General features: G+C 44.2%; 51 protein-coding genes, 2 pseudogenes and 1 riboswitch. Of the genes and pseudogenes, 22 read left to right on the forward strand and 31 right to left on the reverse strand.

Going from position 1 to position 57,671, the window contains the following annotated elements; genetic code table 11:
• Positions 1–367: 367 nt before the first annotated feature.
• The 4 genes from G441_RS0107345 to G441_RS0107360 form a co-directional block, all read right to left on the reverse strand.
• The gene (locus G441_RS0107345) at positions 368–1,015 is read right to left on the reverse strand and encodes a hypothetical protein (protein ID WP_026375746.1); all 648 of its coding nucleotides are present in this window, start codon (positions 1,013–1,015) and stop codon (positions 368–370) included.
• Positions 1,002–1,709, reverse strand: coding sequence for a hypothetical protein (locus G441_RS0107350; RefSeq protein WP_026375747.1), 708 nt, complete (start codon positions 1,707–1,709; stop codon positions 1,002–1,004). Before G441_RS0107350 ends, G441_RS0107345 begins: the two co-directional genes overlap by 14 nt.
• Positions 1,710–2,064: 355 nt before the next feature.
• Entirely contained in the window at positions 2,065–3,024 is a 960-nt protein-coding gene (locus G441_RS0107355) for a hypothetical protein (protein ID WP_026375748.1), read from the reverse strand.
• Between the two features lie 204 nt (positions 3,025–3,228).
• Positions 3,229–4,140 carry a hypothetical protein gene (locus G441_RS0107360; RefSeq protein ID WP_026375749.1) on the reverse strand — a complete coding sequence of 304 codons (912 nt, stop codon included), beginning with the start codon at positions 4,138–4,140 and terminating at the stop codon, positions 3,229–3,231.
• 560 nt (positions 4,141–4,700) lie between these two features.
• On the opposite strand from G441_RS0107360, the gene G441_RS0107370 reads away from it, so the two are divergent.
• From G441_RS0107370 to G441_RS19655, 4 genes are read left to right on the forward strand one after another with little or no spacing between them, the layout of a single operon-like run.
• Complete coding sequence (locus G441_RS0107370; protein ID WP_169726058.1) at positions 4,701–7,082, forward strand: DDE-type integrase/transposase/recombinase; 2,382 nt, start codon at positions 4,701–4,703, stop codon at positions 7,080–7,082.
• Positions 7,079–8,113, forward strand: a complete 1,035-nt coding sequence (locus G441_RS0107375; RefSeq protein ID WP_169726059.1) for an AAA family ATPase — start codon at positions 7,079–7,081, stop codon at positions 8,111–8,113. Before G441_RS0107370 ends, G441_RS0107375 begins: the two co-directional genes overlap by 4 nt.
• Complete coding sequence (locus tag G441_RS0107380) at positions 8,113–9,405, forward strand: TniQ family protein (RefSeq protein WP_026375753.1); 1,293 nt, start codon at positions 8,113–8,115, stop codon at positions 9,403–9,405. The genes G441_RS0107375 and G441_RS0107380 overlap by 1 nt, the downstream gene beginning before the upstream one ends.
• Positions 9,405–9,560, forward strand: a complete 156-nt coding sequence (locus G441_RS19655) for a hypothetical protein (protein ID WP_156896307.1) — start codon at positions 9,405–9,407, stop codon at positions 9,558–9,560. Before G441_RS0107380 ends, G441_RS19655 begins: the two co-directional genes overlap by 1 nt.
• A gap of 78 nt (positions 9,561–9,638) precedes the next feature.
• Here the strand turns inward: G441_RS19655 and G441_RS0107390 are convergent.
• Positions 9,639–10,750: pseudogene (locus tag G441_RS0107390) on the reverse strand (IS3 family transposase).
• Between the two features lie 295 nt (positions 10,751–11,045).
• Here G441_RS0107390 and G441_RS18200 point away from each other — a divergent pair.
• A pseudogene (locus G441_RS18200) lies at positions 11,046–12,087 on the forward strand (IS481 family transposase).
• 150 nt (positions 12,088–12,237) lie between these two features.
• Here the strand turns inward: G441_RS18200 and G441_RS0107405 are convergent.
• The 6 genes from G441_RS0107405 to G441_RS0107430 form a co-directional block, all read right to left on the reverse strand.
• Positions 12,238–12,573 carry a hypothetical protein gene (locus tag G441_RS0107405; protein WP_026375755.1) on the reverse strand — a complete coding sequence of 112 codons (336 nt, stop codon included), beginning with the start codon at positions 12,571–12,573 and terminating at the stop codon, positions 12,238–12,240.
• A 35-nt stretch (positions 12,574–12,608) separates the two neighbouring features.
• A complete protein-coding gene (locus G441_RS0107410; protein ID WP_240485100.1) occupies positions 12,609–13,346 on the reverse strand; it encodes a peptidylprolyl isomerase in 738 nt (245 codons plus the stop codon).
• A gap of 111 nt (positions 13,347–13,457) precedes the next feature.
• A complete protein-coding gene (narI, locus tag G441_RS0107415; protein WP_026375757.1) occupies positions 13,458–14,141 on the reverse strand; it encodes a respiratory nitrate reductase subunit gamma in 684 nt (227 codons plus the stop codon).
• Between the two features lie 2 nt (positions 14,142–14,143).
• Entirely contained in the window at positions 14,144–14,884 is a 741-nt protein-coding gene (gene narJ / locus G441_RS0107420) for a nitrate reductase molybdenum cofactor assembly chaperone (RefSeq protein ID WP_026375758.1), read from the reverse strand.
• Positions 14,884–16,416: a nitrate reductase subunit beta gene (gene narH, locus G441_RS0107425; RefSeq protein WP_026375759.1), complete on the reverse strand. Its 1,533-nt coding sequence runs from the start codon at positions 16,414–16,416 to the stop codon at positions 14,884–14,886. The genes narJ and narH overlap by 1 nt, the downstream gene beginning before the upstream one ends.
• A 2-nt stretch (positions 16,417–16,418) precedes the next feature.
• Positions 16,419–20,195, reverse strand: a complete 3,777-nt coding sequence (locus G441_RS0107430; RefSeq protein WP_026375760.1) for a nitrate reductase subunit alpha — start codon at positions 20,193–20,195, stop codon at positions 16,419–16,421.
• 356 nt (positions 20,196–20,551) lie between these two features.
• On the opposite strand from G441_RS0107430, the gene G441_RS0107435 reads away from it, so the two are divergent.
• The gene (locus tag G441_RS0107435; protein ID WP_240485101.1) at positions 20,552–22,318 is read left to right on the forward strand and encodes an ATP-binding protein; all 1,767 of its coding nucleotides are present in this window, start codon (positions 20,552–20,554) and stop codon (positions 22,316–22,318) included.
• A gap of 25 nt (positions 22,319–22,343) precedes the next feature.
• Here G441_RS0107435 and modC read toward each other — a convergent pair whose 3' ends face one another.
• The 4 genes from modC to G441_RS0107455 form a co-directional block, all read right to left on the reverse strand.
• Positions 22,344–23,402: a molybdenum ABC transporter ATP-binding protein gene (modC, locus tag G441_RS0107440; RefSeq protein ID WP_026375762.1), complete on the reverse strand. Its 1,059-nt coding sequence runs from the start codon at positions 23,400–23,402 to the stop codon at positions 22,344–22,346.
• 2 nt (positions 23,403–23,404) lie between these two features.
• Positions 23,405–24,130 carry a molybdate ABC transporter permease subunit gene (gene modB / locus G441_RS0107445; RefSeq protein ID WP_051275418.1) on the reverse strand — a complete coding sequence of 242 codons (726 nt, stop codon included), beginning with the start codon at positions 24,128–24,130 and terminating at the stop codon, positions 23,405–23,407.
• Positions 24,081–24,860 (reverse strand): molybdate ABC transporter substrate-binding protein, encoded by a 780-nt coding sequence (gene modA / locus G441_RS0107450; protein WP_026375764.1) that lies wholly within the window; start codon positions 24,858–24,860, stop codon positions 24,081–24,083. The genes modB and modA overlap by 50 nt, the downstream gene beginning before the upstream one ends.
• A gap of 70 nt (positions 24,861–24,930) precedes the next feature.
• A complete protein-coding gene (locus tag G441_RS0107455) occupies positions 24,931–26,544 on the reverse strand; it encodes an MFS transporter (protein WP_026375765.1) in 1,614 nt (537 codons plus the stop codon).
• Between the two features lie 307 nt (positions 26,545–26,851).
• Here G441_RS0107455 and narL point away from each other — a divergent pair, with 307 nt between their 5' ends.
• Genes narL through G441_RS0107470 form a run of 4 tightly spaced genes read left to right on the forward strand, consistent with a single transcriptional unit; the run spans position 26,852 to position 29,578 of the window.
• Positions 26,852–27,505, forward strand: a complete 654-nt coding sequence (gene narL / locus G441_RS0107460) for a two-component system response regulator NarL (protein WP_026375766.1) — start codon at positions 26,852–26,854, stop codon at positions 27,503–27,505.
• A gap of 2 nt (positions 27,506–27,507) precedes the next feature.
• Positions 27,508–28,743: a molybdopterin molybdotransferase MoeA gene (gene moeA, locus G441_RS0107465; RefSeq protein ID WP_026375767.1), complete on the forward strand. Its 1,236-nt coding sequence runs from the start codon at positions 27,508–27,510 to the stop codon at positions 28,741–28,743.
• A 37-nt stretch (positions 28,744–28,780) separates the two neighbouring features.
• Complete coding sequence (locus G441_RS20055; RefSeq protein WP_169726060.1) at positions 28,781–29,125, forward strand: YbaN family protein; 345 nt, start codon at positions 28,781–28,783, stop codon at positions 29,123–29,125.
• Positions 29,126–29,134: 9 nt separating this feature from the next.
• Positions 29,135–29,578 (forward strand): CopD family protein, encoded by a 444-nt coding sequence (locus tag G441_RS0107470; protein ID WP_026375768.1) that lies wholly within the window; start codon positions 29,135–29,137, stop codon positions 29,576–29,578.
• Here the strand turns inward: G441_RS0107470 and moaE are convergent.
• From moaE to G441_RS0107505, 7 genes are all read right to left on the reverse strand, one after another.
• A complete protein-coding gene (moaE, locus tag G441_RS0107475) occupies positions 29,556–30,020 on the reverse strand; it encodes a molybdopterin synthase catalytic subunit MoaE (protein ID WP_026375769.1) in 465 nt (154 codons plus the stop codon). The two genes, G441_RS0107470 and moaE, sit on opposite strands and share 23 nt — an antisense overlap.
• 2 nt (positions 30,021–30,022) lie before the next feature.
• Positions 30,023–30,268 carry a molybdopterin converting factor subunit 1 gene (gene moaD, locus G441_RS0107480; protein ID WP_026375770.1) on the reverse strand — a complete coding sequence of 82 codons (246 nt, stop codon included), beginning with the start codon at positions 30,266–30,268 and terminating at the stop codon, positions 30,023–30,025.
• Complete coding sequence (gene moaC, locus G441_RS0107485; RefSeq protein WP_026375771.1) at positions 30,265–30,759, reverse strand: cyclic pyranopterin monophosphate synthase MoaC; 495 nt, start codon at positions 30,757–30,759, stop codon at positions 30,265–30,267. The genes moaD and moaC overlap by 4 nt, the downstream gene beginning before the upstream one ends.
• Positions 30,756–31,301 carry a molybdenum cofactor biosynthesis protein B gene (gene moaB / locus G441_RS0107490; RefSeq protein WP_026375772.1) on the reverse strand — a complete coding sequence of 182 codons (546 nt, stop codon included), beginning with the start codon at positions 31,299–31,301 and terminating at the stop codon, positions 30,756–30,758. The genes moaC and moaB overlap by 4 nt, the downstream gene beginning before the upstream one ends.
• Positions 31,288–31,881 (reverse strand): molybdenum cofactor guanylyltransferase, encoded by a 594-nt coding sequence (mobA, locus tag G441_RS19255; RefSeq protein ID WP_051275419.1) that lies wholly within the window; start codon positions 31,879–31,881, stop codon positions 31,288–31,290. The genes moaB and mobA overlap by 14 nt, the downstream gene beginning before the upstream one ends.
• A 1-nt stretch (position 31,882) precedes the next feature.
• Positions 31,883–32,857 carry a GTP 3',8-cyclase MoaA gene (gene moaA, locus G441_RS0107500; RefSeq protein WP_026375773.1) on the reverse strand — a complete coding sequence of 325 codons (975 nt, stop codon included), beginning with the start codon at positions 32,855–32,857 and terminating at the stop codon, positions 31,883–31,885.
• Positions 32,846–32,998: riboswitch (molybdenum cofactor riboswitch) on the reverse strand. It overlaps the preceding gene by 12 nt.
• Positions 32,999–33,129: 131 nt before the next feature.
• Entirely contained in the window at positions 33,130–34,326 is a 1,197-nt protein-coding gene (locus G441_RS0107505) for an alginate export family protein (protein WP_026375774.1), read from the reverse strand.
• A 189-nt stretch (positions 34,327–34,515) separates the two neighbouring features.
• On the opposite strand from G441_RS0107505, the gene moeB reads away from it, so the two are divergent.
• Positions 34,516–35,280 (forward strand): molybdopterin-synthase adenylyltransferase MoeB, encoded by a 765-nt coding sequence (gene moeB / locus G441_RS0107510; protein WP_026375775.1) that lies wholly within the window; start codon positions 34,516–34,518, stop codon positions 35,278–35,280.
• Positions 35,281–35,317: 37 nt separating this feature from the next.
• Here the strand turns inward: moeB and ubiT are convergent, their stop codons facing one another.
• Positions 35,318–35,902, reverse strand: a complete 585-nt coding sequence (ubiT, locus tag G441_RS18210; RefSeq protein ID WP_051275420.1) for a ubiquinone anaerobic biosynthesis accessory factor UbiT — start codon at positions 35,900–35,902, stop codon at positions 35,318–35,320.
• A 50-nt stretch (positions 35,903–35,952) separates the two neighbouring features.
• On the reverse strand, positions 35,953–37,755 hold the full coding sequence (locus tag G441_RS0107520; RefSeq protein WP_026375776.1) for a thiamine pyrophosphate-dependent enzyme: 1,803 nt from the start codon (positions 37,753–37,755) through the stop codon (positions 35,953–35,955).
• Positions 37,756–37,938: 183 nt separating this feature from the next.
• On the opposite strand from G441_RS0107520, the gene ubiU reads away from it, so the two are divergent.
• The 3 genes from ubiU to G441_RS0107535 all read left to right on the forward strand — a co-directional run bounded on the left by ubiU (position 37,939) and on the right by G441_RS0107535 (position 40,396).
• Positions 37,939–38,937 (forward strand): ubiquinone anaerobic biosynthesis protein UbiU, encoded by a 999-nt coding sequence (gene ubiU / locus G441_RS0107525; protein WP_026375777.1) that lies wholly within the window; start codon positions 37,939–37,941, stop codon positions 38,935–38,937.
• 45 nt (positions 38,938–38,982) lie between these two features.
• Positions 38,983–39,876, forward strand: coding sequence for a U32 family peptidase (locus G441_RS18215; RefSeq protein WP_034474701.1), 894 nt, complete (start codon positions 38,983–38,985; stop codon positions 39,874–39,876).
• Positions 39,877–40,024: 148 nt separating this feature from the next.
• Positions 40,025–40,396 (forward strand): SirB2 family protein, encoded by a 372-nt coding sequence (locus tag G441_RS0107535; RefSeq protein WP_026375778.1) that lies wholly within the window; start codon positions 40,025–40,027, stop codon positions 40,394–40,396.
• Between the two features lie 6 nt (positions 40,397–40,402).
• Here G441_RS0107535 and G441_RS0107540 read toward each other — a convergent pair whose 3' ends face one another.
• Both G441_RS0107540 and G441_RS0107545 read right to left on the reverse strand, forming a co-directional pair.
• Positions 40,403–41,593: an NnrS family protein gene (locus tag G441_RS0107540; RefSeq protein WP_240485102.1), complete on the reverse strand. Its 1,191-nt coding sequence runs from the start codon at positions 41,591–41,593 to the stop codon at positions 40,403–40,405.
• Between the two features lie 17 nt (positions 41,594–41,610).
• Complete coding sequence (locus G441_RS0107545) at positions 41,611–42,843, reverse strand: MFS transporter (RefSeq protein WP_084407299.1); 1,233 nt, start codon at positions 42,841–42,843, stop codon at positions 41,611–41,613.
• A gap of 515 nt (positions 42,844–43,358) precedes the next feature.
• Here G441_RS0107545 and G441_RS0107550 point away from each other — a divergent pair.
• The 3 genes from G441_RS0107550 (at position 43,359) to G441_RS18220 (ending at position 47,098) form a co-directional block, all read left to right on the forward strand.
• Positions 43,359–44,825, forward strand: a complete 1,467-nt coding sequence (locus tag G441_RS0107550; protein WP_026375781.1) for a NarK family nitrate/nitrite MFS transporter — start codon at positions 43,359–43,361, stop codon at positions 44,823–44,825.
• 66 nt (positions 44,826–44,891) lie between these two features.
• The gene (locus G441_RS0107555; protein ID WP_084407300.1) at positions 44,892–46,652 is read left to right on the forward strand and encodes a bifunctional protein-serine/threonine kinase/phosphatase; all 1,761 of its coding nucleotides are present in this window, start codon (positions 44,892–44,894) and stop codon (positions 46,650–46,652) included.
• A gap of 20 nt (positions 46,653–46,672) precedes the next feature.
• Positions 46,673–47,098 carry a hemerythrin domain-containing protein gene (locus G441_RS18220; RefSeq protein ID WP_051275421.1) on the forward strand — a complete coding sequence of 142 codons (426 nt, stop codon included), beginning with the start codon at positions 46,673–46,675 and terminating at the stop codon, positions 47,096–47,098.
• A 13-nt stretch (positions 47,099–47,111) separates the two neighbouring features.
• On the opposite strand, the gene G441_RS0107565 is transcribed toward G441_RS18220, so the two are convergent.
• The 4 genes from G441_RS0107565 to nrdG all read right to left on the reverse strand — a co-directional run bounded on the left by G441_RS0107565 (position 47,112) and on the right by nrdG (position 50,955).
• Entirely contained in the window at positions 47,112–48,128 is a 1,017-nt protein-coding gene (locus G441_RS0107565) for an Acg family FMN-binding oxidoreductase (protein ID WP_026375783.1), read from the reverse strand.
• 60 nt (positions 48,129–48,188) lie between these two features.
• Positions 48,189–48,581, reverse strand: a complete 393-nt coding sequence (locus tag G441_RS0107570; protein WP_026375784.1) for a hypothetical protein — start codon at positions 48,579–48,581, stop codon at positions 48,189–48,191.
• 120 nt (positions 48,582–48,701) lie between these two features.
• Positions 48,702–50,492, reverse strand: coding sequence for an anaerobic ribonucleoside-triphosphate reductase (nrdD, locus tag G441_RS0107575; protein WP_026375785.1), 1,791 nt, complete (start codon positions 50,490–50,492; stop codon positions 48,702–48,704).
• Entirely contained in the window at positions 50,479–50,955 is a 477-nt protein-coding gene (nrdG, locus tag G441_RS0107580) for an anaerobic ribonucleoside-triphosphate reductase activating protein (protein ID WP_026375786.1), read from the reverse strand. Before nrdG ends, nrdD begins: the two co-directional genes overlap by 14 nt.
• Positions 50,956–51,935: 980 nt before the next feature.
• Here nrdG and G441_RS0107585 point away from each other — a divergent pair.
• From G441_RS0107585 to G441_RS19665, 5 genes are all read left to right on the forward strand, one after another.
• Positions 51,936–52,499 carry a PEP-CTERM sorting domain-containing protein gene (locus G441_RS0107585; RefSeq protein WP_026375787.1) on the forward strand — a complete coding sequence of 188 codons (564 nt, stop codon included), beginning with the start codon at positions 51,936–51,938 and terminating at the stop codon, positions 52,497–52,499.
• Positions 52,500–52,862: 363 nt separating this feature from the next.
• On the forward strand, positions 52,863–53,618 hold the full coding sequence (locus tag G441_RS0107590; RefSeq protein ID WP_084407302.1) for a PAS domain-containing protein: 756 nt from the start codon (positions 52,863–52,865) through the stop codon (positions 53,616–53,618).
• On the forward strand, positions 53,615–53,836 hold the full coding sequence (locus tag G441_RS0107595; RefSeq protein WP_026375789.1) for a PAS domain-containing protein: 222 nt from the start codon (positions 53,615–53,617) through the stop codon (positions 53,834–53,836). Before G441_RS0107590 ends, G441_RS0107595 begins: the two co-directional genes overlap by 4 nt.
• A gap of 24 nt (positions 53,837–53,860) precedes the next feature.
• Positions 53,861–54,697, forward strand: coding sequence for a two-component system sensor histidine kinase NtrB (locus G441_RS0107600; protein WP_084407304.1), 837 nt, complete (start codon positions 53,861–53,863; stop codon positions 54,695–54,697).
• 210 nt (positions 54,698–54,907) lie between these two features.
• The gene (locus G441_RS19665) at positions 54,908–55,255 is read left to right on the forward strand and encodes a response regulator (RefSeq protein WP_026375791.1); all 348 of its coding nucleotides are present in this window, start codon (positions 54,908–54,910) and stop codon (positions 55,253–55,255) included.
• Between the two features lie 63 nt (positions 55,256–55,318).
• Here the strand turns inward: G441_RS19665 and G441_RS0107610 are convergent, their stop codons facing one another.
• Positions 55,319–57,307 carry a PAS domain S-box protein gene (locus G441_RS0107610; protein WP_034474702.1) on the reverse strand — a complete coding sequence of 663 codons (1,989 nt, stop codon included), beginning with the start codon at positions 57,305–57,307 and terminating at the stop codon, positions 55,319–55,321.
• Positions 57,308–57,671 lie beyond the last annotated feature (364 nt).

The raw sequence follows: 57,671 nt of genomic DNA on the forward strand, positions 1-57,671 counted from the left end.
ATAGTACCTGCGTGGGACATCGGCTCGCTCCATTAAATGATCTTCGCAAAATCAGTTTAATGAAAGCTGATGTCCCCCGTTTATGATGAAGAGCCGCGTTCAGTATGTTGCAGTCAGAGGTAACTAAAGAATTGGCTATTTGCATTCTAGGGTTTGAACATCGCTTATCCGTCACAACACCGAAAAGCTTCGGCTGGTTGCAAATTGAAAAATGAGGATCAGCTTTGTACGTATTTCAGACGGTCGGTTTCTAGCGGCAGTGAAAGTGAAAAAAGGGCAAGCGGACATTCACAAATGTAATTTCTAACTACCGCTAAGTTGCATTTGCTAGCATTGAATAACATTGTGTAATACCAACTTTTATTGCTCAACGTACTGTGATACCCAATTTGGCACAACGCTCTGATATCAAATTAGTTTTCAAGCTTTCGACCGAATTTGAATTAACAGCATTAAGGGCATTGAGCAAATATTCTTGATATTCCTCGTTCAATCCATACTCGTTTTCTCTCCAGCCTGGATATCCACTATCATAAATTAGTGGTGCTTTACGTGATAAGGCATCTTCAAGAAGTATTTTTGCTTTGCTTAAGTCGCCTTTTTCAAGAGCGATAAAAGCCACTTCAGGTCCGGAATTAAAACAAGCTCCCTCAAGCTTTTCTAAGCTGTCTATGGTTCTAAACCACTCAAAAGCGCAAGATTCAACTTCTGCAAGTATGTCTCTTGCATACTTCATTGCAACGTCATGATTCTTCGAACTCCATTTTGAACTTAGCCTGAAACCTACGTCGTATGAATCTACATCATCTATCGGACTTGATAGCAAATGCACTGAACAGTATATGTAGATGACGTCTGAGCCCCAACGACCAAATCCAAAATAAATGTGGTCAAGTAGTGCACCTCTTATTCTATAGAAGTCTTTCTCTTTTGACCTTTGAAATCCAAGTTTGGAAAGGTGTGGTTCAATTAGATTTCTTAGTGCATTTTTGGTCGGATCTTTATACTGCCTCATTCAAAAACTCCAGTCTGAATTTTTTAATATTCTCAATCTTGAGTTTATCAATGATTAAATTTCGCTCTTCTTGATTGGCTGCAATGAACAGCGTTTCAAGCGATGATGGCTGGTCCAAAAAGTACTCTAGGTTTTCATTATTTTCATAACTTTTAGTACAGCTTAAGCCTCGGTGTTTGTTACTAAGAAGCTCGACCCAAACATCAACTTCAGCTTGTCGACCAGCTGTGGTTAAGTAAAGCAGCTTAAGTATCGAAGGGGAGCCTCTGAGTCGAAAATTCTCGTATTCCTCTTCTGAGCTAATTTTACTGAAGCGCAGAGAATCAATGTCGGATATTGCTTTCATTACTTTTGCTGCTGCTGTTTTAAAGTGTTTCTTTTCCTTGAACACAATCGCATCCGTTTCAGTAAGATGGTCGTTGCTTCCCCAAGGTAAGAACCTAGGAGAGAGGTCTAGATTAGGGTCATATGTAAGAAATTCACCAAATCTGAATAAAAGGTGATTACCGCCTGTTCTCACACCAGCACTACCGACTTCTTGGTGCTGTACAGAGAAAATCATGAAATGCACTAGATTGTTATTTACTCGGAAAAATCTATATCCATCATTTGATGAAAACCCTAAAGATTGAAAGTGCTTTTCAATTAACGGGGCTAAGTGCTTGCTAATGATAGGTTGTGGTTCATTGCTCATAATGTAAAGTCCATTTCTATTACACTCATTCCATTATTCCTCTTGAGTCTAGGCTAAGTCGCAATGAAAAAATAGATTTATCCAAAAGTATGTAATTACTACCCACTGAATATATTTAGCTTCGCAAATTGTCCTCTTCTCGTTCATTACTTCAATGTCTGTAAACAAGCATTTTTGATCATTCGATCAATGAAAAGGCGTCCAGATGTGAACGACCGTAGATTGTCTTTATCTGTCTGTCAGATTCAGTCTCATCCTGAACATAAAAGTGTCAAATCAGATATGAGCTACCACACATAAATAACCGCTTATAAGAAACACCATTCATTTGTCTCAATTGCTCCAGAAGCCATCGTCATTGTCGTTCTAAGCTGGGGTTGTTGTTGATGCACTGCGCGGTAACTAAATCGAGGTCATCAGCCATCTCTGAGAGGGTGATACCTTTATCTTTTAATTGTTCTATCGCTGTATTCAGCTGACCTATCGGCACTTTCTTAATATCGTACGTGTCGCGAAAATCTGGATCAGCAAATTCATCCTGAATTTCTTCATAATGCTCCCAGTCTGTTAACGCTTTATGTTTTAGCTCCCATTGGGCTAATGGTATCGCCTGTTCTTTATCCTCAAGGTTCTCCACATAGTCATCGTAGCTGTCATAATACTTGTGGTAACAATCATACTGTAATTGTTCAGCAGACAAATGAGTCAGCCCTCTTGGTACTTTTTCTCCCATCGCCTTTAGGAACTGCTTCTGCCTTGCCGTGGCAGGCCGATTTTTCCATGCCGTTCTGTTTTCTTCATTGGCAAACAACATCCGTACTTGAGCACCTGCTTCAGAATCAGACAATCCTTTTATCGAGCCACCAAAGAATTTTATGATGGCTAACGTTTCTTCTTCTGGCTGAGCCAGTATACCAATAAGGTCTGAGTACTGGCCCTTTGTTAAATCGCCGCGTTTAACGATAACGCCATCCTCTTTAAGACGGTTTATTTGATGCTCAGTAGGCGAGTCGAAATACCAGTCGTCGACAAGCTCACTCTCCATACCACTGTCACGCTGCTCAAATACGGTCTTCCAACGTGCCTGCAACCAGGCGAACTTACTTTCAACTTTTTTGGTATTTCTTGAGCTATCGCACTCCAAATCTATCTCGAGGTGCTTGCAGCCAATGTTGGCTGGCGCAGCGACAGGTTGATGGTTTTTTTGGGAATGTTGTTTTGCTTGCGGAACGCTATCTTTTGTATTGTCACTGCGTGGTTTTAGCGCGATTATCACGATGGCAATAACAATAACTGTGGTGATGATTTCTATCATTCCTTGACTCCGTGGACATGCCAGATTTCATCGTAGCGATTAGAGATTAACAATGAAAGCCTTGATGAGTGTTGCTTGTCTTTAGGCGACTTTAACTATCCAGCAGTTCCCAACCAAGTTATGTACAAAACGGATATCTCTCCAGTCTATCGGACTTACAATTTGCAACCCTCAAATGCAAATAGCTGAACTTAGTAAAAGTTATTACGTACTGTAGAGCCTACGCATCGACATCATAAAACCGTTCTCTCTCCTTACAGTAGGTACCTGCAAAGGGTCGTGATCATAATCGAAGCAGGATAACTGAAAAGCTTTTTTATATTTGAGTGAGAGTGGATAGACTTCACTACGACTCATCATGTCACGATAAAGATTTGTGGGGCATATGTCACAGAAAACCTGTTGCCTTATGACTGTAATGTTTGGCTTTATTAGACCAATAGTAAGAGGCATCAGGTTTTGTAGATACCACACCGATAAAAGAAGCCTATACCAGTAACCATTGAATAATTGGCATTTGGCGAAGCAGGGAAACGCGGCGTACAAATGAGCTAAACATTTTAAAAAGTTCTCTTCGTCATTCTTTACTTTGGACATTCTGAGTAAGAAAAGTAAGTTTTCGAAGCCAAGTACATTTCCTTTGAGAAACATTTCAATGGGATGAATATGTTTTATATGCTTGTCATAATAACTAACAGTCTTTATTTGCTTTGTGCTATCAGAGTCAGGTTCATAAAGGCCAACCAATGCTTCATGGGAACCGACACACTCCAGGTTCAGCAAATCAGTCTCAGAAATTCTTTTATACTTTAATAGGTTAAAAACAGGAAGGTCATAAACAAACTTAGCGCCAGGGAATGAAAAGTCGATTTTCTTGGCTATAGAAGAAGACATAGCATTGTGTCCTCGTCTCCATTTATTCAAATTTCCACTAGACTCCCTTTCCCCCCATACATTCGCTTCAAGCTCCTTATCCGTTAGTTCATATCTTCTGCAAACAAAATCCAATACTACATTTGTTTGAATGAGACTGACCTCATCCTGAGCTTGATAATGCTGTCCAAAATTGGCTGCGAAGAAACTATCTGTCTTTTTTGAAAATGCTTTCCGGGTCATTTCACTTGGGTAAAAAATACAAGGTTTTTACTCAATATAGTTTACCGAGAAGAGTAATTCATAGTCTGATAACGTGACGGTGTTGGACATAATTGGACATGAACCATGAATAATCATTGTGGCCATAATGGTTTGAAGCGCTCTCCGTCGAAGCTCTCAGATAAATATGGTGAACTTTTGAATCTAGAAGAAGTTGCTGATCTGTTGAAGTACCCAAGCGTTGCAGCAGTTCGGAAAGCTCATAGCAGAAAAACACTCCCTGTCCCTCTCTATAAATTTCGAACAAAAACTGGCTTGTATGCAAAGACTAAAGAGGTCGAGCAAAGCATCAACAACATGTTACGTGCATAAAAAAGAAGGAGCTAAAAACCGTGCAATAGAAAACAAAAAACCGAAACCAGTTTGACTGATTTCGGCTCTCATTGAAGGTGATACCTTCGCTTCACACATTAAGTATCCCTCCGAGTAGCTGAATCGTCAAGTTTTTAAATCGAATAATGCGTTTCGAGGCTGGCGCTCGCTTGTTTGACACTGACGACACCTCGGACAGAGGAATACTTATGCTTAACGAATATGAATTCTACGAATACTGCAACGTAACACACAAGCTGAGTAAGGAAGCAATCCAATACATTAATTACATAAGAAACAACCCGCCAAGCAGAATGGTTGGCGTAAACGCAACATCGAACGTGATATCACATGTCCCGTCGAAGAAAATGCGCCATACCATTTCGACCGAGAGCCGCGGGCCCGAGTGGTGTTTTAAATTATTTAATGAAAATGATGACCGCTGCTTAGAGATTTGGGACCAGATCGAACCTATCGATGTTTACAGAACTGGAAAAAATGGACAGAAACGAAGAGGTAGTTACACCGCCGACTTTCTGGTCCTGACAACGCGAGGACCACGTGTAATTGAAGTAAAGCCACATGAAACACTACTTAAGCTAGTCGGGGAAAAGCCAAAAGACTGGATTCAAAGATCTGAAGACACATTTATATACAAGCCCGCACAAGATGCATTTAATTTAATCGGAATAGAACACGAGGTTTTTGCATTCAAAACCTCTATGCAAGTAAAAGCGTTCAATCTAGACCTCCTATCTCATCACGATGACTTAAATATCGATTTATTAGATATTCAAAACGCTGTAGACAGAGCTTTCGAACGCCAGTTCGCTTACACGATGAATGAACTACGCATTGCTTTAAAGCTAGAAAACTACAATTCAATATTAAAACTGATCCGTGATGGGTATCTCGTAGCAGACCTCGATTCAGAATTATTGTCTGAACCCGATTCAACAAAACTGTTTAGAGACATCCTCCACATAGAAGCTCTGAAAGAGCTTCAGACACACAAGGTTTCTCAGAGTAATGGCTTTGTTCCGGTAGAATGTACTACGCTACCGAATAGTACAGAAGTTAATAAAGTACTGAATCGACTAGAGCGAATTCAGTCTGGAGAAAAAAACAGAAGTACCCGTCGATGGAAACAACAAATAAGAGAAGGGAAGACTAAAGGACTCACGCCGTTTCAGTCTCTGATTTCGAGGCATTATCTTTCTGGAAATAGAAAAAGAAAACTGCACACGACAGTTGTGGAGTTTTTAACTCAATATATCCAAAACGAATTTGCGCCAAAACAGGGACTTAGCTTTTACTGGGGACATAAACAATACTGGCAGGCTGCGCTAGAAGCACATCCTTCATTTAGCCCGGTGTCGCGACAAACCTTTACGAAGGCCATTAAATCGCTACCTAAGAACTTTATTTCAGGAATCCGCAGAGGGAGACGCGGAAAGAACGCTGATTCCCAATCTACAAACCCTCACAGCAGAAATCTTAGAGCGCAATTACCCTGGGAGCGGGCCTCAATTGACCACTATTTAGCTGACGTCTTTTTGATTGTGGGATCACATGATGGCGTTGTATATGCGGAACGCCCTTGGCTCACTGCAATGATTGATATAAGTACTGGACGTGTTTTAGCAATAACACTCAGTTTCAAACCACCCTCAAAATCATCATGCTGCAAAGTTATTAGGGAATGCGTTCGAAATCACAGCAAACTTCCTCGAGAAATTATAGTTGATAGAGGCTCTGACTTTCGTTCAACCTACTTTGCAGCCTTATGTGCTCATTACGAGATCACCCTATCATTTCGTCCGGCAAGTTTTCCGAGGTACGGCGGTGAAATAGAAGGTCTTTTCGGCGATTTCAAAACAAGCTGGCTGTCGCAACGACCAGGAAATCTAGCTAACTTCAAGGATGCCAGAGAATCAGACGGCACTCACATCCCAAAAAGATACGCAATACTGCGCGCATACGACTTGTACAGTGAACTACATCAGTTTTGTTCTTTCCGCGATGCTAAACCTTCAAACATAGATAATTGCTCTAGGCATGACGCTTTTAATAGGCGTCACTCTGAGTTTCCTCGGGTAGCGGTTCATGTAATTCCCGACGATGAGTTCTATTTGTTCACTGCTGTAGACGAAAGGAAGTACGTCCTTGACACCAAAAGAGGCGTCAAGATCAACGAACTTTGGTATTTCAGCTCTGATATCTCGGACTCAAACCTGAAAAAGTCGCAAATTGAGATCCGAATAGATCCAGAAAATCCACATGTTGTGTATGGCTTCATCAATAACAGATGGTGTGCACTATACAGTGCAAATATTTCAACATATTCAACCCTTCCAAAAGAGCATCAGTTTGAAAAAGGGCTGATTGGTATTGAAGGAGCACAATTCAGAAGAAAACTTAGAGAAGCAGCAGACCTTGACATAGCAAAACTGATTCGTGAATTGAATAGTTGTTATGACGCAGACTGTCTCGCAGAACCGCTCGCTGACGAAGGCTCCAGTATCCTGCCACCTGAACAAGAGGTATTAGACCTTGAACTTGTTGAACTGAGCACGGAGTCATGGTCATGAATAATCTAAACAGACTAGACTTAAAACTAAACCATAGAAACTGGAATGAAGCGCTTGCCTATGCATTTAACTCACTAATTACTGCGCTTCCAGGAGAGGTCATTCTTTTGCTCGGACCATCTCGCTCTGGGAAAACGCGCCTCATACTGGAACTGATAAAGATGCTATGTGGGAATCCCAGAAATGACACTACAAGCTCGTACCTGTGCAGCTACATACTCGCTAAAAATACCGGACCTCACGGTATATTTTCTACAAAAGCATTTACTTTTCGAATGCTACAAATGCTAGACCACCCATCCTTCAAGCTGTCTGTGAGCGACTTAGAAATGGCTGCCAGATTCGACAGAATCACAGAAAATGCCATGAGCAACATGTTGGAACGAGCATTTGCTAATAGAGGTGTAAGATACCTCGTCATAGATGAAGCTCAACATGCAAGATATGTAACCAAGGGGGCACAAGCGGCTCACGCTGTACTTGACGGTTGGAAGTCCCTGGCAGAGTCTAGTGGCTTTACTTTAGTGCTTGTCGGCACGTACCCAATTCTCAACGTGATGCAAAACTCTCCCCATTTACTGGGCAGGACAAGAACAATCCACCTCCCCAGATATAAAGCGGAGGCAAGTGACCTATCGCATTTTTACTCTATAGCTTCAAAATTCTTGGAATGCTTGGACACTCCAATCGATTTTGAACTGAAACAGGAAATTCAAAGGCTACACAGGCAAACCTTTGGGTGCATTGGGCTTTTGCGATCATTGCTAATTGCTGCAAACAATTTGGCTTGCTCTACTGAAACGATGATCACTTCAAATATCTTAGATCTAGTTTTTCAACCTGCAGCTAATCTCGAGTCAATTTGGAGTGAAATTGAAGAAGGTGAGCGTTCATTAGAAACATTGAAGATTGAAACGGCAGGCTATGAGGTCTCAGAAGGGAAAAATCCAAAACCTAAGGGCAAAACGCCATTCCAGAGGAAACCAGCGAGAATACCTGCGGGGAATCGTTCAGAGAAGAGGAATTACTAATGCTGTTTCCGCTATCTCTTCAAGGAAAAGGTACCATGGATATTGAGGCTCTACCCTCTTATCTGTACAGGCTTTCGTATGAACATGGCTACTCTGTGGGCGAGTTCATGAAAGCGCTTCATAATCTGGCTTGCAGGGAGAACAGGTTTTCAAATACGCAGCGCGTGCCACACTATATATTGCCGGGAGATTTGGCAACTCCCGGGATAACGTCTAAATACATTAAAAGTTTACTGGAAATATACACAAATCAGTCCTTAGATGAATCTTATTTATGGATCCTCGACAAAGCTCTAGGAGCCTCGAGAGGGGAAGTATCCAAGAACTTCCGATGGTGTCCGGAATGCTTTCATGAAATGTCACAGTTGTGCATACCTGCATATTTCAAACTCATTTGGTTCATGAAGTCAGTTACTGCCTGCCCAATCCATAGAACTCCTATATTAGAAGTATGTCCGAGCTGCAATAAGACTCAAAATACATATACCCGAGTGAAAGAAATGGGTTTATGTCAGTTTTGTGGGCATGAGCTTAGGAAGCGTAAAACGCGCCTTAGACGTTCTAGTATTCGCCATTCCTGGGATGACATTGGCGTTGATGTAGTGAAACTCTTTCAACATATGAACGATATTCCTGCCAAACACTTTCCAGAAAATGGCGCAGTTACCTCATTGAATTCTCTGTTGGATTACTATTGGGATTCAAATCGAGAGAGCGAATTTTATTCTGTAATGAGTAGGGACGAAATGCTGTCCCTTACTCATCAGCAGAAAGAGATCAGTTTCAAGACAGCACGTAAAATTGCCTTTAGATTGGGGCTGCCTCTTTATGAGTTTCTTGCTGGGAAAGCAAAAGAAGTGACTATGTCATTAGATCCGAAGCTATTTTGTGCGTTGCCTCCTGGATTTCTCGAAGTCAGAAAGAAAGTAAAAAATGACCACAGATTGATAATTAGGAAGATCAAACACTATCTTAAACAACAGAATTCACCTCCAACTATCAGGGAAGTTGCTGAAGCAACAGGAATTAGTATCGGCTATCTTGAATATCGCTATCCGGCACTTGTCTCGCAACTTGTGCATCGGCGAAGGGAGCATGTAAACCTCGAAAAACACAGACTACAAAATGTAGCAACGAACGAGGCACTGAGCTTTTTTGTTGGTGCTAAATATAAGGCGAGTAACCTCTCGAAAAGAGAAGCGTATAGAGCACTGAGAACATCAACTCAGTTACCTAAAAGAATGATTAAAGTCGGAATACAGAAAGCAACTCGAGCATTAGGTTTTCCCTAATGCATGCTTCTAAAACAGCAACCCTGCAAGCTAAAAAACTTGCAGGGAAAACTCTAAATCGACCGATTCCTTGGGCAGCTACCGCTTTGCTCAAACTTACTAGAATGTTTTTGAGAACAGAACAAAGTGAGAAAAATATATTTCGCGATTATTAAATGGATAGTCGGGTTCGATGAAAATGATGATGACCTGCCCCCAGATCTTGATCCACTTCTTGGTTAGCAAAGTCGATTTCAATTAATACTTCTCTTAGTTCGTTTTGTCCATCTGAATTGGGATGCAAACTCTGATGGGGTTTTGTAATCCAGTGAAGAGTGTGGTCGGTTTTCGTTATAGTCTTTCCGCCATTCAGCAATGATTTCTCGTGCTTGATGAAGCGAGGTAAACCAATGTTCATTTAGGCACTCATCGCGGAATTTACCGTTGAAGCTTTCGATGTAAGCATTCTGCACTGGCTTTCCAGGTTGTATCAGTTTGAGCTGCACGCTGTGCTGATAAGCCCATTGGTCTAATGCATTCCCCGTGAACTCCGGTCCCTGGTCTGTTCTGATAGCACTGGGGTAGCCTCTGAACTGGGCAATACTGTCCAGTATTCGTGTTACATGCTCACCAGTTATGCTGCGAGCTACCGCAATGTCCAAGGACTCTTTGGTAAAGTCGTCCACAATGGTCAGTGTTTTTAGTCGTCGTCCGTCTGACAAAGAGTCCATTACAAAGTCCATCGACCAGGTTTCATTCGGCGAATCAGGTAATTCAAGAGGCTGGCGGTCAACTGCGACACCTTTGCGCTTCTTACGCCGTTTTACAGCCAAGCCTGATTCACTATAGAGCCGATCAACGCGCTTGTGATTAACCTCAAAGCCTTCGCGCCTTAGCATGGCGTGAAGACGACGATAACCGAACCGACGACGCTCCTGAGCCAGCTCAGTCAGTCGTTGTTTAATGTCACTGTCCATTTCAGGGCGTTTAGGCGAATACGACAATGTTGAGCGTGATAATCCCACAAGCAGGCACGCTCGACGCTGGGAAACGTCGGTCTCTTCCAGCATGGTCATCACGGCCTCACGCTTATCCTGTGGGTTTAATACTTTCGATTCAGGGCCGCTTTGAGTGCATCGTTATCCAGCATGGACTCTGCCAGCATGCGTTTGAGCTTGGCATTTTCTTCTTCCAACTGTTTAAGACGTTTCAAATCTTGTGCTTCCATACCCGCATACTTCTTTCACCAGGTATAAAAAGTGGCATCGGAAATTCCGTGCTTGCGACAGATTTCTTTAACAGGAATACCTGCTTCGCCTTCTTTCAGGATGTTGATGATTTGTTCTTCAGTAAAACGTTTTTTCATGTCCGCATTTTCCTCTGGTTGCGGACTTTACTAAGTTCAAAGTGGATCGGCTAGTAGGGAGCAGGTCAGTCGGCATAAATTGACAGGTAAGTATATATTATAATATGCCGAATGTGACTCTAGTGATTTTTATGTTTAGTAAAAAACTCTGAGAGTCTTTTAATAAACAAGCCTTCATAAGCAGCCAATTAATCTATAGAAGTCTCGACTAGATCTTACATTTCCCTTTAAAAAGAGAGAGTTACCAGTTTAAGGTATGGGTGTCGAATCCAACTTAAACAAAAAGGTAACTCTCATGTTGCATACTAACAACCCTGTTATTAAACACAAAGTCGGTTTACTCAAATCTTGCTGAAGAACTGGGTAATATCTCTCAAGCCTGCAAAGTCATGGGCACATCACGAGACACGTTTTATCGCTATCAACAAGCTGTCGAAGATGGCGGCGTTGAGAATCTATTGAATCAGAATAGGCGTGTACCAAACGTGAAGAATCGCGTTGACGAAGCGATTGAATTGGCTGTTGTAGATTACGCAGTTGAATATCCTGCGCATGGTCAAACACGAACCAGTAACGAGTTGCGTAAGCGTGGTGTATTTGTTTCGCCCAGCGGTGTTCGTTCAATCTGGCTGAGACATGGTTTAGCGAACTTTAAAGGACGCTTGGCTGCTCTTGAAGATAAGGTAGCCACAGAACAAATTATCCTGACTGAGAGCCAAGTTCAGGCACTAGAGCGTAAAAAGCAGGATGACGAAGCCAGCGGCGAGATCGAGACGGTTCATCCAGGCTATCTTGGCTCCCAGGACACGTTTTATGTCGGCACACTTAAAGGCGTTGGTCGTGTCTATCAGCAAACGTTTGTGGACACCTACAGCAAAGTCGCTTTCGCCAAGCTGTACACCATGAAAACGCCTATTACGGCAGCTGATACACTCAATGACAAGGTGCTGCCGTTCTTCCAGTCTCACGACCTACCAATGCTGCGTATCCTCACTGACCGAGGTACGGAATACTGCGGCAAAGTTGAGAATCATGACTACCAAATGTATCTGGCCGTTAACGATATCGAACATACTAAGACCAAGGTCAAGTCTCCACAGACAAATGGTATCTGCGAGCGCTTCCACAAAACCATCTTGCAGGAGTTCTATCAGATTACATTCCGTAAAAACCTGTATATGAGCCTGGAAGAGCTTCAGAAAGATCTGGACGAGTGGCTGGATTACTACAACAATGAGCGAACCCATCAGGGCAAAATATGCTGCGGCAGGACGCCAATGGAAACGCTCATTGATGGTAAAGCGGTTTGGGCTGAAAAGAATTTAGGTTCAAACTAACCTGACGAGACACCCGACCAAACTGGTACTCTGTTAGATCTGGTCTGAACTTCTACAATTAATCTGTATTAGCAATCTCTGCCTGGGGATATTGTCTCGCAAATTTAGCACTGTTTCACTATCGCATAACATTTCTCCATTCCTACTCTCTCAAAGGCATCCACCACAACTACCGCATCGCCAGTCATTTTGATTGACCGCCTGATAAAACCACTCAACATGCTGTTCGTCGAATGGAATGTCGTAACGCTCAAACAGCGGCACAAGCCAGTCCGCTTGCTCCTCAATCCATTCGTGAATCTCTAATCCCTCAGTATATTCTTCATCATCTGGGAATAGCCAACTGAAAATACCGCGTGTACCCATGTGGTTCTCGGCTTTTACTGGAGGCAACTCCAAAAGCTGTTGGTTAAAGCTGACTTCCCAATGCCCCAAACAGAGCGTGTGTCCTTGCGCTGTCCAGCGCGCCGTGAAGGGATTTGTCATCTTTTACCCCACCACTTATTCAAGTCTAAACAACGCTACTGCATTAACATCGAATCATCGAATTCAAACTTGAAACCTTGTATATCTGCTTCGCTGACAAGTCGATGTAAATATTGCGAGAGTGCTTTTCGATGCACTTTATCATTAAGATACTGTTTGATTTTTTCGCTTACCATATCGTAGGAAAGCGGCTTGCCATCTACTTTTCTAGCAACAAGAACAACATGGTAACCATAGCGAGTCTCTACCGGCTGTGGCATCAGCCCCTCATTAGCGGCAAATACCTGGCGTTCAAACTCCTTTACTGTCTGGCCATGTGAAAGCTGGCCTAAGCTGCCGTCAACATCTTTGGAAGGACATGAAGAAAACTGTTTTGCTAACTCGCCAAAAGTCGATTCCCCGCCTTGCAACTTATGAATAAGGTTAACCGCCAAAGCATGGGATTCAGCCCTGTGTTCAAGATCTTTTGGGTCTGATGCAATCAATATATGACTTGCTTCAATTAGCGGAGCTGTTTTAAACGTACCTTTGTTTGCGCTGTAATAGCGCTCGCATTCCTCGGTTGTAGCTTCCGGTACGCTGACTTCAGAGGCTAATAAGCTATCAATCAATGGACTGTTTTGTTCAATTGCATCTGAATCAGGATTAATCGGGATCCCTTTCTCCATCGCTTTTTGCGTAACCAGCTCACCAATAATCAATGTTTCTGCCGCTTTTACCATCGCTTGTCGGCGTGATTCTGCGGGATGATACTGAACCTCAGCGTCGATCATAGCCGCGCTAATGGTTTTTCCGTTTACTGTAATATCTGGTGTATTTGTAAGTGACATTGTCAATCCTACTTAAAAAGGAGGCTTCCCTGCCCCAATGTGTGGTTGTGGAAATTATGCTCTTGAACGAACAACCTGATAGCTTCTGCGCACGTACTGCACAGGAACGCTCCAAATATGAACCAAACGGCTAAATGGGAATAGTACGAACAGAGTAATACCTAATGTAACGTGGAACTTGTAAACCGGATGAACCGTTGAAATAAACTCAACTGCTTCGACAGGTCTGAATGTCAGTAAGTAACGAGACCAGCTCATGAGGTTATACATCACAGCACCATCCATATGGCCTGAAGAGATCACGATCGTAAACATACCCACGATTAACTGCAGATAGATAAGTAACAGGATGCCAGTGTCCATCATACTACTGTTAGCGCGGATCCTGGGGTCAAACAGACGGCGTTTCACCAGCATGGTTAAGCCAATGAAGCAAAGTACACCAAAGAAGCCACCCACACCCATGGCGATCACTTGCTTAGTTGCGAGAGAAATTCCAAGTGCGTGCCAAATCTCCCACGGCAAAACGAGGCCGGCAAAATGTCCTAATAGGATCGCAATGATACCGACATGGAACAAAATGTTGGCTATCCGGAAGTTTTTGCTACTTAGCATCTGGCTTGAACCCGTCTTCCAACTGTACTGCTCTCGGTCATAGCGCAGAAGACTGCCGAGAAAGAAAATCCCGGTTGCGATATAAGGATAGATGCCAAAAAAGAACATATCTAAAAACGCCATAACTAGCTCCTTATTGCTTGCTCAGCCGCTTGGGCTGACGAATTATCTACAAAACTGATGGGAACATCCTGGTCACGACGTTGCGTCTCAGAGGGTCGATTGACCTGAGACGGGCAACCGCCGTTTACTGCGTCGCCTCCAAAAGTAACAGCCTCTTCTTCCCAGACTTTGTCCAACGCTTTTTTGGTATCATCGCGCTTCTCATCTTTGACTTGCTCACGTAATGCCTGCACATCAATAGCCGCCCCAGAAAGCGCAACTAATGCAGAAAAGACTGCACCATAGTTACTGCCTCTTTTTTCTAGGCGCACTTGGAGAAGGGCAAGGATTGGCGAGATGTCCTGCAACCAGCCTTTGCCATTCTCGCTGCCTTGTGTGCTAACAAATTCAAGAAACAGAGGGATATAATCAGGTAACTCCCTTACACCGATGTCCAGACCCGCTGCTCGGTACTGTTCAAGCAAATTGACCATAGCCTGGCCCCTGTCGCGCGATTCACCATGAATGTGTTCATAAATGAGTAGCGACAATGAACGACCCCGTTCAAACAGACCATCATAGTCAGACTGCCAGTCAAGTAAGCTGTCTGAGAATCGCTGATCAACAAATGCAAGCAGACTCGCTTTGTTGGTTTCATCAAGCTCAGCATCGTTTGCGATGAACTCTGCGATATCGATACTGTGCTCGTACAGCGCCTCAGTCGGATAATCAAGAAGTCTTGAAAGGACTTTTAAAATTTCCATTATTCTTGTACCTCCACAGGGATGACTTGACGAACGGTTTGTTTTTTACCGCCAAATAGGTCTATGCTGCTGTCACCGCCACTACAGCCGTTACCGAAGCTGAAACCACAACCCGATTTCATGTCATAAGCATCAGCTGCATACGCTTTGTGGCTGGTCGGAATGACAAATCGGTCTTCGTAATTGGCAAGCGCCATATAACGATACATTTCTTCAACTTGCGCAACACTGAGACCAGCTTGCTCTAGCGCTTCCAGATTTTCTTCACCGTCAACCTGTTGTGAACGCTTAAACTTACGCATCGCCATCATGCGTTTTAAGGCATGTTCAACTGGGGCTTCGTCACCGGCGGTTAACATATTGGCCAAGTACTTCATTGGAATACGTAGTGCTTTTAAGTCTGGGAAGACACCATCCATGGGTACACTACCAGCCTCAACAGCGCTTTGAATTGGGCTCAAAGGCGGTACGTACCACACCATTGGCAGTGTGCGGTATTCAGGATGAAGCGGCAGTGCGACTTTCCAGTCCATTGCCATCTTGTAAACAGGAGACTCTTGCGCCGATTTTAACCATGCGTCGGGAATACCCTCTTTGCGTGCTGCTTCCTGTACCGCCTCATCGAATGGGTCGAGGAAGATATCGCACTGCGCCTGGTAAAGATCCTTATCATTGGCAACACTGGCGGCTTCTTCCACACGGTCAGCATCATAGAGCATAACGCCTAAGTAGCGAATGCGACCTACACAGGTCTCAGAACAGACTGTGGGTTGTCCAGCTTCAATACGTGGATAGCAGAAAATACATTTCTCAGATTTACCGGTTTTCCAGTTGTAATAAATCTTCTTGTACGGGCATCCGCTGACGCACATCCGCCAGCCGCGACACTTGTCCTGATCGATCAACACAATGCCGTCTTCTTCACGCTTGTAGATTGCCCCAGATGGGCAGGACGCTACACAAGCTGGGTTGATGCAATGCTCGCACAGGCGCGGCAGATACATCATGAAAGTCTTTTCAAACTCACCGTACATATCGGCCTGGATCTGATTGAAGTTACTGTCAGCACGACGCTTGGAAAACTCTGTACCGAGGATTTCTTCCCAGTTAGGGCCCCAGTCAATTTTTTCCATGCGCTGACCCGTAATCAATGAACGAGGACGTGCAACAGGTTGGTGTTTACCCTCACCGGCTTTATGCAGATGCTGATAGTCGAAATCGAACGGCTCGTAGTAATCATCAATACCCGGAAGATCAGGGTTGGCGAAAATGTTGGCCAGAATGCGCAGTTTACCACCCTGTTTGGGAGTTAGTTTGCCATTGCTATGCCGAGTCCAGCCACCATTCCATTTTTCCTGATTCTCCCACTCTTTGGGATAGCCAATACCCGGCTTGGTTTCGACATTGTTAAACCATGCGTACTCGACACCTTCGCGTGATGTCCATACATTCTTGCAAGTTACAGAGCAGGTGTGGCAACCGATACATTTGTCAAGGTTGAGCACCATGCCTATTTGAGCTCTAACTCTCATGATTAACCCTCCGCTCCAAAGTTGTTAAATTCATCTGTGCTCTGTTCGACGCTGTCATCGTCCAACCAGTCGACCTTCGCCATTTTTCTCACGATAACGAATTCGTCCCGGTTACACCCCACAGTGCCGTAGTAGTTAAATCCGTAGGCCTGTTGCGCGTAACCACCGATCATGTGCGTTGGTTTCATCACTGCCCGCGTAACAGAGTTGTGGATACCACCGCGTGTTTTGGTGACCTCTGAACCGGGCACGTTTACAATGCGTTCCTGAGCGTGGTACATCATGCTCATGCCTTCCGGCACACGCTGCGAGACAACAGCCCTTGCTGCAATCGCACCGTTAACGTTGAAGACTTCGATCCAATCGTTATCGACAATGCCTGCGCGCTGCGCGTCAGGTTCGGAAATCCACACAATCGGGCCGCCGCGAGACAGTGTCAGCATCAACAAGTTGTCCGAATAAGTGCTGTGGATCCCCCATTTCTGGTGCGGGGTTATCCAGTTCAGTGCAATCTCTGTGTTGCCATTGGGTTGTTTGTTCATCATTGGCTTCACAGTTTTAAGGTTGATTGGCGGCTTATACAGGCACATGGTTTCACCAAAATCGCGCATCCATTCATGATCCTGATAAAACTGTTGACGACCTGTTACGGTGCGCCAAGGAATGTACTCATGCACATTGGTATAACCCGCGTTGTATGAGACATGCTCATCTTCTAACCCTGACCAGGTCGGCGAGCTGATGATTTTGCGGGGCTGAGCCTGCACATCTCTGAAGCGGATCTTTTCTTCTTCTTTGGGTTTCGCCAGATGAGTGTGATCCAGGCCGGTAAACTCGCTTAGGGCTGACCAAGCTTTCACTGCAACTTGGCCGTTGGTTTCCGGCGCAAGTGAAAGGATCACTTCTGCCGCATCAATGGCTGTTTCAATTTTGGGTCGACCTTTGTTCGCGCCTTCTTCAACATGGCGACGATTTAACTGGCCTAGGAATTCGACTTCTGTCTCTGTATTCCAGGTTATTCCTTTGCCACCGTTACCAAGTTTTTCAAGCAACGGCCCTATCGATGTGAATCGCGCATAAGTATTGGGATAGTCGCGCTCAACCACAATCATATTCGGAGCAGTTTTGCCTGGGATAAGGTCACATTCGCCTTTCCACCAGTGTTTCACACCAAAGGGTTGTGCGATTTCCGCTGGCGTATCGTGCAGAATCGGTAAGGTAACTAAATCTTTCTCTACACCTAAGTGGCCAACCGCGGTTTTCGAGAACTGCTTGGCTATACCTTTGAAAATATCCCAGTCAGAACGAGACTCCCACACCGGGTCTACCGCCGCACTCAATGGGTGAATAAACGGGTGCATGTCAGAGGTATTGAGATCGTCTTTCTCGTACCAGGTTGCTGTTGGTAAAACAATGTCTGAGTACAGACAGGTGGTTGACATACGGAAGTCGAGAGTCACCAACAAGTCAATTTTACCTTCTGCGGCTTCATCGACCCATTTGATGTCTTCTGGCTTTTTACCACCGTCTTCGCCAAGATCTTTGCCCATCAAACCATGCTTGGTACCAAGCAAGTGACGTAGCATGTATTCGTGGCCTTTACCTGAAGAACCAAGCAAATTCGAACGCCAAATAAACAAGTTACGCGGATAGTTTTGCGGATTCTCAGGCTCCAAGCATGCAAAATTAAGTTCACCGCTCTTTAATTGTTCCACAGCATAGTCCTGTGGTGACTTACCAGCAGCTTCTGCATCTCTGCAAAGCTGCAGCGGATTCATGCCAAGCTGTGGAGCAGATGGTAACCAGCCCATGCGTTCGGCTCGGCTGTTGAAATCGATAATCGAACCAGACCACTTGTCTTTGTTTGCCATCGGAGAAATGACCTCGGTCATCTCCAATTTCTCATAGCGCCACTGGCTTGAATGATTGTAAAAGAAAGACGTTCCATTCATATGGCGCGGAGGACGTTGCCAGTCAAGACCAAACGCTAGCGGTTGCCAACCAGTTTGAGGACGCAGCTTCTCCTGACCCACATAGTGTGCCCAGCCGCCACCACTTTGACCAATGCAACCACACATCATCAACATATTGATAAGACCACGGTAGTTCATATCCATGTGATACCAGTGGTTCATACCCGCACCAACGATAACCATAGAGCGACCTTTGGTCTTATCTGCGTTAGTTGCGAATTCCCGAGCAATTTTGATGACATCTGCGCGTGGTACACCGGTGATTTGCTCCTGCCAGGCCGGGGTGTATGGAATGTCTTGGTCGTAGCTGCTGGCTACATTCGGATCGTCATAGCCATTGTCTACACCATAGTTGGCCAGCGTTAAGTCAAACACAGTGGCAACATAAGTTTCAGAACCATCGGCAAGTTTGACTTTCTTAGCTGGCACTTTGCGTAGCAACACGTCATCGTGCTCAGTATTCTGGAAGTAGCCAAATTCATGCTCAGCGCCACCAAAGTACGGGAATGCAACACTTACCAGCTCATCGTGGCTACCTTTCAGGCTTACCCGCAAATCGAGTTCATCACCTGATTTACCATCAGTTTGGGTGATATTCCACTTACCTTTTTCACCCCAGCGATAACCAACTGAGCCCGTGGGCGAGACCAGTTCGCCATCTTTATCGTTGATTGAGATAGTTTTCCATTCAGGATTGTTGTCTTGACCGAGTTGGCCATCTAGATCGGACGCTCTTAGGAAACGGCCCTGATGTAGACTGCCGTCTTCCGCTTTGTCCAGCATGACCAGAACCGGGAAGTCGGTGTAGCGCTTCACGTAGTCAGAGAAATAAACTGATGGTTTCTCGACATGGAACTCTTTGAGAATAACGTGGCCGAACGCCATCGCTAGTGCCGCATCAGTTCCTTGTTTTGGTGCCAGCCATTGGTCAGTAAGTTTTGCCACTTCCGAATAATCAGGCGTAATGCCAATGACCTTGGTGCCTTTGTATCGAACTTCTGTGAGGAAGTGCGCATCCGGCGTCCGTGTTTGCGGAACGTTTGAGCCCCAGCAAATAATGTAGTTCGAGTTATACCAATCAGCCGACTCTGGCACATCGGTCTGCTCACCCCAAATCTGAGGAGATGCTGGCGGTAAATCGCAGTACCAGTCATAGAAGCTCAAACAGTTACCACCTATCAACGACAGATATCGTGCACCCGCGGCATAGGAAACCATCGACATGGCAGGGATTGGTGAAAAACCTGTAATACGGTCAGGGCCGTAGGTTTTTGCTGTATATACATTCGCAGCCGCGATGATCTCATTGGCTTCGTTCCAGTTAGCGCGAACAAATCCCCCCAGGCCTCGTTGTTGTTTGTATTCTTTGGCTTTGGCAGGATCTTCAACAATAGAGCGCCATGCCTCTACTGGATCCTGGTGTTGAGCTTTAGCTGCACGCCACAGTTTTACTAAGCGTTTACGGATTTTAGGATGTTTGAGGCGATTCGCACTGTAGATGTACCAAGAATAACTTGCGCCTCTAGGACAACCCCTGGGCTCATGATTGGGAAGATCCGGGCGTGTGCGTGGGTAATCAGTTTGCTGAGTTTCCCAAGTTACCAAACCATCTTTCACGTATATCTTCCAGGAACATGACCCGGTACAATTAACACCGTGGGTTGAACGCACAACTTTGTCATGCTGCCAGCGACGGCGATATCCGTCTTCCCACCCTCTACTTTCATTCGTAGTAACACCGTGACCGTTCGAAAACGGCTCTTCGTTACGTTTGAAGAACTGCAATCTGTCTAAAAAATGACTCACGCCAGACTCCTTTATCAATGGAATAGCAACGATAAGATGCGCTGCAAACTCAAGCTTTATATGGATTAAAGTGCATTGTTAATCGCACGGCAAGAGCCCGAAAACAGCGTTAAATAAGGGAGTTACCACCAAAGTGGTAGAGGCGTTTTTTTGCTTTTCCTTTGTATTAAAGGGATCTAGACTGATGTCATTAAGAACTGATTACAATTTGAGCGTAAGTTAATCTTTGGAGGTATCACTTGTGAGTCGACTTAGTTTCTACATAACCCATGCAACCCATTAAAAGCTTCATACATTCGACTGTATTTAAAATCGCCGCACTAATGTTTTCGGTTAGCTTTTTGGCGATCGTCAGTATGTTTACAACCGTGTTTATGAGTGACGGTGCCCAGTTCGATGCTCAGGCGGTGAATGTGGCGGGTTCATTGAGAATGCAGACGTATCGAATTCATAGCTTCATGCTCGACAATCCAAATGATATTGAGACCATCAATCAATTAGTTGACGAATTTGACCTGACCCTGAATACCGGCGTGCTGGTTAATCAACAGGCACTTAGGGACAGTGGAGATATCGCAAAGCATCATGCGGCAGTGACAAAAAACTGGAGTGAAAGAGTTAAGCCGTTGATCGAAACCTATTTGACAGCTTCAGGTGATCCCAACACCTCCAGTCTGGATGGTTTTAACAAACTGGTAGAAGATATCGAGCTACTTGTTGGTGCTTATCAAAAACATGCTGAAACTAATATCGCTACGATTCGATTAGTCCAAAGTCTTGCGTTATTTAGTACCCTGATACTTATTGCCCTTGCCATGGTGATTGTGCACCGTCACATAGAGCAACCACTGTCGAAACTGACTTGGGTAGCCCATCAGATAGGAAAAGGAGATTTTACTGCCAAAGCAGAAGAGACTGGCAAAGGCGAGCTTGCAATACTGGCCAGAACAATAAATAAAATGAGCGGTAGCTTGTATCGTTCAAAGTCTCAACTTGAAGAACAAATTAAGCGTAAAACAAGAAAACTATCGCGCTCTAATCAATCCCTCGAATTGCTGTTTCAAGTATCTCGCAAACTTAACGAAGTGGAACCGGGCTCTGTTGATTTTCAGCCCTTACTCAACAAGCTGGCAGCCGTGACTGGTGTGAAAGACCTGGATCTGTGCATTATGACAGCGCAAGGCACGGGCCCTTATGAACATTTGATGAGTACAGAGAAGACGATTCCAGATAAGTGTCAGCAGCAACTCTGTCATGACTGTACTGAGCATGATTCGCTATTCCCGCCTGTTAATGGGCAAATGAAGTATCAGTTAAGTATTGGTGATCAACACTATGGTGTCTTGGTAGTGAGTTTGGATGAAGGGAGTATTCTGGAAGACTGGCAGCACCAGTTGTTTGAAGCCATTGCTGAACAGGTCGCCAATGGATTGAGCATGAAATATCAAAATGAGCAGCGCAGGCGCATCGCTTTGATGAATGAGCGCACGGTGATAGCCAGAGAACTGCATGATTCACTAGCGCAGGCATTATCCTATTTGAAAATTCAGGTGACACGATTACAACGACTGCAGCAGAAAGAGAGTGCTCAGGAGCAAATAGACCAAGTTATTGATGAGTTAAAGAACGGGCTCGGTGCGGCTTACAGTGAACTACGAGAATTGCTAACGACTTTCAGATTAAAGTTAGATGGACAGGGCATCAAAGCCGCATTAGAGCAAACGATTTCGCAATTGCAAAACCGCTCAGACGATTTCAGTTTTACGCTTAATTATCACGTTAGCAATATTCCATTCACGCCTCAAGAAGAAATACATCTATTGCAAATTGCCAGAGAAGCAACCCAAAACGCCTTCTATCATTCTCAAGGGTCTAATATTGAAATTGGCATCACCAGTAATTCTCTTTCCGAAGTGATATTGACGGTTAAAGATAACGGAATTGGCATCCCTGAAGACCCGAATAAACTTAATCATTATGGCCTAGCCATTATGAAGGAACGCAGCCGAAACCTGGACGGTGAACTAACAGTCAAACGTAATGATGAGCGTGGCACCACGGTCATGTTTAGTTTCATTCCAGAGTATGCACGGACGCTCGAGTTAAAGAGTAAAAGTGCTTAGTTTTCCGCGCCTTTAGCGAATTTTATTAGCTGTGAATTGCGACTGATTTCACCTGCAATAACACTTGGTTGCCAACACGCAAACCCAAATTTGCTAATCCGCGTTTGGTTACTGCGACCATAAATTCGTGTTCGCCGACATTAGCTTTAACGATTGCTTGGCTAGGATGATCACCCTCATTGATTGCCACAATCTTAGCTTTGAACACGTTTTGAAAACTGGCGTCACCTGCAGAATTGGCCAAAGCTATATCTTTACTTAAAATCTGCACCCTTACTTCATCACCTATCGACATTTTGGTATTGGGTAACCATAGTTTTTGATCACTGATAGATAAACAAGCTAAATGCCATCTCTTATCAATCTCGATAATTTTCCCGGTCAAAACAGACGATATTTCTCCGTTTAACCTTAGTGGTAGTTTTTCGTTTGTAAGTGATGCCGACAGCGAATCGCTGGATACAACCCTGCCTTCGTGCATGACAACAACATGGTCTGCAAGCATTGCCACTTCTGGCGCAGCGTGAGTAACATACAGCATTGGGATGCTCAGTTGCCGTTTAATACGCTTAAGGTAAGGTAAGATCTCACGCTTTCGGTCATCGTCAAGTGATGCCAAAGGTTCATCAAACAACAAAATCTTGGGATTTAACGCCAATGCGCGAGCTATGCCAACACGCTGCGCTTCCCCACCTGATAAAGCTGCAGGTTTCTGCTCCAATAAGTGTTCAATACCCAACACTGCGATTGTTTCATCCAGGTTCTTCTTGCTTGCCTCAATGGCGCGTTTGATACCGTAATCTAGATTGTCTTTCACACTGAGATGACTGAATAGGCTTGGCTCCTGAAAGACATACCCAACGTCTCTCTTATGTGGCTTCAGCTTTATACTCTTACTTTCCCAAACTTCATTAGCGATGGAGCAATGTCCGGTTGCCTCGTTTTCTAAGCCAGCGACACAGCGTAGTAGTGTCGTCTTACCGCAACCAGAATGCCCATAAAGCACGCTGATGCCAGTATCAGGAAGTTTTAGATCTACATTCAGATTAAAGCGCCCTTTGGATAGTCTGTAAGCCAATTTCACGATTACTTACTCTTCACAAGAGCGACTGCAAAGCTCCGTCGCCGGATCCATTGCAGCAGCGTTAACGTCAAAAATGAGAAGACAAGCATGATCACTGACAGCGTGTGTGCAGCGCCATAATTCATACTTTCTACATGGTCATAGATTTGAATTGAGACGACTTGTGTTTCACCCGGAATGTTTCCGCCAATCATCAAAATAACGCCAAATTCACCAACCGTATGAGCAAAGGTCAAAACAATAGCGGTAAGGATACCGCTTTTTGATAGCGGCAATACGACGGAAAAGAAAGCATCGATAGGTGACGCTCTCAATGTAGAAGCGACTTCTAGTGTTCGATTTGGAATTGCCTCAAAAGCAGACACAAGGGGCTGTATGGTAAAAGGTAAGGAATAAATAATTGAGGCTATAACCAAGCCTGTAAACGTGAAGGGGAATAAACCAATACTCAACTGCGTTGTTATTTTCCCAACAGGCCCATCTGGGCCAAGCATTAATAATAAGTAAAAGCCCAACACCGTAGGCGGCAAGATGAGTGGCATGGCTACCAAGGCTGTTAAGAGGTTTGTGAGTTTGGAGTTAGATCTAGCCAACCACCAGGAAAATGGAATTCCGAAAAATAACAGGATGATGGTTACCGTACTCGCCAGCTTCAAAGTCAGAAGCAAAGCTTGCAAATCACACGCCGATAGCACTTGTAGTCTCCTGATTGGGTGTTTCAAATCCATACTGTGTCAGTAGCCTTACGACTTCTCCACTTTGCATAAAAGCATGAAACAACCATGCTGCAGGTTTTTCTCCACCGCGTTGAGTAACAATAAAACCTTGAAGTAGCGGAGAGTGCAGTGTTTCTGGTATCAACAGGTAGGATGCATTTGAAGAGTTTGACGCAGACTTGACCAACGACAACGCAACGATACCCGCATCGACATGTCGATTAACGATAAATTGAGTAGTATGAGAAACGCTATCACCATAGATGATTTTTGACGTAAGTTGAGTCCACAATCCAGCTTGTTCTAGTGCCTCTCTGGCTTTCATGCCATAAGGTGCATGTCTTGGATTAGCAATTGCAATTCTCTCAAAGTCAGCGTGAAGCAAAGAGGCAAGTTGGCTATTGGACATATCGTTTTTATGACTCAGCAATACCAGTCTACCCTTGGCGTAGGGGACAACGTCCGACGATGAATAGCCCAACGATTTTAGCTGCTGTGGAAAACTAATATCCGCTGAGAAATACAGGTCGTAAGGTGCGCCATTGCGGATCTGCGTACGAAACTTGCCAGACGAACCAAACGAAGTTTTAACTTTTATGTCCGGATTTGCTGATTCGAATAAACTTACGATGTCTTTCATCGCAAATTTAAGATCTGACGCTGCCGCTATTAACAACTCATCAGCATTCACGACCGAATGAACAAACAGGGTTATCGAGAACAAGATTAGCTTTAAACGCATGATGGTCTAACCATGGTGAAACGATTAAAGGCGCGATTGCTCGCACCTTTGTATCGATTATTGGAACTGCCTAAGGATTATAAAACTCGCCATCTTTGCGTAGATAGAACCAGTAATTAATCAAAACGCAGACACCGTAGAACACTGCAAAGCCAATCAACGCAACTTCTGGAGTAGTGGCCTGGATTTGCTCACCAATAACTTTGGGAATGTAAAAGGCACCATATGCCGCTACCGCTGACGTCCACCCAAGCACAGGGCCCGCTTGTTCTTTGGGGAATACTTGTGCGATGGTTCTGAAGGTTGAACCATTGCCGATGCCTGTGGCTGCAAATAGAATCAGAAACAACACAAAGAATGGTATAAAGAACTCTTCTGGTGTGGCAGATTGATAAGCTGCCTGCATGTAGTAAGCTGCACCGAGTGCGCTAGCGATCATTACAATTGAGCATATTTGTGTGACTAAAGCTCCGCCGATTTTGTCAGAAATCCAGCCACCTAAAGGACGAATAAGTGCGCCAATAAAAGGGCCCATCCAAGCATACATTAGAGCACTTGGGCCATTCGGGTTAATGGTATTGTGCGTCATCACTCCATCGACCATGACATGGCTATAACCGAAGATAACTTTGATCGCTAGCGGGAATGATGCCGCGAAACCGATAAACGAACCAAACGTCATGGTGTAAATTACGCTCATCACCCAGGTGTGCTTGTTGTTAAAGATTTGATACTGACGAGTCAGACTCTCACCAATTGAACCTGGCAGCATTTTCAAGATGACTACCGTGGCAGTAACCACCAGCACTAACACAACTTCCTTAGGCACACCGAATCCGGAACCGTTTGCGGTCTCAGGTAGCATTAACCACAGGCCAAAAGCAGCCACAACCAGACCAATGCTGAGCATAACGGTTATTAGGGCAAAGGATGTCAACGGATTGCCAATATTCGGAGAAACATCAGGCGTGCGAATATTATTCATTCCAAACCATGAAAGGAAGAATAAGGGGACAAGTAATAGCAACCAGACAAAGCCTGCATTTGAAATATAGCTTTCGGTGCCTGCAGGGATTTTTCCGATAAGCGTGCCTGATGCATTGATTAGCGTCATTGGGTCACCGCTAAACGCGCCAAAAGCGGCAAATGTCATAAAAAGTGGCACAACGATTTGCATCGTGGTTACACCGAAGTTACCCAAGCCGGCGTTCATACCCAGAGCCAATCCTTGCTGTTTCTTCGGGTAAAAGAAGCTGATATTTGACATGGATGAAGCGAAGTTTCCGCCGCCGAAACCTGATAACAATGCTAGTAGTTGAAATTGCCATAATGGCGTATCGGGGCTTTGTAACGCAAAACCAGTTCCTACTGCGGGAATCATCAATAACGCCGTCGTAAAGAATATGGTGTTTCTACCGCCGCATAATCGAATAAAGAAACTGCTGGGAATTCTTAGTGTCGCTCCCGTCAATCCTGCAATTGCCATCAAGGTAAAGAGTTCGGCCTTAGCGAATGTGAATCCGAGATTAAGCATTTGGACGGTAATAATGCCCCAATAAAGCCAGATAGCAAAACCAGCTAGCAAACTGGGAATCGAAATCCACAAATTGCGATTCGCTATTTTTTTTCCCTCTTTTTCCCAGAAATCCTGGTCTTCTGGATCCCATTTGTGCAGATCAGACATAACGCTTACTCCAACATAGAATGACATTTATTTGGTCACACTATGGTCGACACACGCTGAGCTAACAATCTGCTTCAGTAGGTAGCCAGGCGAGGCATTGTGGGAACAAAATACACGGTTCCTGGCATATCGTGTGTTGAAAGTGGTACGGCTATCTTGCTGTATTCCCTATATTTAAAGGGTTTCAACGAAAGTCTTTTGCTACCCCTTAAGTGGTAGCTTGATTACCTCCAGTAACTTAAGAGAAGTTCACCGGTTCGTGTATAGTTAAACTAAAAGAAGCATAAGCGTTTGTAAGGAGGCATACATGTTCGACGACAAACCCGCCACCATCATGATGGTCGACGACCATCCTTTATTGCGTAAAGGATTAAACCAACTCATCGAATTTGAAGATGATTTAGAAGTCGTTGGAGAGGCGAGTTCAGGAAAAGAAGCCATCGAAATGGCGGTGCAATTGGAGCCTGACCTGATCACGCTAGATTTGAACATGCAAGGGATGGATGGACTCGAGACGCTTAAACATCTTCGAGATAAAGGTGTTGATTCGCGCATAATCATGTTGACCGTATCTGACAATGATGAAGATGTTGTTGAAGCAGTGCGTTCAGGTGCAGATGGTTATCTGCTGAAAGACATGGATCCCGAAGACATCGTCGACAAACTGCGTGAAGCCGCACTTGGCAAAATGGTAATGAGTGCAAAGCTGACTGAGGTACTGGCGACTGCATTAAGAAAACCTGAAAGAGCCGGAAGTCGTGCATTGGCTAGCCTGACCAGTCGAGAACTGGAGATCCTCAAGCTTATCGCCAAAGGCATGAGCAATAAGCTCATTGCACGGGAATTGGACATTTCTGATGGTACGGTAAAAGTCCATGTGAAGCACTTTCTTAAGAAACTGAATCTACGCTCTCGCGTAGAGGCAGCAGTATGGATGGTTAACCATCAAAAAGGAGCATAGCGATGGGTTGTGGTTGCGACGCAAAAGGCCTTATGCCGGTAGAACAAGCAAAACAAATCATCTGGGACACTATCACTCCGATTAATAATATAGAGAAATGCAAACTCGATTCAGCATTGGATAGAGTGCTGGCCGAAGACGTGATTTCACCAACTAACGTCCCAGGTTTCGATAATTCTGCAATGGATGGTTACGCTATTCGCCATCAGGATCTGTCTTCTGCCAATACTTTCAATTTGGTCGGCAAGAGCTTTGCTGGTAACCCATTCAACGGCGAGCTAGACAAGTATCAGTGCGTGCGAATTATGACCGGCGCACAAATCCCATCAGGTGCGGATGCGGTGGTAATGCAAGAAAACACCATTGTTAACAACGATAAAATCACGGTCACCCATGCTGTAAAACTTGGTGAAGCGATTCGCATTGCAGGCAGTGATATCGCTAAAAGGTCAGTCGTGCTGCCAAAAGGAAAGAGATTAACTGCAATTGATGTAGGCCTTCTAGCGTCTATCGGGATCGAAAAGGTTTCAGTTTTCCGCAAACTTAAAGTGGCACTATTTTCAACCGGTGATGAGCTATTACAACCGGGAGACATACCTCAACAAGGTAAAATCTTTGACAGCAATCGGCCCATGCTTCGCGCGATGTTAAGGCGTCTTGGCGCTGAGGTTCTGGACTTAGGTGTGATAGAAGATGATCCGGATAAAATCCGTGATGCCTTTACCCAAGCTGATGCAAATGCAGATTGCGTAATCACTTCTGGCGGCGTGTCAGTGGGTGAGGCTGACTACACGCGCGAAATCCTGGAAGAGATTGGCAAAGTAGACTTTTGGAAGCTGGCCATTAAACCTGGCAAACCACTCGCGTTCGGCAGATTAGATAACAGTTTGTTTTTTGGTCTTCCTGGTAATCCAGTATCAGCGGCAGTCACCTTTGACCAAATTGCCGCCCCCTCGTTATCACTTTTAGCAGGCTGTACACCAGAAGGTAAAATTGCCGTTAAAGCCATTGCAAAGAGTAAGTTTAGAAAGAAACCAGGACGAACTGACTATCAACGTGCAATCTGTTACCGCGATGACAATGGTCAACTAATAGTCGACTCTGCCGGTTCACAAAGCTCCGGCGTATTGTCCTGTTTTACCACTAGCAATTGTTATGCAGTGCTTGAGAACGGTCGAGGAATGGTAGAACCGGGAGAAACAGTTAATGTGCAGTGGTTTGATTCTGTGTTGAGATAAACTGGTGATGCGGACACAGCTGACCCGGTCGATATACATGCTAACAGGTTTACTGGCCTGTCTTTGTAGCATTGTCGGGATGGTATTGCCACTTATTCCAACTACGCCTTTTCTACTCCTATCGGCGTTTTGCTTTTCTAAAAGCTCGAACACGTTGCATCAGTGGCTACTATCGCAGCCATTGCTTGGAAGAGTGATAAACGATTGGGAACAATCCGGTGTAATTGCCCTGAAAACCAAGGTTGTTTCTAGTGCTTGCATGATGGCAATGATAACCGTTGCATTACTAATTGGTGAATACACTTATTGGATAATCACTTTAGTAGTTGCCGTATCCTTGTTGGTTTTAGCCTTTATATGGAGCAGACCCAGTCGAGGTTGACGTTATTATATGTATGGTTATTTGATACTTGCTCATATTTTAGGAGCGACTATATGGACAGGTGGCCATATTGTATTGTCTCTTGCTGTTTTACCCAGAGTGCTGAAAGAGAAATCCCCTGAACGTTTGCTGGACTTTGAATCCGCATTCGAGCGTGTTGGTAAACCAGCCATGCTAGTCCAGATCATTACTGGTTTACTGTTGGCGCATCGACTACTGCCCGATTTTTATCTATGGCTGGACTGGGCCAATCCTATATCGAGGGTGATTAGTATAAAACTCACATTACTTGCGTTAACGATACTATTAGCCGCTGACGCTAAACTCAGGGTCTTGCCAAAATTATCGCAGCAAAATTTATGGGATATGGCCGCCCATATAATTGCTGTAACCCTGCTTTCTATCCTCTTCGTAATAGTCGGCGTATCTTTCAAGACTGGTTGGTTGTATTAGCCCAGCGATCCATTGCCTCCTGGTCAGACGACCTACTAGCAACCCACTTCATACCTTCTGACGTCCCCTCTTGTTTCCATAAAGGTGCGCTGGTTTTAAGGTAATCAATAATAAATTCACATGCCTCAAAAGCACTTTTGCGGTGCTTTGATGTCACGCCAACGAACACAATCTGCTCCTGTGGCCCAATTGTGCCTACTCTATGGATCACTCTTATTTGCCCTAATTGCCAGCGTTTTCGCGCTTCGCTGCATATTCGCATTAGCGATTTTTCGGTCATCCCAGGGTAATGCTCTATGTGAATTCCCGATACGGAGCCCTCGACATTAAAGTCCCTCACTAACCCCGTAAAAGTAACTACGGCTCCGTCGCCATCTGCCTCATCCTTAAGCGCCTGGTATTGTTCACAGTGATCAAAATCGCCACGTTGAACACTAATCATTGTTAACCTCCCGTAACCGGTGGGAAAAACGCTATTTCATCACCATCGTTTATTTTTGCGTCTTTTCCACAAAGGGTTTGGTTCACCGCACACAGTACGTCTCTTTCTTCGAGCAAACGCCAGTTTGCTCCGCGTTCGACCAGCTCATGTGCGACATCGGCAACAGTGTTTTCACCGGCATATTCAAGGTTTAAAGACGATGTACCTATGCTTTCACGAAGACTTGCGAAAAGTTTAATCTGTATCATGCTGAGCGCCTCCACAGTCCAGTTTTACCACCGCTTTTTTCAGTGACTTTCAAGCCATGAATAACCATTTCTGGATCAACAGCTTTACACATATCAAAAAGCGTCAGCGCTGCTATCGAGACACCAGTAAGCGCCTCCATTTCAACGCCAGTATTGCCATTTAATTTGCATTGACAGGTTATCTTTATTTGCCTAGATAACTCATCAGTTTCAAAATCTATGTCGACTTTACTGAGCAAAAGCGGATGACATAGCGGCACCAGATCGGCACATTGTTTTGCCGCTTGTATGCCTGCTACTCTTGCGACACTAAAGACATCACCTTTGGCCAGCTGGTTTTCAATTATTTGCTCAAGCGCAATGTCAGAAACACTGACAAAGGCCTCTGCTATTGCCATGCGCGTCGATGCCGCTTTTTCGCTCACATCGACCATGTTCGCTTTGCCATGATTATCAATATGGCTTAGTACGGAATGGGTTGACTGAGTCATACCGCTCTGCTCGCGCATCGAAGTGCTTCATTGGTTTGCAAATGCGGCACGAAGTTACAGGGGCCATGGGCACCATTTAATTGCGCTTCAATGATACCAGTCCATGCAGTTTTGCAAGCATTAGTAGACCCAGGTAGGCAAAAGATGACCGTATTGTTTGCCAATCCGGATATAGCCCTTGATTGGATCGTTGAAGTACCTATTTCCTTGAACGACAAATATCGAAACAACTCGCCGAACCCCTCAACTTCTTTGTCCAACAAGGGTTTTACCGCTTCTGGTGTGGAATCTCTCGACGTGAATCCGGTCCCTCCAGTTACGATTACGGCTTGTATCGCTGGATCCGCGATATAAGCTGAGACGTTGGCCCTGATCAGATAAATGTCGTCAATAACAATGTCTCTTTTAATTACCTGATGACCTGCATCAGTCGCATTCACCGCGAGATACTCGCCAGAGGTATCTGTGCTTCTATCTCGCGTATCAGATACTGTTAGAACAGCAAGACCAAGTGATTCAAATTGTTTGTTAGCATGTCCCATGACGAACCTCAGTTGGTACAGAACACTCGGTTGTTTCGAAATGTTGCATCGCAAAACGCCATTGTTCTGGTGTGTTTGAATTGAAAAGGGGTGACTGCTGACGCAGTTGCAGCTTCATTAAAGGGAAATGCGTGCAAAAGCGGTCAACAGAAAAACTGTTTGTACACCGCAGTGTGTAATCCAGGGTTTGGCGGGTCGTCTCGGTATTACGTAAGTAAAGCGGCAAACTGTGTTCACCAAATCTGACATTGCTTGAGAACTTTTCGCCGCTGTCCAACAAGCGCTGAATTGTGCAAACATCCATTAGCGGCAGATCGATCGGCAGTATGAATAGATTTTTGTCAGGAAAGCGCATGGCAGCACTGTGGATACCAGATAAAGGCCCCTTGCCTGGATACAAATCTGAAAAATGTCCAGCTTTGCCGTCATTACGACTGATAACAATTTTACTCACCGATGTTTCAAGTAACAGCTGGTAAGTTCTGCTCAACATGGTTGATTGCGCGATCGTTAGCAATGCCTTGTCTTGCCCCATTCGGCTAGAAGCACCTCCCGCTAGAATGACGCCAATTGTGTTCATGTTACCCTCCTAGCATAGCCAGTTGCTTCGTTGCACCCGTAAATCCTTGATGCAGAAAATGCTGACTGTGTTTTTGTTGAAGATGAGAAACAATTGCCTGCTGTGCACCGGATACATCACCGGCAGACAAAAACGAACGGATGCTGACTCCTTGCTCAGCAAACAGGCACAAATGCAGTTTGCCTTGTGCGGAAACACGCAATCGATTACACGATTCACAGAAATCTTTGCTATAAGGCATTATGAGACCGATATTTCCCGAAAATTCGGGGTGCATGAATTCCTGTGCAGGCCCAGCATCGGTTTCTCGAATGATGCGCTGCCACCCTTGTTCAAGAAGTCGATCTTTGATCGTTTGCCCGGCGACATGATTTTTATCAAAAAAGCTTTTGTTGTCTCCGGTCTGCATAAGCTCAATGAACCGCCAGGTAACCTTGTGGGAACGCAAGTAGTCAAAAAATGCATCTAACCCTTTGTAGTTGAATTGCTTGAGCATGACCGTGTTTAGTTTAATGTTGCTGATGCCTAACTGAGCTGCTCGTTCAACACCCAACAGTATTTCTTCCAGCTTTTGTTTGCCAGTGATTGCTGCAAACATGCGTGGGTCTAGGCTATCGGCACTGACATTTATCGCATCAAGACCAGCCTGCTTATACCTTTCGATATCCTGATTGAGTTTGAACCCGTTTGTTGTTAGGGCGACTTTTTTAATGCCGTCGACTTTCTTGCAGGTTTCGATGATTTCACACAAATCTTTACGCAGTGCCGGCTCGCCGCCAGTAATGCGCACTTTGGTTGTACCCAGGCCAGCAAACGCTTTCACCAAGGTTTGAATTTCGTTTACGGACAAACCGCGTTTGGGTGTGTTGCAGTCGTTGCCATCCGGAAGACAGTAGTTGCAGCGGAAGTTGCATAGTTCAGTTACTGAGAGTCTCAGATAATTGAATCTTCTTCCGAATGAGTCTTGTAAGTTCATCTAACACCTTTCCAAATGTCGAGCGTTACAGCTCGTGGGCGGCAGGTTGATTTCTCTGACTACCGGGCAACTTCTCAGTTGCGGCTCCAGTACCATAGTTGTTAGCACCTTAGGCACTAGAGCTCGGAGTTTTTGTTACCCTAAGTTTGGCGTAAAAGTGTGGTTTTTGTTATTGCGCTGAAGGAATACTCACAAGGGGGTATAAAAAAGCCGACCCATATTGAGTCGGCAAATAACGCGTGGAGGACGTTATGGAAGCTATGAGCAAATCCCTAGAAAGTGAAAGTCATCATTGCCCAGAGTTTATTGGTATCAACTGCGAAATCATCGGCACTGTAGTTTGCATAACGCAGTAAGAAGTTGGTGTTTTTGTATACTGGATAGGTGGCATTGAAATTAAATTCATTACCATAGTCTACTGACCCTACATCTGATTCAAACTGGTGCCATACACCCAATAGTTTCAGTTTACCAATGCTGCCAGACGCTTTAATGTATAGATCATTAATCCCTTGTCCTGGCGTGGCAAGAAACTTGTCAGCGAACCCCTGAAACTTGTGCAGAGTAGCTAAAGGCGTTGTGAATCCTTTGCCATTATCGCTGCCAAGTGATTCGTAACCTATACCCAAATTCACTGCTGACAATTTAGTGCTTAACTCTAACGCCAGGTAATCTGTGGAAAAGTCTGTTGGATTGTCACCAGTTTCGTTTTGACGCGCATAGGCAGCGTGAATGTTTACGGCGGAAATCTTGCCATCGTAACTCACACCAAGTGTGCGTGTTGCGATTGCGTTAGCGGTATCAAAGTCTAGTTCATAGGCGAAACCCGCCATCTTGTGATCAGCATTGATTTTATACGTGACGTTCAGTAGATGTATATTGCCACCTAAATCTGAATTTGGGCTATCGGTACCAAAAATACGATTAACGTTGTGTATGTAGCTGTAGTCAACATTCAGGCCAGACTGATTGTCGTATCTTAGGCGATAACCATCATAGGTTTGCTCATTTTGACGCCAGCCCACACCACCCACGAATCTTTGGTCATTATGATTGATGCGCTGTCGACCAGCTGTGAAATGCAGTGATTCAGTTTTGTACCCCACATAAGCTTGGTTGAAATCTGAACCAATAGGGTCGGCAACCACAGGATAGATGTTATTGCCATTGACAGTGCTATTGAAGTTTTCGTTGCCCAGTGCGGTAACATTATCGAACTCTAGTTGTGTGTAGAAGCCACCAAAATAGGCACTTTTGTAACTCAGTCGGGTGAGCAAGGTTGAAGCATTGGCCTCTTTGTCAATGTTATCCTGGTCAACACGCTCGTATCGATATCGTAGCTTAACGTCGGCCTCGCCATCAGCGATCGCTTGTTGAAAATCTGCGAATCCGGTCGCAAACGAAACATTTGGCATTATTAAACCCGCCGCACATATGCTGGCGATAGCCGTTGCTAATCGTGTTTTCATAGTATTCTCCTCACTAAATGCTGCTAGTGATTCTACGCCTCAACAGAAATAAAACCATTAAATATCATATAGATACCTACACTTACTCGATATTTGAAAATTGAGGTACACCGACTACCTCTTTTGGGGAATTGTTGCTCTTAGGCTTGAGTGGTAAAAAGAAATGCAGCAAAGGTTGTGAGATGAACAATGGAAAAAGAGCTCACCACAAAACAAGCAATGCGATATAGCCGCCATGTCCTGCTTTCTGGCTTTGACCTGGATAAACAGGAGATCCTGATAAACAGTAAGGTCTTGATTCTAGGCGTTGGCGGGTTGGGGTGTGCTGCAAGCCAATATCTAACCGCAAGTGGAGTTGGTCATCTAACTCTGGTCGATGATGATAAGGTAGAGCTCACCAACTTACAGCGACAGGTGTTGCATACAGAGAAGTCTGTGGGCACCAACAAAGTTGATTCAGCACGACTGGCGCTTCAGCAAATCAATAGTGAAGTCAACATAACAGCGCTCTGTATACGCCCTTCGGAAAAGCAACTAGATGAGCTTATTGCCAAACAAGATATTGTGCTGGATTGTACTGACAATTTGGAAAGCCGAAATAGGATAAACCAAATTTGCTACCGACAATCAACTCCTTTGGTTTCTGGTGCTGCTATACGCATGGAAGGCCAGATACTGTGTATTGATCCACGCCAACAAAGTGCTTGCTATGCATGCGTGAGCCATTTTTTTGGTGAACAAAATCTGTCTTGCGTCGAATCGGGTGTCATGTCACCACTTGTTGGAATAATCGGTGCAATGCAGGCGCTTGAAGCCATAAAGCTAGTCACACATTATGGCAATCCACTTTGCAATCGACTGCATCTATATGATGCTATGCAAGCAACCTGGAGTGAGTTTAAATTGCCGCGACAACATGATTGCCAAGTTTGCGGTTGCAATGCCCAGTTTTAATAAAAATCCTTTTGCGCCGACTGGAAACAAACGCTAGTTATAGCGAGGCCTGCACAACATCATTGTACTTTGTGAGGGCACAAACCACTAAGCTTGGAAATGTGCTTGTATCCAATTCATCGAGAAAATTCTTAACCTGCAAACCTAACTCGGTATTGCCAGTTACCAGCAGTTTGCGTTGAAAAAAAAGAGTGTCCGGATCCTGCTCTCTTAAAGCAATACTGATTAAACTATCGATATCGCAACTAAAGGTAACGTCAGGTTCTTGTTCGATTTGCGTCTTTACCACAATTGACTGATTCCTGAGTCGCAAATGTTGGACTTCTCGGACAGAAATAAAAAACTGGTATGGAATGTTGCTAATAATTATTGCTAGCCAATGTTCTTCTAGAAAACGAAGTGATTCATCAGCTAATTGCTTCGCAAAAAAATTTGACAATGTCGTCTGTGTCACCCATGACTGAAACGAGGATGGCAATCTAGTAAACGCCTTTGTTATGTCTTTCGGTAGTGCTAGTAATTGGTGTTGCACTCGTTTTTTCGCAATGCAAATTAAAGGATTACTGCGTGACTTCGAGTTTAAATTGTGCCACAACATATCGAAAGGCGTTGTCTTATTCATTGGCCATAACCTATAAAATTGAGTAGTGGTATTTGAACTTCGTTCATTAACTATCCAGCAACAGCGAGATCCCAGGCTTCTTTTGCACCTTGCTTGCCATTTTTCATTTGTATGAATAAATTCAGCATACTTATCTCTCGACTGAGTTTGTCTGAATTAGGGTCTACCGGTATTTCTAATAGAGTTATCCCACAATTTGATTCAACCGCGCTTTGTAATTGAGTCTTCAATTCTCCTATTGTTTTGCACTGAAACCCTTTGCCGCAATATGCTTTAACAAGCGTCAGGACATCAAATTCGGGGCTTGAACAATGATACATTGTGCTTTCACCACTTTTGCCAAGGTGGAAGATGTTGTTACGCATATAGAGGATAACAACCGCCAAATTCTCTCGTTGAAAGTGAATTAACTCATTTAATTGAAAATGAAAGCCTCCATCACCGGTAATAACAACCGCAATGTCTGACGAGTTTGCGGATTTTAGAGTCTTAGCTACAGCTCGCGCATAGGGCAGACTACTACCCATAGCACCATACCATGGATTGGTTAGCCAAGGCCGACAGTGACTTGACTGCTTAGTCTCTAGACTGTAGGAGGCGAAATACGAATTACCGATTTCTGGTAGATAAATTAACGAAGGAGATATCTGACTTTGCACATCATTGAGGGCATCTGCAAGATTATGGAAGGCGACGCTGTCATTATCGTTTACAAACGGGCGACGCTTTTCTTCCAGCAATGTATCAAAAACATGGATGTCGCTCGCTAGTAAGTTTTCAAAGACATGTAGCAAACCTTGTTGATTTTGAACGGTCCCTTTTACCATGGTTTTATTTTCAAATGATTGAATAACATGTGTGCCTGAACAAAAAGCATTATTCGTATCTTGACTCTGGATACTGGTATCGACTTCCAAGATGTAATCAACTTTCTGTTCAATGTAGTATCGTACGTGATCTGGACTAAATACGCCGTTATAGCTTCCTACGGATAGCGGATCAGACTCATCTAAAACACTTTTTGCCAGCCAGCTAGTTGCATAAGGAATATTGAATTTGTGCACAAAATTCCGCAGTTGTTCACATAATCTTGTATTCAACTTGACGTTCTCGCCGACAAACAGAAGTGGATGGCTTGATTCATTCAATTTTTCAACAATGTGTTCAGCGATATGCTGCGCACCATCTAACACATAGGTCTCATGATTTAAGTCACCGGGTGTTTGTGGCAGCTTTAATGCCTGGGTGGGCTCAAAGACTAAATCACGGGGTATCTCAATGAAAACAGGCACTTTATTGGCATAGGCGTGAGCAACCAATTGAAAAAAACGTTCAGCCGCCATATTCGGCTGTCCTTTCGATCTTGCGCCTTGCAATCTTTCAGTTCTCATACCTAATGCACGAAATGACTCTAAGGCACAATCATATTTCATCATCCATTCAGAGCTGGAGGCCACACTATGATGCAGCAGCGTGTCAGAAATTTCTTGCTCGCCGGGTGCTCCCGAAATAAATACTACTGGCAGCTTCTCGGCTATTGCAAGGGCAGCTGGACTGGAACAAGGTAAACTACCCACGGTGAATGTTGTCAGCGTTGCACCTAAACCTGAAATTTGAGCTTGAGCACAAGCAGCATAGCCAGCGTGCATTTCGTTACTGGAAGGCGCAGTGTCAAGTTTTCCTTCAAAAGCGCTGATAATATTATCTGCAAAATCACCTCCTACCCCGAACACTGTCTTACATCCAAACAGCGTCAGGATGTCAGCCATCACGTCACCAAGTAGAGGAAGACTTTTAGCGTATTCAGTACCCAGATTTTGCGCGCAGTGCTCACGCATATTTGCACTCACCATAACTTGCTCCTAACCAATGGGCCTATTCAAATCAATCGATTGATTATGTGCCTATGTGTCACGTTTAACAAAAGCTCTTTATTGGTACTCACAAAGAACGACAGCTACCTATTTGTTTCAATTGGCAAATGACACTGGTTTTCTAAAAATAGAGCTGGTTTTGTTTTTGTAAGTGAAGACGCGATGGAATTACTATGCCCTGCGGGTAACCTCTCTTCTTTTAAAATGGCGATCGATAATGGCGCAGATGCGGTCTACGTGGGTTTAAAGAATGATACAAATGCCAGGCACTTTGCGGGTCTTAATTTTACTGAGGAAAGACTCGAAGAAGCCGTCGCTTACGCACACGACAGGTCAAAAAAGATACATATTGCTATTAACACGTATGCGCATGCTGAACAATGGGATAAGTGGAAATTCGCTGTCGATGCCGCCGCAGCGCTCAATATTGATGCCCTGATAGTTGCCGATATGTCAGTACTCGGCTATGCAGCTGAGCGTTACCCAGATTTAGAATTACATTTATCCGTACAGGCATCTGCAACCAATGCAGGTGCTATCGAATACTATCAAGAGTGCTTCAACGTGAAGCGAATCGTCCTCCCGCGCGTGCTATCAATTCATCAGGTAAAGCAGTTAGCAAGAAGTACTAATATTGAACTGGAGGTCTTTGCATTTGGTAGTCTATGCATAATGGCCGAAGGACGCTGCCACCTCTCTTCTTATCTAACCGGTGAGTCACCCAATATGAATGGTGTATGTTCACCAGCAAGTCACGTTCAATGGCAGGAGTCGGATGGTCGTTTAACATCCAGATTGAACAATGTCTTAATTGATTCCTATCAACCACATGAGCAAGCCGGTTATCCAACTCTCTGCAAGGGGCGTTTTCAAATAGACAGCAATACTACAGCGTTTCATGCACTGGAAGAACCTACTAGTCTAAATACGCTGAGTCTGTTACCTGAATTGTTTAAAATTGGCGTAACCGCCTTAAAAATTGAAGGCAGGCAACGAAGTAGTGCCTACGTTAAACAGGTAACTAGAGTTTGGCGCGATGCTATTGACCACTGCAGTAGCAACATGGTTGTAAACGATCTGCATGATTGGGAAAAACGTCTAGAATCCTTATCGGAGGGAAGCTGCACTACTTTGGGTGCCTACCACAAGTCGTGGCAATAGCAACCATGCCAATCCTTTTGGTTATTTAATTTTGAAGGAAACCATATGCAATATTCTCTCGGCCCAATTCTATACTTCTGGCCTAAAGCACAGGTTGAGCAGTTCTACGACAAAGCCGCCCAGAGTGAAGCCGAAATTATCTATTTGGGAGAAACCGTTTGTTCGAAGCGGCGTCAATTAAAAATGAGTGATTACATCGCTATTGCGAAGGCGCTTGCAGATAGGGGTAAGGAGGTCATACTCTCAACTATGACCTTGTTGGAAGCACCTTCGGAATTGGCTCAGGTGCGTAAATATTGTGAAAACGGTGAATTCCTCGTTGAAGCCAACGATATGGCCGCCGTGAATTATTTACGAAAGTTAAAGGTGCCGTTTGTCGCAGGCCCAGCGCTCAACATATATAACCACAGAACACTAGATCTATTGTTAAAGCAGGGAATGAAACGCTGGTGCATGCCCGTCGAGCTCTCGAAGGATAAGCTGTCCGAAATCCTTTCAAAATGTGATGCCATAGGGATTAAGGATAGATTTGAGGTTGAATTATTCAGCTATGGTCATTTACCACTGGCATATTCTGCTCGATGTTTTACTGCTCGCTCGGAAAACCGTGCAAAAGACAATTGTGAGCTGTGCTGCCTGAATTACCCGCGTGGTCGCGTTGCATCAAGTCAGGAAGGGCAAACACTCTTCGTATTGAACGGTATTCAGACGATGTCAGGGTATCGTTATAATCTAATCAATGATCTCAAGACAATGGAAGGGTTAGTGGATATTGTTCGAATCAGTCCTGAGGCTGCCAATACATTTGAAGCTTTGACAAATTTTGTGCATTCCAATTCGACATCTCTCACCGCATATGAAACTAACGGTTATTGGCATCAGATTGCAGGATTAACGCCTTTCGGTGCAAATCTAACGCACGCTCGCGTTATGTCCTGAGTGATATGATGACTGTGCACTACCCATGGCAAGCTTTTTACATCAATTTAGGTTATTTAGCGCAGTGGAATACAGTTGACCATCAATTAATGTAATTCTCCACAGAGACTGTAAAGTCTGGAGGCACATACGGTAAGGTTTGCAATCTATGGATTACACACTTTTAAAACAAGCACACATAGTGTTAGCAGTAACTACGCTATTAAGCTTCATCATTCGTGGATACTGGATGATCACTGATTCAAGCTTGCTGCAGCACAAATGGGTGAAAACTATCCCCCACATTATTGATACGCTTTTACTCAGTTCCGCTATAGCCCTGATGATAATGGCTGGCTTCTATCCATGGGTTTTCGACTGGGTAGCCGCAAAAATACTGTTGCTCCTGTTGTACATTGTGTTCGGAACGATTGCATTAAAGCGCGGTAAAACGAAATCGCAACGGATTCTAGCGTTTATCGCAGCGCTAATATGTATCGGTTTGATATTTAAGTCTGCGCTCAGCAAATTTATGTTGTAAGCAAAGTTACCCTGGCCTGCCGTCTACTCTGGGTGCCGACAGTACAGGCAAGTATTTGAAGAAAAACAAACCGAATGCTACACACCATAGACAACCTGCTAATACCCAAAATTGAATCGTCCACTGTGGCCATACCGCTACTGCAATAGACCGCACTATCGCACTGATCACTACGGCAATAAAAGCGGCGCTCATTAGCTTTCCAACTTGTAACATCCTGCCGGTATGCCCAAGTGAAACACGAGACATCATGGCCAAAATCATACCCCCAATGACGCCAACGGTTAAACTGTGGATTGCAGTGCTTAATGTAATGCTCGCACCAAAGAAATGCAGGCTTAGCAATAAAAGCCCAATTGGAATGAACAGCATAGTAAAATGCAAAGACCACACTAATGGCACATTTAACGTGACCCAGATGCGCCACCTCCACTGGCGTATTGTATGAATCACGGCTGCTGTCAGGCAGACAATGCCCGTCAACATCGCAATATCAGCAACATCTTTGAGCAGCAATAAAACCAACACAACCACTAGGCTGGCTAAGGCTGACATTTCCAACCACATTATAGGTAATACTTTGGTCGTTTTTGTGCCATTTGCGGTAAACATCGGAATGACTCTGCCGCCTAAAAAAGCCACAAGAAAGGTGACTAACAACGTCATACCCTGTATACCGCGTGACTGCCAGGCTGCATCAAAACCTAAGCTAGGTAAATAAGTGAAGAGGTTCATCACTGACATGAGTACTAGCACGGGAATAAAAATCAGATTTCGGTACTGGCGTATCCTGACCACCCGTTGACCAACAAAAAATGCTGTTAACGGTAGAAACATCAAATCGGCAATCATTGCCAATGGCAGCATCGACGTCGAACCAGACAAAATCAACAACCGCGCAAAGCCCCACAGGGAGAGCAGAAGCAGTAGTTGTCCTCCTTTGATACTTGGGATATTCGTCCAGGTTTGAACTGCGGTGAGCAAAAAACCTGCGATTATCGCTGCCGTGAAGCCAAACAGCATTTCATGGCTATGCCACCAAAGCATACCGTTAAGTGGCTCGATTGAAATAACCCCCTTTAAAGTCAGCAGCCACAACGCCATGGATAGGGTTGCGAAAAGACTGCCAAATAAAAAAAACGGCCGAAACCCTAAACGAAGCAATGGTGTAGTTTTTTGCTCCTGTTGATTGTCCACGATGTTTAACACGGTTATTAATCCTGTTCGAGAAAATTATGTTGCTGGGCTTCTAACACTCGGCTTTTGTAGCGTTCGCGCTTTATAGCTAAATGCATTAACAGCATACAAACTGCCAACACGCCGTAAAGGAGCATAAAACACGCACTGTAGACACCGGCAATGTCGACCGCCAGCCCAAAAAGAATGGGGAGCGTGCAACCGCCCAATGCGCCAAGCATGGCCACCATGCCACCGACACTGCCCATTTGTTCTGGATAGTAGTCGTTGATGATTTTATATACGCTTGCGCGTCCAAACCCTTGTGCTAATCCAATCAACAAGAGCATAACAGTAAACACCCAAACATTGAGTTCAATGTAAAGTTCAACATCTCTGTCTACGCCATGGATTGTCATGGTCGTTGGTGGATAACTCAAAAAGAAAAGGCAAACAAGACAAATCCAGAACACTCCCCAGTTGACATTCCTTGCCCCGAAACGGTCGGCAAACCATCCTCCGGCAGCGCGCGCCATGCTTGAGCTGATCACGAACAATAAAGTCAGCGCCATGGCTTGATTAAAAGGCAAAGCGTAAGCATTTACATAGTACTGAGGGAGCCACAGCAACAACGCTAAAAAACTGCCAAAAACAAAGTAGTAGTACAGACCAAATCGCCAGACCCGTGCGTGAGCCAAAGGCTTAACAAAAAACGCCAGCGGCTTCTGTTTATTCTGCTGTTTGAATTTCGGCGGTGATGGAGCGGCTAACCAAAATGCAAAACAGGTGATCAAAACCATCGCACTATAGGTTGGCCCAATGGTATTCCAACTCCAAACATCGCGTATATAGGGCACAATAATAAGGCTTAATGCTGCTCCAGCGTTACCTGCACCGAACACTCCCATTGCCGTACCTTGCTCTTTACTGTCAAACCAATCCGTGAGATAGCGAATACCGATGCTAAAAGAGACACCTGAGATTCCAATCAGTAACCCAACGATCACGTAGCCAGAAAAACTATCGATACTGGGTAACAAAACTAAAGGTGGCACGGTAATGAGCATCTGCAGGATCAGTATCATCTTTGGTGAATAACGCTCACATAGTAAACCCGCGGGCAATCTTAACAACGCGCCTGTGATGATGGGTGCCGAAAGCAGAATACCAACCTGAGTGCTGGACAATTGGAGCACCTGCTTCAATTCAACGCTCATTACCGCATAAAGCGTCCAAACTGAGAAGTTGATAGCAAACACCAGCGTCGCCAATACTAAAGCTCGCGTTGCCTGCCTGGAGTGTGAAACCGTCAAAAATCTATCCGATAAAACTAGAACCAGTATTCACTATAGCGTTCACAAGTCGGCAACTCTATAAACGGGGACGTTTGCACAACTGTCGCGTGAACCACCAATTACCTCTAAGTAGGTAATTACTAAAAGCCTTTAACCCACTGTTTTTATTAAGTTAACCCTACCTAGAAACGAAAAATCTGTAAGTAACTTTTGGAAGTTTACCTACCCACAAAAACTTCAAACTTACCGCCTAGATGCAATAGGAATAAAAGCGCCTTCGTTTACGCTTGTAATAAGGGCAAACGAGTTGTTACAGACCCAAAAAACGTAAAGGTGCCAAACATTGCCACCTTAAGCATCACCAAATACCACCTAGTAGGTAATTGTAAAGCATTGTAATTACTGGCGATTTTTTATTGATTCAAGTCAAAGACCACGAGCCCAGAGAGCTAATAATTAGTTACAGATAACAAATCCATGTGGAGATTCCCATGACAACTGAAAAATTCAATATTTTTAAATTTACTGGCAAGATGAAAATACTCCATCTGTCTTGGATGGCGTTCTTTATTAGCTTTCTGGTTTGGTTCAACTTTGCGCCGCTACTCCAAGCGGTTAAAGAGACTTTAGGGCTAACGACAGATCAGGTTAAGACTTTACTCATTCTGAACGTAGCGCTCACCATACCGGCCCGGGTGATTATCGGTATGCTGACAGACAAATACGGGCCGAGGTTAGTTTACTCGGCTTTGTTGGCCATCTGTTCTATACCCTGTTTCATGTTTGCTTTCGCAGATAGCTTTGTACAGGCAGCGATTGCGCGCTTCCTACTTGGTTTCATAGGTGCTGGCTTCGTCATTGGCATCAGAATGGTGTCAGAGTGGTTCCCTCACAACGAGCTGGGCACAGCAGAGGGGATCTATGGTGGTTGGGGTAACTTTGGTTCTGCCGCGGCGGCATTTACCTTGCCAACAATAGCCGTTTTGTTTGGTGGTGAAGATGGATGGCGTTATGCGATTGGCTTAACCGGTGTAATCAGCTTGGTTTTTGCTTTTGTTTATTATGCAAACGTGACCAATACACCAAAAGGTTCAACTTATTTTAAACCCAAAAATTTAGGCGCGATGGAAGTAACATCCAAAGGTGACTTCTTCTTACTGCTGCTGATGAAAGTGCCTATGTATGCGGCAATTGCGCTGCTGGCCTGGAAGCTTTCTCCAAGCGGTGTGGACATTCTTAGCCAAACCATTGTGAACTCAATTTATATTGGATTGTTTGCTTTGTATTTACTCGAAGTTTATAAAGTCTGGCAGGTCAACAAAGAGATATTCAGCAAAGAAGTACCAGAGTTACACCGCTACAATTTCAAGCAAGTCGCTGTGCTGAATATTCTCTACTTTACCAACTTCGGTTCAGAACTGGCGGTCGTTTCAATGTTGCCGCTTTTCTTCGCCGAAACATTCAACCTTGACCCAGTTTTAGCTGGTTTGGTGGCTGGAGCCTATGCGTTTATGAATCTGATGTCGCGTCCCGCTGGTGGTTGGATATCTGATAAATTTGGCCGAAAATCTACACTAATGATATTAACCGCTGGATTGGCGGCTGGTTATGCGTTAATGGGCTTAGTCGATGGCACCTGGCCACTATGGTTAGCGGTCGTCATTGCCATGGGGTGTTCATTCTTTGTGCAATCTGGTGAAGGTGCAGTATTTGCAGTAGTTCCACTGATTAAGCGCAGAATGACTGGTCAAATTGCCGGTATGACAGGTGCGTATGGTAATGTCGGTGCAGTGACATTCTTAACAGTGCTTTCTTTTGTCGATTACAGTACGTTTTTCTACGTCATAGCAGCAACCGCGTTGGTTGGCTTATTCACGCTAATATTCATGGATGAACCGCGAGGTCAAATCGCAGAAATTGCTGAAGATGGCACAGTTCATATGATCGATGTAAGTTAACAGTAACTCAATTGTAAAAGGCATCTCTAAAACAGGGATGCCTTTTCACTAACTTAGACTAACTCAATGCAATCAGAGCACACTGAAAAAGACGACATCTCAAACAACGCAACGCTTGTTGTGGCTACGGGTTGTGCTTCTATTGCAGGCGTTAAGCCGGTCAATGAAGATGCAGTAGCTGTGCATACTCCGACTGACCGACACGCCTTGTCATCAAAGGGTACAGCCGTTGTCATTGCTGACGGTGTTAGCAGTGCTGAAGCGGGTAGAGAGGCTAGTGACTACGCGGTAAAACATTTTATCGAAGAATACTTCCGCACGCCTGATACGTGGTCAGCGAAACAAGCCGGCCAAAAAACACTGACTACGATTAATTTAAACCTGTTCAAGCAAAGTCATGAATTTACCCATCAGGAAAAAGGCTATCTATGCACGTTTAGTGGCCTTGTGCTCAAATCGCGAACGGCTCACTTTTTTCACGCCGGCGATTCCAGGATCTACCGCTATCGAGATGGTGCTATTACGCAACTAACGCGAGATCATTCAATCAACATTGGTGGTGGCAAAAACATTCTCGCTCGAGCCGTGGGTATGGATAACGTCTTACAAGTTGATTACGGGAAATCGGTTTTAGAAGAGGGAGATGTATTTCTTCTGACAACCGACGGTGTTCATGATTTTATCAATGAGGAGAAACTGACTGAGTTCCTGAGTGATGAACTTGAACCTCAGAAGCAGTGTGAGCGCATAATTGCTGAAGCAAAATTGGCCAACAGCGACGACAATATCAGCTGCGCAATTGCCAAAGTCGAGAAACTGCCCGCTGAAAGCCGTGATGATTTTAATACCAAGTTAACCCGTCTGCCTTTCCCACCCGACCTTGAACCCGGAATGAAACTGGATGGTTACCGGATTGATCAGGCTTTGTTTGCTAGCAGTCGCAGCCAGGTTTATCTCGTCACTGACCTGGAAACTGATGAACAAATTGTAATGAAAACACCATCCCTCAACTTCCAGGATGACGTGCATTACATTGACCGCTTTATTCAGGAAGAGTGGATAGGGAAACGTATAAACAGCGAATATGTGGTCAAGATCATAACCCAGAATCGACCAAGAACCTGTTTGTATTACCTGATGGAGTATGTACCAGGTATTTCACTTGATAAATGGATGATCGATCATCCGTTACCCTCTCCCAAGAAGGCTATCACGTTAGTCAAACAAATCGCTGCTGCGCTTAAAGCTTTTCATAATACAGAAACGATTCACCAGGATCTTAAACCCGCCAACATTATTGTTGATGATGCAATGAAGATTAAGGTGATTGATTTTGGGTCAGTCTTTGTCGCAGGTATCGCTGAGGTTTTTATTCCTATCGAGCATCTTGGCGCACTGGGTACGGCTACCTATTCTGACCCTTATTACCTGCAAGGCAGGAACACGGGCATTCAAGGCGACATTTATGCGCTCGCCACTATCACCTACGAATTGTTTACCGGCGAACTGCCCTATGGCGAAAAGATAGAGCAATACGTCAATAGCCATGACTTTGACAAGCTTCGTTATATTAGCGCCACCGACCACAACCCAATTATACCGTTGTGGTTTGACCGTGCGTTGGAAAAAGGCGTGACGCTTGACATACCAAAACGCTACAAACGTCTACAAGACTTTGTCGATGATGTAACTCGGCCAAACCCCGAATTCTTAAAAGATGATCCCGCAATCGATAACAGCAAAGGTTTGCTTTTTTGGCAGATGATGTCTGCCTTTTGGGTTGCCATGCTGATACTGGTTGTCATTTTGTTTTCGACCACAGGATAACTGCTATGGAGTCGACAGTAATGCAAAATCTGGTAACCCAATTTTTTAGTGTTGATCACGAACGACTTGATTTTCTATTCCGCATGTACCGGGAAAACAAACAAAACCAGCGCTACAAGGCTGTCTTGCTCTTCGATAAGTTTAGTGAAGGGTTGAAACGACACATTCGCTGGGAAGAAGAGTTGTTGTTTCCCATGTTCGAAAAAGCCACAGGTATAAAAGGTGCTGGCCCAACAATGGTGATGCGCCATGAGCATGATCAAATTAAAGCCATGCTGGATGAAATTAGTGAAAGCTTAAAAAACGACGATCATTCTGAAGCACTGGAAAAAGCCCTGTCAGAACTGCTTCTGCTACACAACGAAAAAGAAGAGCAAGTGCTCTACGTTCAATGTGACCGGGCATTGACTGAAGAACAGTTGCTAACGCTATTTTTGGATATGTGAGTTTTTCATACTCTCACATAATGGTTTGCTCAACGGATCGCCGCGGAGTGAAATGCACTGGCGACGCTTTACCTATTCTCAGTATCAGTTGTGGATATTGTAATGATTGCAAAATCGGTGGTAATTGTTTTCTGATGTCTGGCTCCTGAATAGCTTGATTCATGTAAGACACGGACAAACCTTGATGTGCAAGCCCAAGTAACAAAAACGTTAATAATCGACCGGTATTTAACCAGTCTGTTCTGTCATCATTGGCGGTGGAAATTACTGCAAATGTCGGACTCCCGTGACGACACTTATCGACATTGTACTTGCCAATGCTGCTGCCCCAGTTGAACCAATTCAACATCGGCTTGGATAGCAGATTTGGAAGTGTGGTGTGGTAAAAGCCGTGCCCAGTTAAACCATCTGGTTTCAAGCTAAGCATAGACCGCTGCCATGAAGTAAACTCGAAGCGAAACCAAGGCTTTGCAAACTGGCGTTTCACAGCTCTTTCGACCATATCTGAAAACTTGACAATCGTACCGATATCTCTTGCGAGAGACAGTTGTACATCGAGCGTTTTAGCATAGCTCTGTACACTGTTGATTGCCTGGTTGGGTGGTTCAGTATCGTCAAAATATTTACGGTTAGTTTGCCTGTATTTGATAGCATGAAACCATGCAATGTCATTATCTGACGGGTCGAATTTTCCAGTTAGGTTGATATGCGCCAGTAAGTCTCTGTCAGTCGTATTTTCGTAATTTATGTTGACCGAACAGCCAAAATAATGAGCAGCAACTTCGATCATGCCTATCGCAGCGCCACAACTGATAATTGCCTCGCGAGAATGAGGGTCTACAAACCGGGACACTCGTTGTTTGTCCAGGATGATATCCAATCCGCTGTCGGATAGCTGGAAGCGCCAAGGTTGGGCGTTATAATGAGACGGTGCAAGGATCGCATAATTCAATAAAAACGAGAGCTGATGTAGCTCGTCACCATTAAAAGGGAATAAGCCGTCTTTAATTTCTCGTACGTTAGCGACCATGGGTTTCAGCCGTCAGAATAGTTAAAAGTATAGCTCGTAGGAGCTAGGTTTTCCCTTTTACTAATTGGCAGTGATTTCTATCGGGTTTTCGTTCCTGTCAAACACCACGTAGCGAAAAATATTGTTACCGGTCATCACATCGTTAGTCATTTTGTTTAGATAGGGTTCTGCAGCCTCTGTAGTGGGAGGCGTAGTTGAATCGCCCCCAAGGCTAGCTATAAACACAAAATCCCAATCCTTGTTTATGCTATCCGCTTCCTTCACTAAATTGGAAAATTCAGACAACTCATCTGGCAATTTATCAACGACCATTTTAGGCTCAATAGAACCCTTTTTGTCTTCTCGTTTTCTGCTTTTATTGGTCTCGTCAGTTTTTGCGAACAAGAATAACAAACGCTGCTTTTCGCTTTGCTCTTGCGCTTTAGATAGAAGGTCGGAAAACATACCAGACATAACAATAGGCTCCTGGGAAATTGCTAACTCAAGCGTACACATCGTTTTCCCTCAATACCATTGTGCACAAGGGGTATTGAACTACCCCTTATTAGGTAAAAAACACTGCATTGCGCCAGCTTAATTGTGAACCCGCGTGTGAGTGTGGTAGTGACGAAGGGCATGCTCATCCCTCCGTCCTTTAGAAAAAGCAGAGACACGTTTTAAGTATCCAATTACGCGAGTTCCATGATCGATATCTTCAGAGCCACACGATGGACACGCATATAAAGTGCGTTTATCAATAGCTTCACAAGTATTGCAAATCGTAATTTTTACGTTCACACAAAAATAGTTACACCCCGCTTTCGCAGCGATATTTAGAAGATTTAATGCGTTTTTATAGGTTAACGTTTCTTCAAGATTGAGGTGAAGTGCTGAACCACCATCAAGGTATTGATTTAACTCTCTCCCATGCAGGATAAACTTATCGATATGGGTGGTATTCGTATTCTCTACAAGGTAGAGATAACTGTTGTAGCAGTCTCTGTTAACAACGTATCCATCTTGTTTATCCCATTTTGCGTTTTTGACGCCTAAGTTTTCAGCGGGTACAAACTCTGTATTAAACTGACACCTGAAATGTTTAGATGCGGCCCTGTTTTGCTCGTATATGACTTGCAATTGCGCCCCAACAAAATCTTTGTATTTTGAGTTATTACCGACTTCAATACCCAGAAACTCAGCGGCTTCTGCCAGGCCGTTGACTCCAAGCGTTAAAAATTGCTTGTCCAGGCTAATGAAGCCTGCATCATAAACGGGCAGTGCTCCCGCTGCCTTATACTCCTCGATGAGCCGACGATAAGCGACTTGATACTTGTGTATCTTCTGAACCTCACTGCATAGCTCTCTACCATCCTGAATTAATCGGTTCATATTTATAGTGATGACATTAATAGAACCAGTCGATACACCGCCTGCCCCCAAGCTATACGAAAAGGTATTGTCGGTGATCTCGTTGCGCAATCGGCAACATGAGGCTAATGAATCGGCACTCTCGGATTGGTAAACAAAAAATGAGTTACCCTCACTCATTGCTTTAGCGCATGTTGCAGCAAAATTGAGATCTCTGACTGCCCCATCTTTAGTCAACATCGCCGCTGTCACCACAGGAAATGTGAGCACTGCCCGCTTACGTTCATTGTTAAACCAATCCAGAAAAAAAGCCTGAAGCGATTCAATATTCTCCCATTCGGGCTTGCTCATGTCAGGAAATACAAACTCACCAAACATTGAGTCAAAATAGAATTTGTCATACAACGATATATTCCAAAACACGCTCTGGTAGCCGCGCGCAGCAGCAGGTTGGTTGAGTGCATAAACAACATGCTGTAGATGGTTAGCCACTTCTTTGGCATGCGTATTGAGATAATTTTCACCATAATCTCGACGCGCAAAATGGTCGAAGTAAATCAAGAACTCAACTGTGGCAATAGCCCCTGCAAATTGGGCGCTAATAGCAAATACCAAATTAACAAAACTGCCGCAGAAAGACTCAATGTGTTGAGGAGCCTTGGATTCACCACCAAGTTCAGTCAACCCATTTAGAAGAAATGGATACATGGTAATTGAAGTACAATATGGTTTAAGGCTGGTCTCATCATGCACATAGATCTCATGTGACTCGATTTGCCGCTGATACTCAAGGGCTAATTCATGACCAAATAGCTCCTCAATCTTATTGCTTACCAGTGCGCGGTTTACCTGAATAAAATAGTCTTTCATCAGTTCGGCTTCGAGCGTGGCAATGTTTTTGTGCGTCACATTTGCGTTGGCGTCTAACTTCGCGCCATCAGCAGCTGTTTCAGCATTTAAATAACTATCGATAAACTGCAGTTTTTGTTTTATATGTTTATCATCAAGTGTTAGCACACGTATTCTCCCAAAATTTGTGGTTTAGTGATTCGCCTGTATAGACGTTTATTAGTTTTTGATTGGTCGACGGAGAGTCGAGTCCGCCAAGTGAAAATACCCACTTACCGGTTTTCAGGAATGACAATAACTCTTGGATTTTTGGAGATACTCTAGGGAGTCCGGTGTAGAGACAGGTCTTCAGCTGGGTTTGCCTAGCTATAAGGAGTTTTTCTCTTAGCGCCTCTGCATGCCATTCACCACCAAAGAAGAGCACGCACGTTATGAAACCCTCATATTTATCTAAGTAAGTAGCAAACAGTTCATTGGTAAGCGGCGCTCCCAAATTGCTGTCCCAGATATCTTGGCTATGGCAGCGTTCACAACGCAGTTTACAACCGGTTATCGTAAAACCGAGTGACACTTCATCAGGCACTTCCTGGAAGAGAACTTGAGGTTCCAGTGAGTTAAAAAGGGGCTGCATTTGAAAGTCCTCAGAACAATATATAGTGTTTTTTTATACACACAGGCACTACATGTAGTGTTGATCTGGATCAAAAGATTCCTCAGACAAGGATTTTTCTCGGGCGTGATAGCTTTGCGGTCTAAGTTAGATGAAGATTATTTAACAAAGAGGGTGCTCGAAAAAAATGTGGATAAGCCCTATAGCTAGTTTGAATGTTGAGCTAAGTGGCCCTCTAAACTTGAGATAAATAGATCCTATGACGTTTCAGAATACGGAAAAGGACATTTGCGGCTACGACAATGTAATCCGAGAACAAATTTTTCGCATGAATAATATTAATGAGAGAGTAATAGAACATCTTTTAGAGAAAATCGCATAAGCGGACTGTAATGAGGGTAAAACTCCAATTGCAGCCATATTTGAAAGTCTGCTTATGGGGTTTTGTCTTTGAATAACTAGTTTTTACACAATGTCCACTATCGGTGTAGCCGTACCATACAAATAACTAATTCTGAACGGCCGCTCCTTGTCTCTAGCTGATTATCACTGGGTGAAAGTTAGAACCTCGTGTTCGCACATCGCAAGTTGAAACTCAATTATTCACGACGGTCCGCTATCCGAGCAAAAATTTGTTCTCGTGACCGTCAGGAAATGGCAAATAGCGGAGATTTCGTATCACGTACTGAATGAATCAGTTTTAAGTTCCTAAGGTGTGCGGCAACATTATCCTTACATCGCCTGGCCAACCTATGGTTTCATCACCACGACTCTAGGCTCTATCCCATAAACGGGGGAGCAGGGTTCATCGTACATGGTTTATTACACCATCCCATCCGGAAACCGGATTGGCACAATGAATTACCGCTTTTAGTGTCAACAATTTTTACACTTAGCTTACTTTCGCCAGCCCCCCATAAAAAACCTATTGAAAAACAAATAGATTCATTGATGGCATGTTATATGCTTAAGAATATAAAATTCAAGAACGGTACACTACAATGAAAAATATTCTCGCAAGCTTAACTCTTCTGTTTATATTTTCCGTAAATGCTAACGCGACAATAATAACTGTTCAGTTAGGAGATATGGATGGGTTCGGAATTGGTGTAATACCAAACGAATCTTTTGATTTTTCCTCCGTTGTTCCAGACGGCGATGGAACAGATACATGGGTTTACGGACAACAAAACTTCGTGCTGGCTTACAGCTTGAGTGGCCTTGGAGCAATTCAGTCAGCAGTGCTTGAAATCTTTACTGGTGGGCAAGGGTTTCTGGACCTTACAGGAGTATTTTTGGACGGGCAATCGATAGGTACACTTACTGACGGTGATGACAACGGCAACTTTGCAAGGTTAGATATATTCAATTTGGCGTCATTTATTGGATTACTAGATGGAAGTGATACAGTAAACCTAGCGGTCTCATCTGGTTCTGATGGATGGGTTCTGGATTACATAAAGCTGACTATCACAACGCGCGACGCTGATGATGTTCCTGAACCAGCAACTCTTGGGCTATTAGGTCTGGCACTGCTGGGTATGCGCAGACTTCGCAGAAGCTAAGAAATATTTTCTCGTATGATTTAGGCAGCTTTGGCTGCCTTTTTTATTGCCCATTACAAATCTAGTGTCCCCCTCTCGGGGTCCTATTAGGAACGATCCCGTTCCGCACAATTAGGATACCCTCATGACTATAAAGGAAGTGTGTGATGTAGAGCCATTCAATGCATTAGTGTTCGACCATTTGTTCAGCGAACGAAGCTCCAATAACTCCGGTTTTCTGGTCGCAGCCTTCCATCCCATCTGGCAAACCAATGCCAAACAATGTTTGATGAGGTGTGTTTATTTCTGCTTGTACTTATCTGATTTAGTCTATGCTAGATCCAGTGCATAATCATAAATGAGACGTTGTCTGGTTTATTTTCAATGGCAAATGAACATAGCCTTAATGTACTTCTCCATAACATGGAGAGTGTCAGGACAGATTCGGCCTTCCCGGACAATTTAAGGCCTGAAGAACTTTTTGCCTTTCTTTCACATTCTATTGAATGCGCTGCTGACGAAGTGTTCTGGATGCGCTCGGATTCACAAATTTTCTACGTCAATAACGCTGCATGTGAAAAATTAGGATATAACCGAGAAGAGCCGATCGGCATGCGCGTATGGGAGTGGGACCCTCTATTTCCGGAAGAAGTCTGGCCAACCTTTTGGAATGAATTAAAAAACAAACTAAACATCGAATTTGAAACTCTCCATCGGAACAAAAGTGGTGAGGTCTTCCCGGTCAAGATAAGGGCACATTTTTTGCGTTATGGTAATGAAGAGCTCTTGTTTGCCTTTGTTAATGATATTACGCGCGAGAAAGAACAGGCCGCCCTGGACCACAATAATCTACTGGTCAACCTAACTGGAATTTCCGGTACCAGCATGGCCATGACAGACGATGACAATCGGACACTCTGGATCAACGATAGTTACCAGGATTTATTCGGTCTCACCAATGAAGAGCTGGAAGGCAAGAAACAACTTGAAAGCATTATTGGCGCTGAATCAGACCCCGCGACAGTGGAACGTATTAACAACACGTTAGAGTACAACCAAAGTACTTTTGAAGAGTTAACACTGTATCGAAAAGACGGCACATCATTTTGGGCGAGCCTGACAATAGCGCCAATCGCTTGAAGAGGCCCTATGAAATTCAATATCGGGTCCGGAAGAAGTCGGGTGAATACAACTGGTTTCGCGATCGTGGGGCCCCATTTCATGATAAGGATGGCAAACTTATTGAAATGGCAGGTTCAATATCAAACATTGACGATGTCATGCGCTACCAGGCCTCACTGAATGACGCTAACCTGAAGCTCAGAGAGGCTATAAAAGCAGGCCGGATTCGTATCTAGGATTGGAATATCGTCGAAGACAGAATGTCTTGGGACAACTTGATGTACGAAATCTACGGTGCTTCAAAAGGAGAGAACGATTCAGTTTCAATCTGGGAAAATGCTTTACATCCACAGGACACACAGAAGGCCTTACAAGCTATTGACGACGCCCTAAATGGCGTTCGTGAGTACCGCCTTGAGTTTCGAATTGTCCGGCCTGGAGGGGAAATCCGCTATATTCAGGGTGACGGCACTGTCATACGAGATGACGATGGCCGTTCACTACGAATGGTAGGAACTAACATCGATATTACTGAGCAAAAAAAATTGGAAGAAGAGCTCCGACAGTCGCAAAAAATGGAGGCCATGGGTCAATTGGCAGGCGGCATTTCTCATGATTTCAATAATCAGCTTGCCTCAGTAATGGGTTTTGCCGAGGTTCTGGGCGCTGGTTTAGGTGACTCACCACTCAAAAAATATGTTGAGAAAATCATATCTGCGGTTGAAACCTCCAGCAGTCTGACGAAACAATTACTGACGTTTTCGCGCAAGAATCATCTCTCAATTGAAATCATAGATATGCACCAGTTAATCCGTGATGCGCTCGAGTTAGATGCTGAAAAATGTTCAGTCCAATGTGATAAATCGCTGTTGCAAAACGCCATTTTTAACCTGTGTCTGAATGCCAGAGACGCGATGCCGGAGGGAGGAAAGTTAACCATCAAAACTGAGTGCGTTGCCCAACCTGAAGATGCAGGTATAGCTACACAAGCAAGAAATTTGAAAGATTCTTATATCAGGATAAAGGTGATGGATACCGGTATTGGCATCGCCGAAGAAGAGAAAGAAAAAATCATCGAACCGTTCTACACAACCTAAGATATTGGAGCCGGGACAGGGCTAGGATTAGCCTCCGTATATAGCACTATTACCCAGTTACAAGGTGAAATTTCCTTTATAAGCAAAGTTGGTAACGGTACCTGTTTTGACATCGTCTTACCGCTTGAGGAGTGTCCCCTTACTAATTCCAACCTAACTCATCCTTCACTTGAAAATGACAAGCAATCCTCGCATAACCTGACAATACTGGTGGCTGAAGATGAAGAGGCCATAAGGGAAGTTTGTGCGGGCTATCTTGATTTACTTGGTCACAACAGCATATTTGTCGCAGAAGGTTCAGCCGCTGTGCAAACCTACAGGGAAAAATGGCAGGATATAGACTTGGTGATCATGGATATGATGATGCCTGTCATGAATGGGTTAGATGCTTTTATTGCCCTGCAACAGATCAACCCTTCCATCAAGGTAATGGTTGCTTCTGGCTATTGCGCGGATCACACAAAAAAAGAGTTACGGGCCAAAGGCGTCAAATTTGTTCTCGCCAAGCCGTTTAAACTAACTGAGCTACAAGAAGCTATTAACGCATTATTTGAATAAAAATTGTATGCCGGTACGCTCCGCGAATTGGGAGAAGATCACGTCAGCCTCTAGCCATAAAATTTATGCGTGAGCCAGCGGCAAATAAATATAAAAAGTGCTTCCAGCCCCCTTTTGGGATTCCACTACGATACTACCTTCATAGCGCCTTACCATACCAAATACCTGACTCAAACCAAGCCCCGTACCTTCTTCGCCCTTGGTAGTAAAGTATGGTTCAAAAATTTTTTCCAATATATCTTCTGAAATACCATTACCATTGTCTGCGAGAGAAAGACACGCAAATTCCCCCGGTTCAACCTGAAGCCTCTCAGCATCAGCCTCGTCTACTATTATTTTAGATATAGTTACGCTAATCTTTCCCTCGCCATCCATGGCGTGTGACGAATTAATACACATATTTAACAAAGCGTCCCCCATCTCATCTTTCGACATTGAGACAGGAAGGGTGGACTCTTCCGCATTTAGTTCTATCGCGACGCCTTTCGCCATAGCTTTGCGAATCATGGTCATCTCAGTTGCAACAAATTCAACTAAGTCGGTTAGCTCTGCGTTAGTTGCTTTCTGCTTGCCGAATCTCAAGAGTTGTGTTGTGAGCCTCCTACCTCGTTCTACGGCGGCTGAGATTTTACTCGCATAGTCAGTCAGTTTTTTATTTTCAGCACCAAGTAGACCTATCAATTCAGAAAATCCTCCAATTGCACCGAGCAAGTTATTAAAATCATGCGCTGCCCCCGATGCGACAGTAGACATTGATTCCAGTCTCTGTATACGCCTGATTTGCTGCGCATCTTTCTTTTCTTGGGTAATATCATGCAGGAAACCAATAAATACCGTTTCGTTAGTTCCTGGATAAATAATTTTTGAGACAGAAAGCCTAACGTCGATCATCTGTCCATTCTTTGTAAGTGCTTGCACTTCTCTAGAGCGCCCAATAACCTTTGCCTTCCCTGTTTTTAGATAATTCGACAGATATACATCATGTTGTGTTGCGGTTTCAAATGGCATTAACATGGAAATATTATTCCCCAAATATTCAGTCTCAGAATATCCGAATAGTTCTTGTGCTGTTACGTTAACTTTCAATATCGTCCCACGGGCATTGATAATAAAGCACGGGTCACTCAATAAATTGAAAACTCCTTCTTGCTCAGCCACAAGCTTTTTTCGATGTTTATCTAGATTACTGAGTTCGGTAATGTCTAATGTTACGCCCGTCATTCGTATAGCCATACCATTCTTATTTCTGTGAACCTTACCCCATTCTTGGACAAGCCGTTCTTCTCCATCAGGTCTCACGAGTCTATGCTCTGTTGAGTAGGTTACATTTGGATCATTTACGGAAGCTTTTAGGGCCTCATTCACTTTGGCACGATCATCTCGGTGGATTGTTGAAAGGAAAGCATCATAAGAAGGCTTAAAAGTGTTGGGGGATACCCCAAAGATTCTGTACGTTTGTTCTGACCAGGTAATGTCGCCAGCAATGATGTTCCATTCCCAGTTCCCCATATTAGCGACTGCTTGGCCGTCTTTAAGCATAGCTTCGCTATTAACAAGTTGCTGAATGACTGGGCCAGTGATTCTATTGAAAGCAATCGCTCCAATCGATATTAAAAGCACTACTATAAGCCCAACATGCACAATATTGTCGCGAAATGGAGCTTGCACTTCAGCAAGATCTATCTTTACCGTTACTCCCATTCCATACCCAGTAACAGGTGCATATCCTGCAAGTACCTTCTCTCCACGATAATCTAATCCAATCATCACCCCCTGTTCACCCTGCACTGCCAAAAATAGAAATTTGCCCTTTTCACTGTCCATATCAGTCAGGACTGACTGGGATTCCGTGTTAAATCTGAGAGGAGTTAAATACTGTAACTTGTCATCACTTATTTGACCTATTAAGAACTCTCCCGTATCCCAAAACCCTGGGACATCACCGCTAGATTGCCTGAATTGCGACAATGTTGCTTCTAGGCTTCCACCAGGAAAATCACGTGATTCTTGCTTATCGAAGTCCAATACGGCTTTTAGAGTAGCGGCACGCATGCGCGCTCCTATTTCAAGGAGCTCACTTGTTTTCTCCAAATACGTTGAGTAGGAAAGATAACTTGCACTGACAAACAACAGCGACGAAATTACACCCAAGATTGATATAAGGAGCCGCGTATGCTTCACATTAAGTCCAAGTCGATATTCATTAATTTTCGTGGAGTCATCTCTTATCCTAGACTAAAAACGCTGTGAGCTGTATTTGATAAAAATTAGCAATAGCTTAGTAACACCTTTATAGCTCAGTCCCAGATGGCGCATGATGATAATTGCAGTTAGCCTCGGACTACGTTGAAAGCCTAAATTTTTGACGTTTCTACATACTGTATACGGAGTATATTTCTGTCCGGTTTCGACGTTG

This window comes from Aestuariibacter salexigens DSM 15300, from assembly GCF_000429145.1.
In the GTDB taxonomy this organism is placed as follows: domain Bacteria; phylum Pseudomonadota; class Gammaproteobacteria; order Enterobacterales; family Alteromonadaceae; genus Aestuariibacter; species Aestuariibacter salexigens.

Excerpts from the sequence above, each read along its gene's own strand:
- G441_RS0107345 (WP_026375746.1), bottom strand. The coding sequence starts at position 1,015 with ATGAGGCAGTATAAAGATCCGACCAAAAATGCACTAAGAAATCTAATT.
- G441_RS0107350 (WP_026375747.1), bottom strand. The coding sequence starts at position 1,709 with ATGAGCAATGAACCACAACCTATCATTAGCAAGCACTTAGCCCCGTTA.
- G441_RS0107355 (WP_026375748.1), bottom strand. The coding sequence starts at position 3,024 with ATGATAGAAATCATCACCACAGTTATTGTTATTGCCATCGTGATAATC.
- G441_RS0107360 (WP_026375749.1), bottom strand. The coding sequence starts at position 4,140 with ATGACCCGGAAAGCATTTTCAAAAAAGACAGATAGTTTCTTCGCAGCC.
- G441_RS0107370 (WP_169726058.1), top strand. The coding sequence starts at position 4,701 with ATGCTTAACGAATATGAATTCTACGAATACTGCAACGTAACACACAAG.
- G441_RS0107375 (WP_169726059.1), top strand. The coding sequence starts at position 7,079 with ATGAATAATCTAAACAGACTAGACTTAAAACTAAACCATAGAAACTGG.
- G441_RS0107380 (WP_026375753.1), top strand. The coding sequence starts at position 8,113 with ATGCTGTTTCCGCTATCTCTTCAAGGAAAAGGTACCATGGATATTGAG.
- G441_RS19655 (WP_156896307.1), top strand. The coding sequence starts at position 9,405 with ATGCATGCTTCTAAAACAGCAACCCTGCAAGCTAAAAAACTTGCAGGG.
- G441_RS0107405 (WP_026375755.1), bottom strand. The coding sequence starts at position 12,573 with ATGACAAATCCCTTCACGGCGCGCTGGACAGCGCAAGGACACACGCTC.
- G441_RS0107410 (WP_240485100.1), bottom strand. The coding sequence starts at position 13,346 with ATGATCGACGCTGAGGTTCAGTATCATCCCGCAGAATCACGCCGACAA.
- narI (WP_026375757.1), bottom strand. The coding sequence starts at position 14,141 with ATGGCGTTTTTAGATATGTTCTTTTTTGGCATCTATCCTTATATCGCA.
- narJ (WP_026375758.1), bottom strand. The coding sequence starts at position 14,884 with ATGGAAATTTTAAAAGTCCTTTCAAGACTTCTTGATTATCCGACTGAG.
- narH (WP_026375759.1), bottom strand. The coding sequence starts at position 16,416 with ATGAGAGTTAGAGCTCAAATAGGCATGGTGCTCAACCTTGACAAATGT.
- G441_RS0107435 (WP_240485101.1), top strand. The coding sequence starts at position 20,552 with ATGTTTACAACCGTGTTTATGAGTGACGGTGCCCAGTTCGATGCTCAG.
- modB (WP_051275418.1), bottom strand. The coding sequence starts at position 24,130 with ATGGATTTGAAACACCCAATCAGGAGACTACAAGTGCTATCGGCGTGT.
- modA (WP_026375764.1), bottom strand. The coding sequence starts at position 24,860 with ATGCGTTTAAAGCTAATCTTGTTCTCGATAACCCTGTTTGTTCATTCG.
- G441_RS0107455 (WP_026375765.1), bottom strand. The coding sequence starts at position 26,544 with ATGTCTGATCTGCACAAATGGGATCCAGAAGACCAGGATTTCTGGGAA.
- narL (WP_026375766.1), top strand. The coding sequence starts at position 26,852 with ATGTTCGACGACAAACCCGCCACCATCATGATGGTCGACGACCATCCT.
- moeA (WP_026375767.1), top strand. The coding sequence starts at position 27,508 with ATGGGTTGTGGTTGCGACGCAAAAGGCCTTATGCCGGTAGAACAAGCA.
- G441_RS20055 (WP_169726060.1), top strand. The coding sequence starts at position 28,781 with ATGCTAACAGGTTTACTGGCCTGTCTTTGTAGCATTGTCGGGATGGTA.
- G441_RS0107470 (WP_026375768.1), top strand. The coding sequence starts at position 29,135 with ATGTATGGTTATTTGATACTTGCTCATATTTTAGGAGCGACTATATGG.
- moaE (WP_026375769.1), bottom strand. The coding sequence starts at position 30,020 with ATGATTAGTGTTCAACGTGGCGATTTTGATCACTGTGAACAATACCAG.
- moaD (WP_026375770.1), bottom strand. The coding sequence starts at position 30,268 with ATGATACAGATTAAACTTTTCGCAAGTCTTCGTGAAAGCATAGGTACA.
- moaC (WP_026375771.1), bottom strand. The coding sequence starts at position 30,759 with ATGACTCAGTCAACCCATTCCGTACTAAGCCATATTGATAATCATGGC.
- moaB (WP_026375772.1), bottom strand. The coding sequence starts at position 31,301 with ATGGGACATGCTAACAAACAATTTGAATCACTTGGTCTTGCTGTTCTA.
- mobA (WP_051275419.1), bottom strand. The coding sequence starts at position 31,881 with ATGAACACAATTGGCGTCATTCTAGCGGGAGGTGCTTCTAGCCGAATG.
- moaA (WP_026375773.1), bottom strand. The coding sequence starts at position 32,857 with ATGAACTTACAAGACTCATTCGGAAGAAGATTCAATTATCTGAGACTC.
- G441_RS0107505 (WP_026375774.1), bottom strand. The coding sequence starts at position 34,326 with ATGAAAACACGATTAGCAACGGCTATCGCCAGCATATGTGCGGCGGGT.
- moeB (WP_026375775.1), top strand. The coding sequence starts at position 34,516 with ATGGAAAAAGAGCTCACCACAAAACAAGCAATGCGATATAGCCGCCAT.
- ubiT (WP_051275420.1), bottom strand. The coding sequence starts at position 35,902 with ATGAATAAGACAACGCCTTTCGATATGTTGTGGCACAATTTAAACTCG.
- G441_RS0107520 (WP_026375776.1), bottom strand. The coding sequence starts at position 37,755 with ATGGTGAGTGCAAATATGCGTGAGCACTGCGCGCAAAATCTGGGTACT.
- ubiU (WP_026375777.1), top strand. The coding sequence starts at position 37,939 with ATGGAATTACTATGCCCTGCGGGTAACCTCTCTTCTTTTAAAATGGCG.
- G441_RS18215 (WP_034474701.1), top strand. The coding sequence starts at position 38,983 with ATGCAATATTCTCTCGGCCCAATTCTATACTTCTGGCCTAAAGCACAG.
- G441_RS0107535 (WP_026375778.1), top strand. The coding sequence starts at position 40,025 with ATGGATTACACACTTTTAAAACAAGCACACATAGTGTTAGCAGTAACT.
- G441_RS0107550 (WP_026375781.1), top strand. The coding sequence starts at position 43,359 with ATGACAACTGAAAAATTCAATATTTTTAAATTTACTGGCAAGATGAAA.
- G441_RS0107555 (WP_084407300.1), top strand. The coding sequence starts at position 44,892 with ATGCAATCAGAGCACACTGAAAAAGACGACATCTCAAACAACGCAACG.
- G441_RS18220 (WP_051275421.1), top strand. The coding sequence starts at position 46,673 with ATGCAAAATCTGGTAACCCAATTTTTTAGTGTTGATCACGAACGACTT.
- G441_RS0107565 (WP_026375783.1), bottom strand. The coding sequence starts at position 48,128 with ATGGTCGCTAACGTACGAGAAATTAAAGACGGCTTATTCCCTTTTAAT.
- G441_RS0107570 (WP_026375784.1), bottom strand. The coding sequence starts at position 48,581 with ATGTCTGGTATGTTTTCCGACCTTCTATCTAAAGCGCAAGAGCAAAGC.
- nrdG (WP_026375786.1), bottom strand. The coding sequence starts at position 50,955 with ATGCAGCCCCTTTTTAACTCACTGGAACCTCAAGTTCTCTTCCAGGAA.
- G441_RS0107585 (WP_026375787.1), top strand. The coding sequence starts at position 51,936 with ATGAAAAATATTCTCGCAAGCTTAACTCTTCTGTTTATATTTTCCGTA.
- G441_RS0107590 (WP_084407302.1), top strand. The coding sequence starts at position 52,863 with ATGGCAAATGAACATAGCCTTAATGTACTTCTCCATAACATGGAGAGT.
- G441_RS0107600 (WP_084407304.1), top strand. The coding sequence starts at position 53,861 with ATGTCTTGGGACAACTTGATGTACGAAATCTACGGTGCTTCAAAAGGA.
- G441_RS0107610 (WP_034474702.1), bottom strand. The coding sequence starts at position 57,307 with ATGCGTGCCGCTACTCTAAAAGCCGTATTGGACTTCGATAAGCAAGAA.